The organism is Pseudomonas sp. PF05, assembly GCF_056521845.1.
In genome coordinates this window covers 1-57,671 of record NZ_JBWLPW010000003.1, presented here as the reverse complement: position 1 = coordinate 57,671, position 57,671 = coordinate 1, and the positions used below count along the sequence as shown (strand labels likewise).

Sequence of the window (57,671 nt, the reverse complement as noted above, 5' to 3'; positions counted from 1 at the left end):
GCGTTTGTCGAACGCCGTCAGCCACTGATCAAAACTGGCCAGCGTCTGCGACATCGATAGCGTGCCCTCGTGCCGATAGGCCTCTTTCACCCCGCTGGCGCTAACCAGGTAGGGCGCCAGGTATTCGAAACCATCAAAGCCTTTCCAGTCGACGCCGAGCAAAGCCAAGTGTTCGAGCTTCTGGCCCCGGTCTGTATCCAGCAGTCCTTCCACCAGCGCCGAGGCTGGCTCCTGGCCCGAGCCGTAAATGCGCAGCACGCGCCTGACCAGCCTGGCGCGCTCGTCTTCCGGCATGCGGGCCAATATGGCCTGAGCAAATGCCTTGAGCCCGGAGCGATAGGGATGCAGCTCCCGCATGATCGCCGCGTCGCTGACAGTCGTTTCCTCCGGTGGCGGTAGCGTAAAGCGGCCGCCGAACAAGCGATCAAGAATGCACATTTCCTTTCCTTAAGTCGTAGTTGTCCGGCGAACACACCTTCCAGATCCCAACGCTAACGCAGCCCTGAGCTCGCTCGCCGGCTATGACCTAAGAGGTGATCGTAGCTGGGGGCGCCAAAGGCGGTTACTGTCGCGTTCGCGGCAAGTGGTAGCGGGTTAGCCAGGCGACGGCAGACGCAATCTTAGATTTTGTAAGAAAAATCCAAGCGACTATGGACGAGGTTCGTATCTTAGCCCAACACACCTTGCGTGGTTAAACGGCCGACCACTTATGCGGGAGTAACTCCTCAATCTCCCTCGGTGTCACGATGGTTGGCCGGACGCATACCAATCACATAGCCAAATGTCATGCCAACCTATGGTCAAATCTTTTCTAGACGTCGTTTATCCACTGGAAGGTGAGCGCTCCCAGCGCAGTCATAACAAGCACGCTTATGACATGAAGCGAGATAGCCCCAATTGCGGGAATGAACCGTTCTTTTTGGCTTAACGAGGCCGATCCTGCCGAGGCGATCGAGAAGATAGCAAGCCCTATGCAAAAGCTTGTGATGATCGCAAGGTGCCAGCGAGGGAAGAGAAGCGGTGAATCCGCCCAGAAGCCGATGGCCAGGCCAATGAAGTACCCACCGGCTAAATTCGCTACGAGCGTTCCGGCGGGCATGCTTGGAAACAAGCTCTTGAGCTTCGCCCCCAAAATACTGCGTAACCACCCTCCGAGCGATGCGCTTATGGTGATGGCCACTAATGTTCTCACCAACGTTACCGAACTCCTTGCAGCTCTAGGGGCTGAGCGCTTACGAATGTACTGAGTGAAGAAGGGTCGTTATCCAAAGCGACCGGTAATGTAGTCTTCCGTCTGCTTCACTTTTGGCGTGGTGAATATCTTATCGGTCACATCATGCTCAATCAATTCGCCCATGAACATAAAGGCGGTGTAGTCCGACACCCGTGCGGCTTGCTGCATGTTGTGGGTCACGATGATAACGGTGTATTGCTCTTTCAACTCAGTGATCAACTGCTCAATACGACCGGTGGAAATCGGGTCAAGCGCGGAAGTCGGCTCATCCAGAAGCAATACTTGGGGTCGCAACGCGATGGTGCGCGCTATACACAGGCGTTGTTGCTGACCACCCGACAAGCTCTGTGCGCTTTGTTTGAGCTTGTCCTTGACCTCGTCCCAAAGCGCTGCACCTTTGAGGGCTTGTTCTACGCGTGCATCCATCTCACGACGGGAGAGTTGTTCATGGTGGCGCACCGCGTAGGCAACGTTGTCGTAAATGGACATCGGAAACGGCACCGGTTTCTGAAATACCATGCCTATATGGCTGCGCAGCCGGTTCATCGAGTAACCAGGCGCGAGAATATTCTCACCGTTGAGCAGCACCTCGCCGCGCGCTTCCTGCTTTGGGTACATGGCGTAGATGCGGTTGAATACCCGCAGTAACGTCGACTTCCCGCAACCCGATGGCCCAATGATCGCGGTGATGCGTTTCTCTGGAATGTCCATATCGATGGACTTCAGCGAGCGCTGGTTGTTGTAAAAAAACTCCAGGTCACGAACGCGAATTTTTGTTCTCTCGGGGACAAGGTCACGGTTATTCATCAGGTCAACCTATTGCGCAAAAGGATCAAACGGGACAGAAAACTGAGTACCAGTACAAACAAGGTCAGCACCAATGCGCCAGCCCAGGCCAGAGCGTGCCAGTCATCGAATGGGCTCATGGCGTACTGGAAAATCACCACGGGCACGCTGGCAATTGGTTTAAGCAGATTGCTGCTCCAGAACTGGTTGCCGAACGCTGTAAACAACAGGGGCGCTGTTTCACCGGTGATTCTGGCGAGTGCTAGAAGCACCCCGGTAACCACCCCCGCTTTTGCCGCTCGCAAGACGATTTGCAGGGTCAGTTTCCATTGTGGGACACCTAGTGCCAGCGCGGCTTCCCGCATCGTTGAGGGTTGCAACTGAAGCATTTCGTCAGTGGTCCGGACTACCACTGGAATCACCAATAGTGCCAATGCCAGTGCTCCGGCGATTGCAGAGAAACCCACCTGATGGTTAGTCAGCAGGTTCAACGGCAGGATAACGCCGGTGTAAATGAACAGACCCAGCACAATAGACGGTGCCGAAAGCAGAATGTCGTTAATAAAACGGACTGTGTTGCCCAGACGCGAATGTCGGGCGAACTCCGCTAGCCAGATCCCCGCCATCAAGCCGATGGGCGTTCCTATTAGCAGGGCGATAGCCGACATCAGGGCACTGCCATAGAACGCGTTTGCCAGACCTCCTTCCGTACCGGGCGGCGGTGTCATCTGTGTGAAGAGGCGAAGGTTGAGCGCCTGAAATCCGTTGATCACCGTGGTCAGCAGAATCCAGACCAGCCAGATGAGGCCGAAGGCTGTGGCGCCACAACTGAGCACCATTGCAAGTCGATTCTTGAACACTCGGATTTGGTAAAGACGTTCGTTGCCAGTCATAGACCCTCCTTGCGTGAAAGTCGCATAAGCAGGAGTCGTGCTAGCGCCAGGACGATAAAGGTGACGACAAACAGCAAGAAGCCCAGCGCAATCAGCGAGGAACGATGCAGGTCGGTATAGGCTTCGCTGAACTCGTTGGCGATGACTGACGCGATGGAGCTGCTTGGCATCAGCAATGAGGCGGAGAACTGTTGAGCATTACCCAGCACGAAAGTCACCGCCATGGTCTCGCCCAATGCGCGTCCGAGCCCCAGGAAAATTCCCCCGACAACCGCCGACCGCGTGTAAGGCAGAACGATGTCCCAGACCACTTCCCAGGTGGTGCTGCCTAGCGCGTAGGCAGACTCCTTGAGTGTTGTGGGAACGCTACGAAACACTTCATTCATGACGGAGGTGATGAAGGGCATGATCATGATTGCCAACACAATGCCTGCTGTCAGCATGCCGATTCCTAATGGTGGGCCTTGAAACAGCGAGCCCACTAAAGGAAGTTCACCCAGATAGTCATTGATCCAGGGTGATAGATGCTCTGCCATGAACGGGCCGAAAACGAACAGCCCCCACATGCCGTAGATAATCGATGGAATCCCCGCGAGCAGCTCAACCGCCGAGGCGACGGGCATCCGCAGCCAGGGCGGTGCTACTTCAGTGAGAAAAATCGCGATGCCAAAGCTGACAGGAACCGCAATCAGCAGCGCCAGAAAAGACGTCATGAGGGTGCCGTAAATCGGCACCAGTGCACCGAAGTGGTTGTTGACAGCATCCCACTCAGTGCTTGTAAGAAAGTCAAGGCCGAAGGTTTTGAATGCAAGACGACCGCCCCAGAGTGTCGAGGCGGCGATGCTCGCCAGTAGCAACAGCACCAGCATTGCGGCGCCAAGCATTGACCGCTTGAACCAGAGATCATGACGCTGATCGCGCGTTGCACGCCTATCACTCGCAATGTCGCTTGTGTGAGTGGTCATGGCCAGAAGATGGACTGTGTCGTTCATGTTTTGTCTGCTCACAAACAAACCCCTTCGCCAGGCAAAACGTGCTTGAGGAAGGGGTGTTTTAATGTTGCCGGATCAACGGGCGAAGTCAGACTTCCAATAACCTTCGATCCGCTTCACCAGGGAGTCAGGCAAGGCGACATAGTCCAGTGCCGATGCCTGCTGCTGGCCGTTCTCCAACGACCATTTGAAAAAGTTGAAGGCAGCTTGGCTTTGCTCGGCATTCTTTGGCTGTTTGTACATGATGATCCAAGTGGTCGCCGTGATTGGCCATGCGCTATCGCCAGGTGCGTTGGTCATGATCAGGTTGAAGTCCTTGGCGTTAGCCCAGTCTGCGGTATCGGCAGCTGCTTGGAACGCTTTGGCATTGGGTTGAATGAATTTCCCGGCGGCGTTCTTCAACTGTGCGTGCGTCATCTTGTTTTGCAAGGCATAGGCGTACTCAACGTAACCGATTGAGTTTTTGATCTGTTTTACGTAGGCAGATACACCTTCGTTGCCTTTGCCTCCCACACCAACGGGCCAAGGGACGGTGGTGCCGAAACCGATTTTCGATTTCCAGCCATCACTCACCTTGGAGAGATAGTTGGTGAAGTTGTAAGAGGTGCCAGAGCCGTCAGAACGGTGAACGACAGTGATTTTGCTGTCAGGCAGTTTCACGCCCGGGTTCAGTGCGACGATAGCCGGGTCGCTCCAGACAGTAATCTCACCAAGGAAGATTTTCGCCAGGATCTCACCGTCGAGCCTCAATTGGCCCGGCGCGATCCCCTCAATGTTCATCACCGGCACGATGCCTCCAATGACACTGGGGAACTGACCCAGACCACCGGCCTTGAGGTCATCGGCAGACAACGGGGCGTCGGACGCACCGAAATCTACTGTTGCAGCCTTGATCTGAGCGATACCGCCACCCGACCCAATCGACTGGTAATTGATACGGTTGCTGGAGCTTTTGCTGTAGTCCTGCGACCACTTGGACAAAACCGGGTAGACAAAGCTGGAGCCTGCACCGTTAACATCGGTTGCATGAGCAAAGCCACTCATGCAGAGGGACGCCAGCAAGACAGACAGGCTTTTTTTAGTCAGCAACATCACGACAACACCTCAATGAAAGGAGTTAAGTGGAGGAACCCACCTATCGGAGAAGTGACGATTTAATTCTTTAAATATTTCTGTCTGATGACAATTCCGGTGCATTCAGCAATATTTTGAAATAAATTCGAGTCGATCAAATTCGCGCGCTTACTCGTCGAAAAAAGGTCGACCGCACCAGTCGACAGCCCATGGGGTGCCGTTGACCCTCGTATGCCGAAGTGATTGCGGGAAGCCGAGTGAGGTCAGGCAGGCCAGCCTTGCTCACAGAATGGACAAATAGGCCATGAGCAAAACGCCCAGGATTGCAGTACCGACATTAATGCCAGGGCCAGCATTGACGCTGTAGCCAAGGGGGATCTCAACGGGCTTGAGGGTTTTGACCACCTTTTTGTATTGCCAGGACGACCAGCAGGCAACCCATGAGCCCAGCGTCAGAAAAGCCAGTCCGATCCAGAACGAAACATGTTTTCCAGGGGCGGCCACAAGGCCCGGCTTTAGCATCTGCAACAGTAGCCCGGATCGTTCAATCACAAAGCCGAATGCCATCAGTGAAAGGCTGGTTCGGTTCCATGCCAGCAACGTTCGTTCAGCGGCAAAGAACACGCGTGGATCGTTCAGGTCGGACATTTAAATCTCCTTGTTCAAGCAGGGTTTGAAACTGCTCCGCTCAGAACGGTTTTAAACAATAGCAATCTACTTGTACGTTTATACATCCAGCTGTTGGGGTTGGCGCGCATGGCCTTTGGCAGGGTGTCGAACCACTACCTCAAGCGTCCAACTGCCCTTGTCAGGCTACGATGGCATTGATAGATGCTGGGGATGCAGCCCCGCATGATTGCCGCGTCGCTGACAGTCGTTTCCTCCAGTGGCGGCAGCGTAAAGCCGAGGAATCCTGTGCGCTCAAGACTCACCAGATCCTCAAGGGCCAGGCGTTCATCCATGGTGTTTCGATCCTGGTTGATGATTGATCGTTGGCGTCAGGCACTGCGATGAGCAACGCAGTTGTTCAGCTAATGGTAATCATCGACGACATGCCTCGTATCCTGTGTAGAATCCGTTTTTTCCGATTTTCAAAGGATTGAGCCCATGATTACTTGCCATGTCAGGTATGTCATTGACCCCTACCAGATCCCAGCTTTCGAGAGCTACTCCCGCCAATGGATTGAAGTGGTGATCCGAATGGGCGGAAAACATCATGGCTATTTCCTACCTGCCGAAGGCGCCAACAACATCGCATACTGCCTGTTCAGCTTTTCCAGCCTGGCCGAATATGAAAACTATCGAAGGAAAGCCGAACAGGATCCGGAGTGCGTTGAATTGGTGACCCAGGCGACGGAACAACGATTCATTCTGAGTTATGAGCGTAGTTTCCTGCGCCCTGTCCTTGATTGAGCAGGTGGATGCTGAATCAATGCCAGAGTTCACATCACCACAAACGGACATCACAACGACACGGAGTGTCACAGCATGAAAACCATTGATCGTGCTTTGCTAGGCGCTGGAATACTGATTCCGTTCTGGCTGTTTTTGGGGGTTACGCTGACTGCGCGGGCCTATCCAGGCTACAGCCATCTGGATCAAGCCATGAGCCAACTAGGCGCCGTTGGAGCGCCAACCCACAGCTTCTCTGCTTGGGTGAACAACTTTCCGCTGGGTGTAATGTTCGTGCTTTTCGCAATAGGTGTGGCGAGACGGTTCAAGGCATCGCGTATGGCCTTGCTTAGCGCGGCACTGATACTCATCCATGGCTTGGCAAGCGTTACGGCCGGCTATTTTTCCTGCGATCAAGGCTGTGCGCCGGTTCAACCGTCAGTCTCGCAACAGAGCCACAATTTTGCGGGGCTGGTGATGTTCATCTCGCTCACTCTGGCGGGAGCGCTGTGGACGTTCCTCGGCAAGGCGCTGCTCGCATCGTCCAGGTTCGCAATGATCTCGGCGATCTGCGTAGTCCTGGCCATCGCGACGGTTATGTTGATGGCGACGGCATTGGCCGACGGTCACTTGTTCGGCCTGTACCAGCGACTCAATTACGGGGTTTCGGTGGTCTGGATTGCGTCATTGGCCGTAGCTGCCCTTCAGTATGAGGCCGATGTTAATGCAGCGTACGTCCGTTAAAGTCCTACATCACACCGAAAAACTCGCCACTATCGCTACGCCTAGATAGACCTCTGGTTAACGCGTTTGGAGAGCGCTTCGGCGCTTTCCTTGCGCTCGGAGTAGCGGTCTACCAAATAGGTTTCTCTGCCGCGCACCAGCAAGGTGAACTTCATCAGTTCCTCCATGACATCGACGACCCGGTCGTAATAGGACGAGGGTTTCATGCGCCCGGCTTCGTCGAACTCAAGGAAGGCTTTGGGGACGGAGGATTGGTTGGGGATCGTGACCATGCGCATCCAGCGACCCAGTACGCGAAGTTGATTCACGGTGTTGAAGGATTGCGATCCGCCGCATACCTGCATCACCGCCAACGTCTTGCCTTGGGAAGGACGAACCGCGCCCAGCGCGAGCGGGATCCAGTCGATCTGTGCCTTGAACACTGCCGACATCGAGCCGTGGCGTTCTGGTGAGCACCAGACCTGGCCTTCCGACCACATCACCAAGTCGCGCAGTTCCTGGACCTTGGGATGATCGACGGGCGCATCGTCCGGCAGCGGCAGCCCGGACGGATCGAAGACCGCGGTTTCGGCGCCCATGAGCTCCAACAGGCGCGCCGCTTCGCGGGTTAGCAACTGACTGAAAGAGCGCTCGCGGGTTGATCCGTACAGTAAAAGTATGCGCGGTTTATGTTCTGGTTCTGCGCTCTTTGCGAGTTTTTCCGGTGTTGGTGCGTCGAAGAGTGACAGGTCAAGATTTGGGAAGTCATGCGGGGTTTCGCTGGAGAACTCAGTCATTACACAGCTCCAATCCGGTCCAGAACATATGGAAAAAAGTATATTCGTATTTCCATATGTTTATCGCAAGCCGCAATTGGCTGGCTGCGCAAAATTCTGCTGATGAAAACAGATATTCCTTGTGGGAATGCTACGCATAAAATTAATGAATTTTTATTATCCTTAAGCGAGGCGTAGCTTGGTTTCCGGACACGGAGAACTGCGCTTTGAAATCATCCTCGTTTAATTCAGCGGAAAAATTTGATACTTCACGGGCCAACGAGTACGGCCGGCAGAGCCGCATTGCGCTCGCCGGGTACGACGCCTGCCAGGATCTGACGGCGTGCATGCTGGCGGCGACCCTTGGAAACGCGGGCTCGGCGAAAGTACTGGTGGTGGGCGCCGGCGGTACGGCGCAGGAGATCATTGCCATGGCCAAGCTGGAGCCGGGTTGGCGTTTCACTGCCGTCGATCCGTCCGGGCCGATGCTGGAGGCCGCGGAGCAGCAGTTAGCTGCAAACAACTTGCTTGAAAGAACCGCCATGCACCTTGGGCATGTTGAAGACCTGGTAGCAAACGGGTCGTACGATGCCGCTACCTTGATCGGTGTACTCCATCATCTCGATGGGGATGAAGCCAAGTTGAAAATATTGCGGTCCATCCAGGCACATCTGAAGCCGGGAGCGCCGCTGATTGTCGCTGGAAACCAATATGCGTATGCCAGCCAGCCATTACTCCTCGCGGCCTGGGGGCAACGGTGGCGACAGCATGGCGCCAGCCCGGAAGAAGTGACGGTCAAGCTTGGGAAAATTCTTCAAGGCGCCGACCCTCCACATTCCGAGGCAGCGGTTCAAAAACTGTTGAATGATGCAGGGTTCGGCCGTGCTACCCGGTTCTTCAGCAGTCTTTTCTGGGGCGCCTGGCTAACGTGCAAAACGGTCTGAGGATGGAGCTCAAACGTCGTGGATCAGCTTTCCGGGGGCGTGATGGGCGCGTCACTGGCTTCAGCCGCCAGTTTCAGTCGGTCGGCTTTGCTGATGTATTGAGGCTTGTTTTTGGGGGCCAGCTTGGCACTGGCTTTTTTGGCGTTCGCCTTCAATAACTGGTTTATTTTCTTGCGGCGATTCATTTCGTTCTGCTCAGCATGTCAATTTCCGGATGGTATCAGCTTTCCGTTTTCTCAGGATTTTTCCTGACTTTGGCAATGGGCTTCACGCGGCGCTCGAGCATGCCTGGCAGCCTTTGCTCGACAGAGCGTTTCGCCGCTTAACGCCTCATCGCCTTTCTAATCCGGGAAAAGACGCTGGCTTGTCTGGGCGGGGACGCTTGCGCTCGGCTGATCTGACTTGCAGAGCCGCCCACAGCCCGTCGCGGCGTTGATGGGGGCGATTCAACATCTGCTTTAATGAAGGAATAAGGCTGGCTTGAGATCGTACTGTCCTTCTTTATGATGTTGTCTATGGTTTTTATGTGGCTCATTATCGTTGCTAATTTTGCTTCGTTTTGTTTGGACTTTGCGCCCCAGAGTATCGCTCTTTCAAGGGGAGCAATTTGGTCGTGAAGGTTGCTAAGGGTTTCTCCGACGCTGTCTTCAATTTCTATCCCGCTGTCTCGAAAAAGCTGGGTGACACGCAGGTTTCCTTGCGTGTGGGCGACGCGGCTAGCAGCGTCATAAAGGTGGTGTTCCTTCAGGAAGCTCATTACTCCCTTGGCTCTGTCCAATTTATCATTGTGCTGCCTAAATTCCGTCACCTTGTCCACGTAATTCTGAGGCGAAGAGAACATGGTCAGGCGGATAGGGGAGGCACTACTGCCTGCGTATTGTTCAACGTAGGTGTACCCATCCGGGATAAGGTGCCCCAGCCCAGCAGGGGGTATGTAATGCCCAGAAGCATTGGTGATCTGCCGTCCTGTTATTTCACCCACAAAGTGAGGGAAACCTTTCTCGTCATCTGGGCGAATTCCCATGTGTCGTTCGGCCGTGCCCACATATATTCGGTCATCCCATATTGCGATGGGGGCATGATCAGCCGACGCGCCTGGCGCCAGCAGGTAGCTACCCTTACGGGCATAGCCAGGATCATCAAAAATATCGCCTAGAAAAGCACTTAAGACTGGATAGATGGGTTGAAATCCGTCTTGGTCGATTAAGGTGATCGGATTGTTCCTGGCCATCCTGAACCGGTTCAAACCATCGATGCCGCCCGCCGGATCCGGATTGATCCATCGACTGAGCCACGGCGCGTAATAACGGAAGCCGTAGTAATACAAGCCGGTGGCATCACGCTCCTTACCTGAATAACGCAGGGTCTTGTACGTTGCCTCGATGGCGTCACGCCCTGCCCACCAAGCCGTGCCTCCATACGGGTAGTAGCCTTCCTGGCTGAGCAGTCGCGACTGATGGTCCAGTTCAATGTTGCTGCTACCCAGGTGGTCGCTCACGCTGTAGCGCAACTGATCATTGCTCAAACCATCCGGCAGCCCGGCGTCCCAATGCAGCATTCGAACTCCGCCGAGGCCGAAGGACATGCTGATCACCTGCAAGCTTTCGCCATTCTTCGTATCGGTACGTAACTCCAGGCCGGGCAAATAACGCACCTCGGCCCGATGCGCGACCGTCCGGGCTTGGCTGCGGTGAATCTTTCTGACCCGTTGGTGGTTACCGTCATAGATATACACCTCGTCATCATTGGCCGCGTCTAATCGTTCTACCGGAGTAACGCGCTGCAACTGGTTACGCAGGTCCCAGTTCAGCACTTGTCCGGGCTGCAAATGCTGCAGATTGCCGTTGGCATCAAACGCCGAGGCCAGGTCGATCTCTTTTGGCACGCTGCGGTTGCTCAGGCCGTCCACCTGCATTTCCCTGGTGTAGGAGTGGGCGCCGACATGCCGCAATGTCGTCAGGTTATTCCCTGCGTCATAGCAATACGTCTGAGTAAATTGACTTAGCTGATTGGGATCAAGAGGTGCGGGTTGTAGCTCCGGCAAGGCGGGCCCTTGTCGCCCGATGGCGATTTCTCTGCCGGTGGCCTCAATCAATTGATAGAGCGTGTCGTAGCGATAGGTGCTTAGCGGTTCGATGCGTTGGTTATTAAAATACCGAACGGGCAGCGCCTCATCGCGAATGCTGAGAATATTGCCCATCGGATCGTGGTCGTATCGCAGATCTAGCAACTGCGTGCCGTTATCCCTGCGCACAAACAGGCGCTTGAGTCGGCCGCTGAGGGGACAATAGTCGGCTGTGCTGACGACCCCGTTGCCGGCGACTTCCATCTCGACTTGAGCGAAGGCGTTGTACCCGATCATCGACAACACTACCTGTTCGGTTTGGCCAGCCAGTTGCAGCCAAACGCGACGCAAATGCCCAGCTACGCAATAGGTGAAGCGCTGGCGATGGCCCCTGGCATCGGTCTGGGTCAGGACATTACCCAGCGCATCGTAGTGGTACTGTGTAATCGCGCGCTCGGGCGCAGGTTCTAACATTGCATCGCGCAGGGATGGTTCTAGCGGCCAGTCCGGCAGCGTTTCCTGTAGCAAAAAACGTCGAGACTGCAGCAGGATACCGCCCTTCAAACCTGCCTCATGCACCTGCTGGCTGCCAGCCGGATCATCATGGCGTGTCAGCAGGCCACAGAGATTATGTGCATGGGCCTCGGGTTCCCCGTAAGTCAGGCGTTCCACGCAGCGCTCAAGCTCCCCCTGGCCTTGCTCGAAGACCGCCACCGGGCGTAATGAACGGTCGTATTCGATACGTCTTTCAGTGCCCCGGCTGTCCCAGCGGTGCAATATTTGGCCCGCGTCGCCCAACAAGCTCACGCGCAAGCCCGCGTCGACATTGGTGTCAGCCAATACTTGACCGCACAGGCTATGGATCGATGTCTGATTCGCTGGTGCCGCCGATCCTCCCTCCATCAACGCCCATAGGCGCGGGTCCCAATGCGCTATCAAACGACCCAGCGTGTCATAGGCCTGGCGATTGACGCGAGGGGCGACAGGATCGTTATCGAGACGACGGTGATACTGCACTGTGCGTACCGGCAGTCCCCTCGGTTCGATCACCGACAAGACGGGGGTCGCGGCATGCAATGTCGAGGAGTAGGTCATCTGGTCTCGGCGCGAAGAATATTCATGGTCAAGGGGCTCGATGCGGTCCGTGAAAGAAGTTGAAGGACGTCCTTCGCTGCCTGCCATGATGTTTATGCGCTTGTTGGTTGGACTTTTGACCTGTCAGAACTATCAGTTTGCGAGGGCAGTTAAGACGCTTGTGTTATCAATAACAGGGAAAAACAAATATTTGGTTCTTAGAGCTTCTTGAAATGTCGTCTTCAGACTGCCTTAAGACTTCACCTGCAAGTTGGCAGCATCGGTTCCCATCGACCGAATCGGGGCTGGCGAACGAGTCGGCAGTCCGTCAGACCTTCACGAGGCGCGTTATGACCCGCGATATTGCCGTAAACCGTTATGGAAAACTGTCGATGACCCTGCACTGGTTGATGCTGGCGCTGTTCGTCGGTGTGTATGCCTGCATTGAGATCAAGGGTTTGTTGCCCCGTGGCAGCACCGGGCGAAGCCTGTTACTGGGGTTGCACGGGCTCTTCGGGGTGAGCATTTTTGCACTGGTTTGGGTCCGCTTGTTCGGGCGCTTGACACCGCGCCCGCCGGTTACACCCGCGCCACCGGCCTGGCAGACGGGGGCTTCCCACCTGATGCATGCCGCCTTGTATGGCCTGATGATCGCGACACCGGTGCTGGCCTGGCTGATGCTGGCCGCCGGAGGCAAGCCGGTGCCGTACTTCGGGTTCTTCTTGCCGGCCCCCGTGGCGGTGGATCCCGATTTGGCCAAACAACTCAAGTACTGGCACGAGTTGCTCGGCAGCGGCGGCTACTGGCTGATCGGCCTGCATGCGGCGGCCGGTCTGTTCCATCATTACTGGGTGGGTGACAATACCCTGGCCCGGATGCTGCCGGGGCGAAATCGGTCTTGACTACTCGGTTGACGGCAATGAGTGCCGCGCTCCAAGCGTCTCTCTGACGCAGTCCAATTGCGCCGGTTTGTCAGATATGTTTGTTTGCACGAACCTATCGATCAAATCGGCTTTCCTGTTTTTGCGACTTATTTACCCCAAGTCGCTTTCAGAACACGTTTCGTCGCCCATGTGCAATCGCCAACCCCCGGGAGTGGCAAGCTGTGAGGATGCCCCGGACCAAGTGCATCTAAGACACTGGCCGGAGAGCGAGAATGGCGATCGGATGTGCCACGCGACCGTGACGTGGGCCGGCCGCCGCAGCCAAGACTCCGGACGGCTGCCGCTATGCGGCGGTGGCGTTCGAGATGCCGAGGTACGTTTATGCCCGATGAGACGCTTCACCTGCCTTTGATCCATAGCGTGCTTGCGCGCGAAAAGGACACCCCCGGTGCCTTGCTGCCTATTCTCCATGCCATCCAGGCAGGCTGCGGGTATGTCCCCGACAGCGCCGTCCCGGAGATCGCCCACGCCCTGAACCTCAGCCAGGCTGAAGTGCGCGGGGTCATCAGTTTCTATCACGATTTCCGCACCACGCCGCCGGCGCGCCATACCCTGCGCTTGTGCCGGGCCGAGTCCTGCAAGAGCATGGGCGCCGAAGCCCTGGCTGCGCAGCTGCGCGAGCAACTGGCGCTGGACGATCACGGCACCAGCGCCGATGGGAGCATCAGCCTGCGGCCGGTCTATTGCCTGGGTGCCTGCGTCTGCTCGCCGGCCTTGGAGCTGGACGGGGAGCTGCATGCGCGGATCACGCCCGAGCGTCTGCGTCAGTTGGTCAATGATTGCATGGAGGAGGGCGCATGCTGACGCTCTGTATCCCCCGCGATTCTGTGGCCCGTGCCGTGGGCGCGGACAAGGTGGCCGATGCGTTGGCCCTTGAGGCTGAGCGTCGACAACTGCCGTTGACGGTGTTGCGCACCAGTTCCCGTGGCCTCTATTGGTTGGAACCGCTGGTAGAGCTCGAAAGCGCCGGCGTCCGTCTGGGCTTTGGCCCTGTCACACCAGCCGATGTGCCGAGCCTGCTGGATGCGCTGGCAGGCGATCCGGGCAGCCATCCGCTGGCACTGGGGCCGGTGGAGGAGATTCCCTATCTCAAGAGCCAGCAGCGCCTGCTGTTCGCGCGCGCCGGCATCACGCAACCGCTGTCCCTGGACGACTACCGTGCCCGGGGCGGATTCCTGGGCCTGGCCCGGTCCATCCAGATGGATGGCGCAGATGTGGTCGCCAGCGTGCTCGATTCCGGCCTGCGCGGTCGGGGCGGTGCGGCATTCCCGGCGGGCATCAAGTGGCGCACGGTGCGCGATGCCGTGGGTGCACAGAAGTATGTGGTGTGTAACGCCGATGAAGGCGACTCCGGCACCTTCGCCGACCGTATGCTGATGGAGGGCGACCCCTTCCTGCTCATCGAAGGCATGATCATTGCTGGCATCGCCGTAGGCGCGACGATGGGCTACATCTACGTGCGTTCGGAATACCCGGCCGCCATCAGTACGCTGAACGAAGCGCTGCGCATCGCTCGCGACGCCGGCTATCTGGGGGCGAACGTGAGCGCTAGCGGCTGCGCCTTCGACATTGAGGTTCGTGTCGGCGCCGGCGCCTATATCTGTGGCGAAGAAACCGCACTGCTGGAATCGCTCGAGGGCAAGCGCGGCACGGTTCGCGCCAAACCGCCACTGCCGGCGATTCAAGGCCTGTTCGGGCTGCCGACGCTGGTGCACAACGTAGTGACCCTGGCCTCGGTGCCGATCATCCTGGAGAAGGGCGCGCAGTTCTATCGCGACTTCGGCATGGGCCGTTCCCTGGGCACGATGCCGTTCCAACTGGCCGGCAACGTCCGTCAGGGTGGCTTGGTGGAGCGCGCCTTCGGCCTGAGCCTGCGTGAACTGGTGGAAGGCTACGGCGGCGGTACCGCCAGCGGTCGTCCCCTGAAGGCCGCGCAAGTGGGCGGGCCGTTGGGGGCTTGGGTGCCGCCTTCGCAATTCGATACACCGCTGGACTACGAAGCGTTCGCCGCCATGGGCGCGATGCTTGGCCACGGTGGCGTGGTGGTTGCCGACGACAGCCTGGACATGGCCCAGATGGCCCGCTTCGCCTTGCAGTTCTGCGCCGAGGAATCCTGTGGCAAGTGCACGCCGTGCCGGATCGGCTCCACCCGTGGGGTGGAAGTGGTGGATCGCTTGATCGCCAGCACCGAAACCGCTGCTCGTCAGGAACAGGCCCTGCTGTTGCAGGATCTGTGCGATACCCTGCAATACGGTTCGCTCTGTGCCCTCGGTGGGATGACGTCCTACCCTGTCGCCAGCGCCCTCAAGCATTTCCCCGCCGACTTCGGTCTGGCGACCACGGAGGCCGACCAATGATCACTATCTTCGACCCCAGCAGTGATATCGACCTGGGCACCCCGGCGCGCGAAAGCGACGTGCAGGTCAGCCTGACCATCGACGGGCGCGAAATCAGCGTCGCCTCCGGCACCTCGGTCATGCGTGCCGCGGCCTTGCTCGGCACCACCATTCCCAAACTCTGCGCCACCGACAGCCTGGAGGCGTTCGGCTCCTGCCGCATGTGCCTGGTGGAGATCGACGGCATGCGCGGTTATCCGGCCTCCTGCACCACACCGGTGACCGAGGGCATGGTGGTGCGCACCCAGACCTCCAAGCTCGCCGATTTGCGACGCAACGTGATGGAGCTGTACATCTCCGACCACCCGCTGGACTGCCTGACGTGCGCAGCCAACGGCAACTGCGAATTGCAGACGGTGGCGGGGCAGGTGGGCCTGCGCGAAGTGCGCTACGGCTACGACGGCGCCAATCACCTGGATGAAGCCAAGGACGTTTCCAACCCCTATTTCGAGTACGACCCGAGCAAGTGCATCGTCTGCAACCGCTGCGTGCGTGCCTGCGAGGAAATCCAGGGCACCTTCGCCCTGACGATCACCGGACGTGGTTTTGACTCTCGAGTGGCGGCAGCCGGAGGTGACAACTTCCTCGACTCCGAATGCGTGTCCTGCGGCGCCTGCGTGCAGGCGTGCCCGACGGCGACCCTGATCGACAAGAGCGTCGTGGAGATCGGCCAGCCGGAGCGCAGCGTCATCACCACTTGCGCCTACTGCGGCGTGGGTTGCTCGTTCCGCGCCGAGATGAAAGGCGAACAACTGGTGCGCATGGTCCCGGACAAGAACGGCCAGGCCAACCACGGTCACTCCTGTGTCAAGGGGCGCTTCGCCTGGGGCTACGCCACGCACCCGGACCGCATCACCAAGCCGATGATCCGCAAGCACATCAACGACCCGTGGCAGGAAGTCAGTTGGGACGAGGCGGTCACCTATGCCGCCAGCGAATTGCGCCGGATCCAGCTCAAGTACGGGCGCGACTCCATCGGGGGCATCACCTCCAGCCGCTGCACCAACGAAGAAACCTACCTGGTGCAAAAACTGGTGCGCACCGCGTTCGGCAACAACAACGTCGACACCTGTGCCCGCGTCTGCCATTCGCCTACCGGTTACGGCCTCAAGCAGACCTTGGGCGAGTCCGCCGGCACCCAGAATTTCGACTCGGTGATGAAGGCCGACGTCATCCTGGTGATGGGCGCCAACCCGACTGACGCGCACCCGGTGTTCGGCTCACAGCTCAAGCGCCGCCTGCGTCAGGGCGCACGGCTGATTGTCATCGACCCACGGCGCATTGACCTGGTGGATTCGCCTCACGCCCGTGCCGAGCTGCACTTGCAACTGCGTCCGGGCACCAACGTGGCAATGCTCAATGCCTTGGGCCATGTGATTGCCACCGAAGGCTTGATTGACCAGCCTTTTGTCGAGGCACGCTGCGAGGCGGCGGACTTCGCTCGCTGGCGCGATTTCGTCAGCCAGCCGGAAAACTCCCCTGAGGTCCTGGGCCCGGTGTGTGGCGTGCCTGCCGAGCAGATCCGCGCCGCTGCACGGCTCTACGCCACCGGCGGCAACGCGGCCATCTACTACGGCCTCGGCGTCACCGAGCACAGCCAAGGCAGCACCTCGGTCATGGGCATCGCCAACCTGGCCATGGCCACCGGCAACATCGGTCGCGAAGGTGTCGGGGTGAACCCGCTGCGTGGACAGAACAACGTCCAGGGCTCCTGCGACATGGGCTCGTTCCCCCACGAGCTGCCGGGTTATCGGCACATTTCCAACGAAACCGTACGCGCCCAGTTCGAACAGGCCTGGAACGTCACTCTGCAACCCGACCCGGGCCTGCGGATTCCGAACATGTTCGAGGCGGCCCTGGACGGCACCTTCAAGGCGCTTTACTGCCAAGGCGAGGACATCGCCCAGAGCGACCCCAACACCCAGCATGTGACGGCCGCGTTGTCCGCGTTGGAATGTGTGATCGTCCAGGACATCTTCCTCAACGAGACGGCCAAGTTCGCCCACGTGTTCCTGCCGGGCAGCTCGTTCCTTGAGAAGGACGGCACCTTCACCAACGCCGAACGCCGTATCTCCCGCGTTCGAAAGGTGATGGACCCACTGGCCGGCAAGGCCGATTGGGAAGCCACCATCGCCCTGGCCGACGCCTTGGGCTACAAGATGCACTACAACCATCCTTCGCAAATCATGGATGAAATCGCCCGCCTGACGCCGACTTTCACCCGCGTCAGCTACGCCGAACTGGATCGTCACGGCAGCCTGCAATGGCCTTGCAACGATGCCGCACCGGACGGCACGCCGACCATGCACATCGATCAGTTCGTCCGCGGCAAAGGGCGCTTCATGCTCACCGGCTACGTGCCCACCGATGAGAAGGTCAACAGCCGCTATCCACTGTTGCTGACCACCGGACGTATCCTCAGCCAGTACAACGTCGGTGCCCAGACCCGGCGTACCGACAACGTGGCCTGGCACGAGGAGGACCGGTTGGAGATTCACCCAACCGACGCCGAGAACCGCGGGATCGTCGACGAAGACTGGGTGGGTATCGGCAGTCGTGCCGGGCAAACAGTGCTGCGTGCGAAGGTGACCGAGCGGGTGGCACCGGGCGTGGTCTACACCACGTTCCACTTCCCTGAATCGGGCGCCAACGTGATCACCACCGACAACTCCGACTGGGCCACCAACTGCCCGGAATACAAGGTGACGGCGGTCGAGATCGTGCGGGTCAGCCAGCCTTCGGAATGGCAGAAGCGCTACCAGGCGTTCAGTGATGAACAAAGCCGCTTGCTCAGGGAACGTCGCCATGCCGAGAAGGCCGAGGTGCGTCGATGAGCTCTGATAGCTTGATCAAGATGGCCAACCAGATCGCTCAGTATTTCGCCAGCGAGCCGGATCACACATTGGCGGTCAATGGCGTGCGCCAGCACATCAAGAGCTTCTGGACGCCGGGCATGCGCCAGCAATTGCAGGGGTGGCAACAGATGCATCCAGAGGCTGTCCTGCACCCCTTGGTGCTGGAGGCGCTGGCGGAGCCTAAAGAGAAGACCTAGCGTCCCGTTTCGCAAATACGTTCCTTTTTGACGGCAACCGACACCGTCAAAAAGGAACAGTATTTAATGGGTGATGAGTGTGGTGCCAACGCCATGCTAAGCGTCCATGCCCCCACCTTTCATGCAAACCATCTAGGCGTCATGCATCATAAGTCCTTGGCGTTGTAGTGCCTGAAGGGCATGATGGCACTTTGCTGATGGATAGTCCCCGATCTTCTCCATTCGTCTCCGTATGCCTTGGTTCGCCTGAAGAAGCAAAGTTATAAGATAATCGTGAACGATTCACATCAATCTAAAAAAACGCATTGACATTTAGCTATATGAGGATAGGATGAAGCCACACGATAAATACATAGAGCAATCCAAAGCGTTTGCGGGTGAACCTCGAATCTTAATCCTTCAATGGCTTAAGGAGCCTCGTGCGCACTTCTCTCATCAAGTTACCGGTGATCCAGCGTTGATCGGCGTGTGCGTAACGTTGATTACTGAAAAACTCGGCATGAGCCAGCCAACTGTGAGCAGGCACTTGGATCTATTGAAACAAGCAGGCTTTTTGCGTGTGAACAAAATTGGCAAATGGGCATTTTATTCAAGAGATGAAACTGCAATCGATGAATACAAGGCTTGGCTGACGCAGCAAGTCTAATGGAGATGGAGTTTTTCCGGTATGGATGGCGGAGTTTTTGGCGGACTGATGGTTATGTTGTGCTGGGGGATTTCAGACTTTATTCAAAGCCTGATGATTCGCCAGTTAGGTACCGCAAAAACAATGCTGGTTCGCAATATATTTACCTTTGCTGTGGCCTCCCTCTTGGGGGCATATTTGATCATGTCACACCAGCTCAGGTTCGACACCAGTGCCGTGTTGATCATAACCTGCAGCTCTGCCGCCTACGTATCAGGGTATTATTTCTACATGCGAGGGTGTGAAGTCGGAAACTTGTCCTTGGTTTCTCCGATTGCTTCTACCTATAGCTTGGTCACTATCCTTTTCTCCATCATTTTTCTACAAGAAAGGTTGGCCCCGGCTGCCTGGACTGCCGTATCTATTATTTTTATTGGTATTGTCATGACATCCGGCAATATCTTCCGCTCACTGCGTGGCGGCTCGCAAGGGTTCCTCCAAGCTATCTTGGCCATGGCCGGCTTTGGTGTGGCCTTTTTTATTCTTGGTTTTTCCGCAAAAACACTTGATGTCACGAATGCTTTCTTTTATTCGGCATTAACTCAGGCTGTTCTTTTTACTTCATTGGCGCTGATCAGGAACGGCAAGCTGGAAAAAGGCGACGTAACTCAGCGTCGCGGGTGGATTTTCTTTGCGCACTCTTTGTTAGTCAATGCAGGCTGGGTGTTTTATATATTCGCCTCCAAGGTGGGTGATCTATCGTTAGTGACGCCTATCAGTTCGGTATACTCCGGTGTAACTGTGTTGCTAGCTATCGTGATCTACAGAGAGATAACGACGGTGGTGCAGAAGGTTGGGATAGGTACTGTTCTTGTTGGCGTGTTTTTACTAAGTTACAAATAATCGGAATTTACCCATTTTCCGCTCCTCGCTTTAAGGAATGACTAATATTGTTGTGCTGAATGCATCAGGTAGTCATTTAGTACTGCATGCATAACCCATTTAGATTCTATGTACCGATCACGGTAGAAGGAGTTCTTGGAATGATGCAGCCGCCAATACCCCCCGTTAATTACTCACCCGTTTCACTGGACCTTGTTGCCAGAATCGATACATGGGCGAATCAGCACCCCGAGAAAACAGCAATAATGTCTCGAGGACAGCCGATTACCTACGCTGAACTTTCAAACCGAAGAAAGGCACTCGCCAAACACCTTGCCCGCGAAGGCTTTGGATTGGGGAGCAAGATTGGGATTTACTTGCCCCGGGAGCCTGATCTGATCGTCGCGCTGACTGCGGTACTGTCGATAGGGGCAATCTTTGTTCCGCTCCCCCCGGATTCGCCATTACAGCGTAATGAGCTTATAGCCTCGCTCGCCAACCTCGATGCCGTGATTAAACCTCAATCTGTTGATCTTTCACGATGGCCGGTGGACGCTTTTTTAAATATCGAGGACGTCGATTGGAGCGATTCGACGCTGCCCTTTGACCCCGTTATCGATGATGTTTCGCTTGCCTATATGCTGTTCACTTCAGGCTCAACGGGTCTCCCCAAGGGCGTGATGGTCCGTCGGCAAAATCTTGCCTATTTTTTATCTGCGATCAATGAGGTGATCAATTTTTCGGCATGGGGCGCGCTGGTTTCCACGACGACCTACGGCTTTGATATTTCCATCCTGGAATTTTTTCTGCCCTTGGCTCAAGGTGGAACGCTGTACTTGGCCAGTGAGCAACAGGCCAGGGACGGACAGGCGATCGCGAAATTACTTGATCAATGTGACCGTGCGCTGCTTCAAGCCACCCCAGCCACCTGGAGACTGCTGATAGCAGCAGGGTGGCCCCGCACCTGCGCCGTCGGAGCGCTGTGTGGCGGTGAAACATTACCCGTCGATCTGGGTAAGAAGATCTTTCAGTCGGCGCGGGCGGCATGGAACCTTTATGGACCGACAGAAACAACGATTTGGTCTTTCTGTCACAGATTGCAGGCCGACGACTTTACCGGTTCTGCCACAAGTGTCCCCATAGGCCAGCCGTTGCCTGGCACTCACTATCGATTGTGTCCGTCAAATGACCCTTTAGAGTCCGAACTGGTGATTGAAGGGCCTGGGGTCAGTGCCGGTTATTTCAATCGGGACGATCTGACGCTGGAGAAATTTCAAACAACTGAAGCAAAGAGCAGCACTTCAGTGGCTTACTACACCGGCGATCGGGTTCGACGCCAGCCCGATAACTCCCTGGTTTTCATCGGACGTAAAGACCGCCAACTGAAGTTGAACGGTTACCGTATCGAGCCGGGCGAGGTCGAGGCCGCCCTTTATAAGTCCGGCCTCGTCAGCCAATCGGTCGTCACGCTTGTGGAACACGCTCATGATGACCACAGGCTGGCAGCCTATGTCGTGCTGGATAATAAAGTGTTGGGGCAGCAGCGCGATGCGGATGCCGGGGTCTGGCTCGACGTGTGGGAAGCGGCTTATCTGTCGGCGCAGAAAAATGAGATCGCCAGTGCCGAAAGTGGTTACACCTCAAGTTTCTCCGGCGAGTTGATCCCGGACAGCGATCTGCGTGAATGGGTGCAGGCGACAGCTTCTCGTGTTCTGGCTTTCTCAGACCATTCAGTGCTGGATGTAGGCTGCGGTATCGGGATGACTGGAGCCGCGCTGCTGGAAAGAGGCGTTCGGCGTTATGTCGGCTGCGATGCTTCTGAAGCGGCGATTGAGTCCGCGCGACGACGGCTGGAGGCGGCCGGTAGCAATACAGCCTCATTTGCGCTGGTAAAAATGGCGGCTCATGAGCTTGATGCGCTGGGTGAGGCACCTTTCGACGTCGTACTTCTGAACTCCGTCATTCAGTACTTCCCAGGCATTGATTACCTTGTCGATGTGCTTCAAAAAGCATGCACGTTGTGCAAAGACGGCGGCGTGATTGTGATCGGAGATGTTCCCTACGAGTCTCTGAAACACGTCCTGTCCGCTGCCGCGAGTCGTACCCGAAAAAAGTTGCAGCGTGCACTCCCCATGATCGGAGAAGGGGAGTTGTGGCTCGATCCTTTGCAAATCAAGCAAGTGGCCTACACGCTTGAGCGAATCGTCAACGTAGAGACCGAGTTGCGAGCAGGGCAAGGTAGCGATGAAATGACTCGTTATCGTTACGACGTCATCATAAGGCTCGACACGGATGACCGAACAATCGTAGAACCGGTTACACGCTACTCGTATCAACATGAGCGTCTATACGAGCAAGACCTGAGTCAATGGTTGGCATCCGCCCCTTCGGCGTTTGTGCTTACAGGTGTTCCAAACGCTAGAATCAGCCTGGACCTGCAGCTTTCCCGAAACGCTCCCTCAATCATCCCAGACGAAGCTTACGACCCCGAATACTTTCGCCGCTGGGCCTCCAGCCGCCATCGTCAAGCCAGGGTGCGCTGGAACGATAGTCTCCCCGCAGGAACGATGGATGTATTCGTGGGGCCGCATAACAGCTTGGACCCCACTTTCGAACCTCGCCCTGCCGTGGGTAGCGCGCGGGTTGAGCAAGCCTTTGTCAGGGAAATCGACGACCTCGCTATCCGGCAAGATGTCATTGAGAAACTCAAAGACTCCCTCCGAACCCATGTTCCCTCGTACATGATTCCCGCCCATTTTGTTTTCCTGGAGCGTTTCCCGCTCACGTTCAACGGAAAGCTGGATGTCGCAGCGCTCGAGCGGCTAGCGCCTCACGTCCAACCCAGACCATCACAAGCAGACGATCAACCGTTGTCGGTAAAACAGCGCCTGACGCGAATATGGTCCGACATCCTGATGACCCCTTCGGTACATCCCATGCGAAGTTTTTTTGCCCAGGGAGGTTCCTCTCTGCTCATCGTAAACCTGACCAGGACGTTGAACGATGCCTTCGGTTTGAACCTTCAAGTCACTGAGCTTTTTGAAGAAAACAGCATCGACGCTCAAACGCGTTTGATTGGCAGAAAGCTGGGGTTGGATGACGCCTCGCCCTCGAAGTTGGGCCCTTCTTCCAGTATGAGCCGCAGGAACGCAGCCATTAAATCAGCGGCTCGTAAACGCCAGAAGCAGCTATAGGCGCCGCGCGGCTAAGTCACCATCAATTTGGGAGAGAACAGGATGAGCGAGATCAGATATCACGGAAATGAGATTGCCGTTATTTCCATGGCTTGCCGATTCCCGGGCGCCGACTCCATCGAGCAATTCTGGGAAAACTTAACAGCGGGTCACGAGTCCATTGAGCCTGTTTCTCTGGGCTCCTTGCTGGAAGCGGGTGTTCCGGCTGAACGGGCCAATCGGGAAGACTACGTTGCCATGGCGGCGCGTCTGAATAATGTCGATCGGTTCGATGCTGGTTTTTTCGAAATGTCAGCACGCGAGGCAGCGATTACCGACCCCCAGCACCGACTGTTACTTGAGTGTGCCTGGGAGGCGTTGGACGCTGCGGGATTTAGCAAGGACCGTGAGGCGTTGAACATTGGCGTGTTCGCTGGCGCAGGTAACAACGGTTACCTTCACACCAATGTTATGGGGGAGGAGGACGTCTGCGAAACCGGCTTTTTGGACAGCAGCGCCGGTTTCATGAATTTGTTGGGTAACGATAAGGATTACCTGTCGACACGGATTGCTTATAAATTGGGGTTGCGTGGTCCCGGTCTAAACATCCAGACGGCATGCTCGACTTCGTTGGTCTCGATTCATATGGCGTGCCAAAGCTTACTCCTGGGCGAGTGCGATGTTGCATTGGCCGGGGGCGTGACCGTTCTGGTGCCCCATGCCCAGGGTTATGTCTACCAAGAGGGGATGATCCAATCGCCAGATGGACATTGTCGGGCGTTCGATTGCGCGGCGCAGGGCACGGTCTTTGGAAGTGGCGCCGCACTGGTCACTCTCAAGAGGCTTAGTGATGCACTGGAAGCGGGTGATCCCATTCAGGCTGTAATTAAGGGATCGGCCATCAATAACGACGGTTCCAAGAAAGTCAGCTTTGCCGCCCCCAGCTCCCAAGGACAAGCTCAAGTCATTGAACGGGCACTTGAGAATGCGGAGGTAAGCGCTGCGACTCTCGACTTTGTAGAGACTCATGGTACAGGCACCCCATTAGGCGATCCGATAGAATTCAAAGCGCTGATGGACGTGTTTACACAGCACGGTGCCAAGGCAAACACCTGTGCATTGGGTTCGGTGAAAACCAACATCGGTCATCTCATCGCAGCAGCTGGCGTGGCGGGTTTTATCAAGACTGTGTTGGCGCTCAAGCACCGGACAATTCCCGCCACGCTGCACTTCAAGAGCGCCAATAAAGACATCCATCTTGACGGCAGTCCGTTCTTTATCAGCGCCAAAACCCTCCCATGGCCGACCACCGATTCACCCCGCCGCGCAGGCGTCAGCTCCTTTGGGGTGGGCGGTACGAATGCTCATGTCGTTCTTGAGGAGGCCCCCCTGACATCGGCGCATTCGCTGACTGAGTCCGGCAGCCCCTACCTTCTGGCTCTTTGCGCGAAGGATCGTGACGCCCTGGCGGACCTCATCAACCAGTACCGCGAATGGCTCGAACGCCCGGCTGTGTCGTCGCTGCGCGATATCTGTTACAGCGCCCGTGCCGGACGGGCAGAGTTCCCTTTTCGATACGCCGTGTCGGCCCGCCAGCCAGAAACCCTTCTGACAAAACTCCAACAGCAAGACAAAGATATTCACTGGGTCGACCCTGCCAAGGAGACCGGGCTGGTTTTCGTGTTCACGGGGCAAGGTGCTCAATTTCCAGACATGGGCAAAGATCTCTACCAGCATAACGAGGTGTTTCGAACCTCTATTGATCGTTGCGATGCTATCGCGCAAACCTGCATGGGAATATCCCTGCGCACGATCCTTTTTCCTGCACCAGGCGATGAAGCTGGGCTTATAGATCAGACACGCTATGCGCAACCTGCCTTGTTTGCGTTGGAGTATTCCCTTGCACAGGTTTGGCTGAACGTTGGCGTTGTCCCCGATATTTTGCTTGGGCACAGTCTCGGTGAATTTTCGGCGGCTTGTGTGGCGGGTGTGTTCAGTCTTGAGGACGGTATGACCCTGGTCGCCGAGCGTGGGCGCCTCATGCAGGCGCTCCCCTTGGATGGCGGAATGTCCGCCGTCTCGCTGAGCCACGACGAGGTGCGCAAGTTGCTGGCTCAGCATGCCATTGATCTGAGCATCGCAGCCGTCAACGCCCCTGGCAACGTAGTGGTTTCCGGCGCCCTGAGCGAGTTGAGCAGACTCTACTCAGTGCTCGACACCCTGGGTACCAAGTACACGCGCCTGAATGTCTCCCATGCGTTTCATTCCGAACTGATGGAACCGATACTCCAGCCCTTTGCCAGCGTTCTGGGGCGCACCAGAATGTCGGCACCCCGCTATCCACTGATCAGCAACGTCAGCGGGGAGATAACCAAAGAGCACCTAATGACGTCGGAGCATTGGCTTGACCATGTTCGCCAGCCGGTACGCTTCATGGACTGCATCCAGAGCGCATTCGAAATAGGTGGCCGGACTTTTCTGGAGATCGGGCCAAAGGCGGTGTTGTCGACGATTGGAGCGGCATGCCTGCAACCTGATGACGCCGACCAGACCACCTGGATAACGAGTCTGAACAGCAAGGTCGCTGATCGCGAACAAATGCTGGAAAGCGCGGGGCGCTTGTTCGAGGCCGGGATTGAACTTGACTGGGAGGTCCTTTTAGAGGGGGCGACGGCGACGCGCGTAGACACGCCAAGCTACCCATTTCAGCGGGTGCCCCATTGGATAGGCCCTCGCGTTTCGGCAAAGCCTCAGTGGATGACGGCCGTGGACTGGGTGCAGCACCCCATCAAAGCTCAAGTAACCCATGACGACCAGAACGTCACCGGGGTCTGGCTGTTCATTGGAGGGACGAGTGAACTCGTCCAGGGTATCCGCAATGGCCTGTCAATTCGTGACGAACACTTTGTTCGCGCTATATTCGCGACCGATTGCTGCCGGATCAGCGCCAATATCTGGCACATCAGGTCCGACTCCCCCTCGGATATAAACGAGGTGTTTCGAACACTGCCCATTTCAGCGCGCAACCCGCTCAGAGGCGTTGTTCACCTCGGTGGGACCGAGCAACGGTCCGCAGACAACCATCCCTTGGATAATGAAGACCTTGGTGCCCTGAATGCCGGTCTCTATAGCGTGTTGGCCACGTTGCAAGCGCTGACGACCAGCTCCAGACCAGAGGCTGCCAGGCTTTGGATCGTAACGCGTGCAGCGGTAAACGTGAGTTCCGCTGCTTCATCGATCAACGTTTCGCAGGCCACACTTTGGGGGCTGTCCAAAGTGATCGCGCAGGAAGAGCCGGCTGTTTGGGGCGGTTTCATAGACTTGCCACCGAGCATCGAGGATGTCGGTGCCGATCTGCTTCTGGCATCGCAATTGATTCTTGCAAACGGGCAGGAAGATCAATTCGCTATTCGTCATTCCAGCGTTCATGTGCCTCGACTCATAGAGGTGTCGCCAGCTAAATCGAGGCCTATGGCGCTAAGTCCGGATGCGACCTATTTGGTCGCCGGTGGGCTGGGTGGGCTAGGGCGCGAGGTCCTTGCATGGTTAGTGGAAAAGGGGGCCCGTCATTTGGCGGTGGTCGGACGCAAATCGCTGGAAGCGACTGGCTCGACCGTGCTGGAAACGTTTAGACGCCAGGGCGTGGAAATCGACTATCTCACTATGGATATCGCATCCCGTGAGGCTGTTGAGCCGCTGATGTCGTATATAGGTGCTCTGCAATGGCCGCTACGAGGTGTGCTGCAGTTGGCGGGGACTGTTGAAGATGCTGTCCTCTCGAAATTGAGCACATCCTCTCTCAGGCATGTCTTGTCGCCGAAGCTGCAGGGCACCCAGGTGCTGGACCATGTCACCCGCGCCCAGTCGCTGGACTTTTTCGTAGGCTTCTCGTCAATTAGCGCGTCGCTGGGGTTCAAGGGCCAGGCGAACTATGTTGCGGCCAACAGCGCGATGGACGCCATCATGGAAAACCGCGCAGGTTCGGGATTACCTGGTTTAAGCATCGCGTGGGGACCTTGGTCATCCGAGGGCATGGCCAGTCGGGTCGATAAGGTGTTCAAGACGCGTCTGTCGACGTTAGGCATCAATTACATTACTGCGAAAGTCGGCCTGCAAAAGTTGTGGGACAACCTGGGTGCACAAGGTGTCGTCGGTATAGCACCGATCGACTGGGCGCCCTATAAGGCGCATTTACAATCCAGCGATTGGCCGTACCTATCGCTTATTGATGCGCAACACTCAGCAGACAAAGCAATCGTGGAGCGCGACACCGTTCCCTTTCTCGAGGCTGTGTTGTTGCTGGATGACGAGCAACGACAGGCATTCATCCGGAGCAAGTTGATGTCTGTTGCGGCCCGGGTTGCAGGCAGTCTCGATGCCGACGCAAGTCCAGTGGACAAGTCGCTCACAATGATGGGCTTTGATTCGTTGATGACCGTTGAATTTCGCAACAGCCTAAAAAAGCTCGGTATTAACTTTCCCCTGGACAGGCTTATCGTCGGTGCCACCCTCAGCGACATCAACGACTTCGTACTTGAGCAGCTTGAGGCGGTCCGTCAATGCAACCCAACCGAGCGAGCAAGCAGTAGCCCTCCTGAGCCGCAAGCAGTGCAGACATCGGACTGTGTGGTTATCCCAATCCCTAGACCGGAAGCAACGCTTCGCTTGTTTTGCTTTCCCTATGCAGGCGGCGGGCCCGCGGTATTCAAGGATTGGGCGGGCCGGTTGCCCAATCATATCGAGCTTTGCTTACTGCAACTGCCCGGTCGTAATGCACGACTGAGGGAAAAATCTTACACCCGCATGGAAGAACTGGTGACAAAACTGACACCTGATCTGATCCCCTATCTAGACCGGCCGTTCGCATTCTTTGGTCTGTGCTTGGGCGGTGTACAGGCATTCGAGGTGGCTCAACGCCTGGTCAATGTACATAACCTGCATCCGACACATTTGATTTTCGCAGGGAGTCGGGCACCGCACTTTTACAACGAGCATCAATTCGCTTCCGATGTACTGCAGTTCAACTATGAGTCGGATCGTGAGCCCGCGGTGAGCGATGACGGCGAGCTCATTGCGATGCTCAAGGAAATGAATTTTGCCAACAATCAAGCACTGTTCGATGACGCTGAAATGCGTGATTTGATGCTTCCCATCATCAAGGCTGACTATGAAATAAATAATACCTATCTGTACGAAGCCAGCCCCCGTCTCGAGGTCCCCATTACCTCGATTGGAGGGCGTATCGACCCTTACGCCACGGGCGTTCACATCACCGGCTGGCGTGAGCATACGACTCATGCGTTCAAGTCGGTGTTCTGTGCGGGGGACCATTACTTCGTGGAAGGGCAGCGCGATCTGATAGCCAGTATCGTGGTGGAAACCCTCGCCACTTCCTCCAATTCAAAAAACAGCCACTCAGCAGAAACCGTCTATCAATAGGAGAGTTCAAATGCCTTCATTTTTCGTACGTACTGCACTGTGTTTCGTTCTAAGCCTGACCGCTCACTTGGCGTTCGCGTCATCTGACGCTCGCTCGATCCGGTTCTACGACGGTGGCTGGGAAAATATCCAGATCGACAACCATATCGCCATGTACATCCTCAAGCATGGATACGGCATGAACGTAGAGTCGGTAAGTCTTGATATCGCGCAAATGCAAAAAGCGATGGAAACGGGCGACATCGACATCAATATGGAGATGTTTACGTCGCTGATGCCTCAGTGGGTCGAGGATCAGAGGGCAAAAAAAGCCATCCTCGATTTCGGTCCCACTTATGAGCGTCTCACGCAGGCATTCTATGTGCCCACATACATGATCAAGGGCGATGCCAAGCGTGGAATCAAACCTACGACCCCTGATCTGAAACGTGTCGAAGACCTTCCCAAGTATGCTGAGGTATTCAAGCGCGCATCGGGATCAGGCAAGGCCACTTGGTTAAACTGCATCAGTAGTTGGGCGTGTCGGGAAATCAACCTGATCAAAATGGCCACTTACGGGGTGGATCGCTCTTTTACGCCAGTGGAACTCAAGTCTGAGTCAGCGCTCAACGCCGCGATTATTTCAGCTTACGAGAAGGGCCAGCCCTTCATGACCTATTACTGGGACCCTAGCCCTCTGATGGGTGAACTGGCCCTTACACGCCTTGAGGAGCCTACCTACAGCGAAGCCTGCTGGGACGCCATCAGCGATAGCCTTGCCCAGTTCAAGGAGGGCGTCGGGAGTCGACAAGCGTGCGCATACGCAGATATCGCCCTCAATAAATATACGTCAGCTAAATTCGCCAAAGAGCATCAGGCAGTCATCCCTTTCTTGAAGTCGATGTTCGTTGGTACCGATACCATCCGGACGCTGGCAACACGAATGGTCTCCAACAAAGAAACCCCCGAGCAAACGGCGCGTTATTACTTGCGCAACCATACTGCTGATTGGAAGGGGTGGGTGCCTGAAGAGGTGTTCAAGAAAGTTTCCGAGACGCTGTAAGCATCCAGGTACGGCCGAGCGCTTTGTCCCCGCGATAAGGCTGTAAAAGCAGTGCATGTGGTGTGTTTGGCGAAGCGGGGTGGCTGGTTTGAGGCCGCTTCGCAACTCCATGGGGGGACGATCAGGTGTCGGATTGCTGGGCCGTCCAGTGTTTCATTTCTTCGGCAATGAAGTGATGCACCAGGTCGCTGTACATTTTTTCGATGGCATCCGGGCTCAGGCCTTCGGCCTCGGCCCATGCGCGTCGTGTCGCCAACATGGCTTTGAAACGCTCCGGTGCCTGCACCGAAGTGGCTGATGTCTTGAACTTCGAGGCCGCGAGCACGTATTGAAAACGCTTGCCCAGCAGCGTGATGACGGCCTGGTCGAGGGCATCGATTTCGCGTCGGATGTCCTCCATGTTTGTGCATTGCGAGGGTTGCAACGGGTCCATGCTGTGAGCTCCGCTTGTTGAACAAGACCGGCCCAACGTGAGCCGATCTTCTGATGGAGTTTAGAAGCACCAGTCCTCAGCGCGAACGACACGACAGAAGGCGCCTGCCAGGGTTGCGTTGTGATGGGCGACGATCATTTCTGCCTTCAATTCAGGCGTGTCGGAACAGGTATGACCGTCGGCGATCAGGACCGCGTCGAACCCCAGGTCCCGGGCGGCTCGGCATGTGCTGTCGATACAATACTGGGTTTTCATACCGGCGATGACCAGGCCTTCAGCGTTACAAACCTTTAGCCGCTCTTCCAGGCCCGTCAGGGTGAAGGCGTTGGGGCGATTTTTTTCGAAGATGACTTCATCACCTTCCAACTGCAGTTCCTGCACCAGTTGCGTCAGCGGGCTTGCAGGCTCGATGGGCGAGCCAGGCGGGCCTACGTGGCGAGCCAGGAAAATCGGTGCGCCAGCCCTCCGGGCCTTGAACAGCAAGCCATTCAATGTGTCCAGCAACGCTTCGCCAGCCCAGGGTTTATCCGGGCCGTGAAACGACCCAACTTGCATATCGAGAATCAACAGCGCGTGCATGGTGCTTTCCTTGCGTTTGGGCCAGTGACGCAAAGGCAAAAGAAAAGGCCCTTACCATCGCTGGCGGGCCTTTGAGATGCGTGTGTTATTGGCTCACGACACCTCACGACCCGCCTTGGCGGTCGTGGTTGTGGTGGTCGAGGCGATCTGAGAAAGATTCATGGCCTGACAGTACCTGTAGGCAATCCAGCCTGGCAAGTCTTGCTTGCGCAGATGTATACGGCCCCTGTTTGGACCAAGGGACAGAGGCTGGCTAGTCTTCGAGGCCGCGCTGTTCGATCACGCCAAACACATCCGCCACATCCTGCACCAGGATCCGGGCGACGTTGGTGAGGGTGTCGATCAGCAGGACGGGGTGGGTGGTGGCGGTTTGGGTGAGAGGGGTGAAGCGGCTGGATGAGTGAGTTGTCATGAGGTTGAATTCCTTTTAAGAAAGAAGAAATGCCACCTTTTTGCTGCGAATCAAATGGGTGGCAGTTGCGCGAGGGTTCGCAGACCGAGGAAAGAATCCAAAAACTCGGCAGACCCGAAAGTCTCCCGCGCACAACCGCCATAAAATGAACGCGGGCAAGTTTGCCTGAATTTCATTTGACGGTATTAGATCTTTTTCATCGAGGGCTGCGAAACCCAGCCACCGGCCAAAGCCAGCGACGACCCAACTATAGAAGTCGATCCCGGCACCCACAACCGACCTGTAGGACGCCCCCGTCCCCTGTGGCGAGGGAGCTTGCTCCCGCTCGGCTGCGCAGCAGTCGTAAAACCGGTACCAGCGGAGTACCTGGCGAAAAGAGGTGCCTGGTTTGGGGCCGCTTCGCAGCCCAGCGGGGATAAATCCCCTCGCCACAGAGGTAAATTCCTACGAGATTTTCGGAGCGCTTCTTGCCGCTACCACTGGAGTGTACGGCTTGCTGTGGGAGCAAAGCTTGCTCGCGATGCAGGCACCTCGGTTCCCCGGAAGACCGCGTCGTCTTCATCGCGGGCAAGCCTTGCTCCCACAGGAACCGTGCTCCCCCAGGAGGCTTGCGGCGAGTATTTTCAGATTTTTCTAGCGACAGCCGCGAAAAAAAGCCCTGATATCCTCCGCCAACAACTCCGGCTGCTCCAACGCGGCAAAATGACCGCCCCGAGGCATCTCGGTCCAGCGCTTCACCTCGCAGCAGCGCTCCACCCAGCTCCTCGGCGGCAGGGGCAGTTCCTTGGGAAACAGCGCGACACCCACCGGGGGCTTCACCCGTTCGCCGTGGTTGAACAGCAACGGCCGCTTGCTACCTTCAACGTATTGGCGAAACGACGAGCCGATGCAGTTCGTCAGCCAGTACAGCGTGACGTTGGTCAGCAGCCAGTCACGATCGATGGCGGGTTGGGTATCGCACCAGGACAGGATTTTTTCCCCCATCCACGCCAAGAGTCCCGCCGGTGAATCATTCAAGCCCACGGCCAGGCTTTGCGGTTTGGTTCGCTGGATGTGCCCATAGGCGCCTTCGGCATCGGCAAAGGCCCCGGCGCGTTGCAGGAAGGCGGTTTCTGCCTCGGTCGGCGCGGGTTCGGTTTCGCCAAGGGGAGGGCGATAGGAACCCGGGATGTAATTGAGGTGAATGCCCGTTACCCGCTCGGCAAAGCGCACGCCCAGCCACGTCGACACGCCAGCACCAATGTCCCCACCCTGGGCGCCAAACCGGTCATAGCCTAACCCCGTCATCAACTCGGCCCATAAACCGGCGACCTCATAAGGCCCCATGCCGGATTGCTGGAACGGTGCGGAAAAGGTGTAGCCGGGCAGCGACGGCACCACCACATCGAAGGCGTCCGCAGGATCGCCGCCATGGCGGGCCGGGTCCGTCAGCAATGGGATGATGCGCTGCATCTCGATGAACGAGCCGGGCCAACCATGGGTGAGGATCAATGGCATCGGATTCGGCCCGACGCCACGTTGATGAATGAAGTGGACCCTTTGCCCGCCGATGTGGCTGACAAACTGCGGCAGGCGATTCAGCGCGGCTTCCTGGCCACGCCAATCGAACGTGTTCGACCAATAGGCCAGAAGCTCCCGAAGCACATCCATGTCCATGCCTTCGCTCCAGCCTTGGTCGGCCAAGGGCTCAGGCAGCCTCGTGTTCGACAGGCGGTGTCGAAGGTCTTCAAGAGCGCTGTCAGGGATGTTGATGGAGAAAGGTTCGATGAGCATGATTACGCCTTCGGTTGAGCGGTGGCTGGCGGCTGGATCTGAGAAAACAACCAATCAACAAAAACCTGCGTCTCAGCCACCGCATTCCCGGACACCCCGTAGTAATAGCGGGCTAACGGCAGGCGCAACGCCGGCAACGGACAGGTCAGGCGCCCGTTGGACAAATCCCTGCCCAGCAGCGAAGCCGGACACAACGCCACGCCCAGCCCATCGACGGCGGCCTGCAGCACAAGGTGCATGTGATCGAATTGCAGGGTCGGCGGGTGGTTCAATGGATCGATCCCTGCGTGCTCCACCCAGTCTTGCCAATCGCTGCTGCGCGTCCTGCCCGACAACAAGGTGTGCCGGGCCAGGTCGTGGATGTTTTGCAATGGCACGCTTTGCAGCAACGACGGTGCGGCGACCAGCAGCAGGTCGTCTTCCAGCAATACCATGGGCTGCACATGCGGCGACCAGCCGCTATGCCCGCGACGGATGACCACGTCGAACGTTTCCCGTGATGGATCGGGAGGCCGCGTGCTGGTGACGACGTCGGGCTTGATGTCTGGATGGAGCGCCATGAAGTCGGGCAGTCGCGGGATCAGCCAACGCACTGCGAAGGAGGGGCGCACGTTGATGGTCACTTTGCGCTGGGCAGCACTGCGGGTCAGTGCAGTGGCGGCGTTGGCGATCTGGGTCAGTGCCTCGCTGACCTCTTCGTAGAAAGCCCGGCCGGCGGGCGTGAGCACGGACTGCCGGACTCGACGTTCGAACAGCAGCACGCCCAAGCGCTCTTCGAGCAACTTTACGTGGCGGCTGACGGCGCTGTGGCTGACGTGCAGTTCTTCGGCGGCGCGGCTGAAACTCTGGTGGCGAGCGGCAGCGGCGAAGGCGCGGACGGCGTTCAACGGGGGGAGGTTGGCGATCATGTGTCTAATTTAGTCACATAGGCGGTGCAATTAAAGCGTTTGTCAGCGTCCCGGTGCCACGCCACCCTGAAGGCCACAGCAATTTGCCCTGAATGTGGAGTGATGCATGGCCGGTTACGGACTTTTTCTGATCCTGGCGACCCTGACGGTGCTCAGCCCGGGCCCCGGCGTAGTGCTGACGATTACCAACGCCTTGCGCCATGGCTGGCGCGGTGCGTTGCCGGGTATCTTCGGGATCGCGTCGGGCGCGTTTATCGTGGCGGGTATTTGCGCCAGCAGCTTGGGGTTGATCCTGGCCGCCTCGGCGACGGCCTTCACGGTGCTCAAATACATCGGCGCCCTGTACTTGCTGTACCTGGGCATCAAGATGTGGCGTACCCAGCGCTTTATTCCCGAACTCCAGGCCACGTCGCCGCGCCCGTGGCGGCGATTCGTCGAGGCGTTGTCGATCCAGTTGCTCAATCCCAAGGCCGGGTTTTTCTTCCTGGCTGTGTTTCCCCAGTTCATCAAGCCGGCGGGTGACTACTACAGCCAGTTCTTCTTGCTGGTGTCGTCCTATAGCGTGCTGGTCGTACTGGTGCATGGCGGCTATGCGCTCATGGCCAATGGCGCCAGGGGCTGGCTCTCCTCGACCCAGGGCGCCAGGATTGTCGGCAAACTGTCGGGCATCACCTTCCTGGGTTTCGGTGTGCTGATGGCGTCTGTCAGCAAGTGACGAGTACAGGTCAACGCCGCCCCGTGCGCGTACTCACATCCACCCATACCGCCAGCACCAGGATGCTGCCTTTGACGATCATCTGCCAATAACTGTCGACGTCGAGCATGGACATGCCGTTATCCAGGCTGGTGATGACCAGCGCGCCGAGAAGGGCGCCGTAAACGGTGCCGGAGCCGCCGCGCATGGAGGTGCCGCCGATGAAGCAGGCGGCGATGGCGTCGAGTTCGCCCATGTTGCCGGCAGAGGGGGACCCGGCGGCCAGGCGTGCGGTGTTGACCACGCCGGCGAGGGCGCACATCACGCCCATGATGCCGAAGATCCACAGCTTCACGGCCTGCACGTTGATGCCGGACAGGCGCGTGGCTTCCATGTTGCTGCCCACCGAATAGACGCGTCGGCCGAACACGGTCTGGCTGGTGACGTAGCTGAATACGCCCAGCAGGATCAGCAGGAGCAGCACCGGCACCGGGATGCCGTCGTAGCTGTTGAGGGTATAGACGAACCCGCCCAGCACCGCACCGATCACCACCACGCGCAATACGTCACGTCCCAGGGAGTGGGCCGCCAGGCCATGAAGGGCACGGTTACGTCGCTGTTTCCAGGTCAGGAACAGCGTCAGGGCAAACAGCAGGATGCCGAGCCCGGTCCCGACCGTGTGCGGCAAGTAACCCTGGCCAACGTAGACCAGTTCCGGTGACACCGGGGCAATGGTGGTACCGCCGGTCACCCCCAGCAGGACGCCGCGAAACGCGAGCATGCCACCCAGGCCGACAATGAACGACGGGATGCGCAGGTAGGCGGTCATGTAGCCATTGCCCAAGCCGATTACCAAGCCGCACAGGGCTACCAGGCTCAGGTTCGCCAGCAGCGGGATGTGATAGACCACATCGAGAATCGCCGCCAGGCCACCCAGCAGCCCAAGCAATGAGCCCACCGACAGATCGATCTCGCCGCTGATGATCACCAGCACCATGCCGCAGGCGAGAATGCCCGTGATGGACATCTGCCGCAGCAGGTTGGAGAGGTTGCGCGGGGTCAGGAACCCACCGTCGGTCTGCCAGCTGAAGAACAGCCAGATCATCGCCACGGCGATCACCAGGGCGAGCATTTTGTAGCGACTGAAGAGTTGTTTGACCTGATTCATCTACGCGGACTTCCGATCATTATTGTTATGGCCATCGGGATGGCTGAGCGCGGCGGCAAGCACTTGTTCCTGGGTCAGTTCGTGGTTGATGAAGTCGCCGCGCAACTGGCCTTCGCCGATCACCAGCACGCGGTCGGAAACCCCCAATACTTCGGCCAGCTCCGAGGACACCATGATGATCGACACGCCTTCGGCTGCCAGCGCGCCCATCAACTTGTAGATCTCGTACTTGGCGCCGACGTCTACGCCGCGGGTGGGTTCATCGAGAATCAGCACGCGGGGTTTGGTCAGGAGCATTTTCGCCAGCACGGCTTTTTGCTGGTTGCCACCGGAGAGGCTGGTGATCGGCAGGAGCGGGCTCGCGGTCTTGAGGTGCATGCGCGAGATCTCCTTGTCGATGCTGCTCAGTTCGGCTTCGGCATCGATGCGGGTCAGTTTCGCGTAGTTGTCCAGCACTGCGAGGGTGATGTTCTGTCCCACGCCCAGGTCTGGAATGATGCCTTGGCGCTTGCGGTCTTCGGGAACCATGCACAGGCCGGCACGGATCGACTTGAGCGGCGTGCGCGTGTCGATGGGCTGGCCGTCCAGCCAGACTTCACCTTCGTAGCGACCGGGGTAGGCGCCGAACACCGCCGAGACCAGTTCCGTGCGACCGGCGCCGACCAGTCCGGCGATGCCGAGGATTTCCCCGCGCTTGAGCACGAATGAAATGTCGTCGACCCGTTTGCGCCTGGGGTTGTCGACGTCGTAGCAGGTGACGTGGCGCGCCTCGAAAATCACCTCGCCGATGTCATGGGGTTCGGTGGGGTAGAGGTTGCTCATTTCCCGTCCGACCATCTGGGTGATGATCTTCGGGATGTCCATGTCGGTCATAGCGGTGGTGGCGATGTGTTTGCCGTCGCGGATCACCGAGATGGTGTCGCACACGGCGGCCACTTCATCGAGTTTATGGGAGATGTAGACGCAGGCGACGCCCTTGGCCTTGAGGTCGCGGATGATGTCCAGCAGCACCTCGATTTCCGAGCGAGTCAGGGCCGAGGAGGGCTCATCGAGGATCAACAGCCGCGCCTGCTTGTTCAGCGCCTTGGCGATTTCCACCAGTTGCTGGTAGCCACCGCCGTACTGCGATACCGGCAGCGAGACGTTCATGTCCGGTACTTTGAGTTCACGCATCAGGGCTTCGGCGCGGTGGATCATCGCCGGGTAGTTCATGCGTCCGCCGGGAAGCGTGATTTCGTGGCCCATGAAGATGTTTTCAGCCACCGACAGGTCGGGAACCAGGGTCAGCTCCTGGTGAATGATGACGATTCCGGCGGCTTCGGTTTCGCTGATCGATTGCGCCTTGAGCGGCTGGCCGTCCCAAAGAATCTCACCCTCCCAGGTGCCGTAGGGGTAGACCGCCGACAGGACCTTCATCAGCGTGGATTTACCGGCGCCGTTTTCACCGCACAGGCCGACACACTCACCCGGCCTGACCTGGATGTCGATGCCGTTCAGGGCTTTGACACCGCCAAAGGTTTTGACGATACCGTTCATTTGCAGCAGGTAGTCGGGCATGGCGAGGGCTCATATGAAAAGGGCTCACACATCAGCAGGTGGGGATGGGGGGCCAGCCTCACGCTAATGCCAGAGTCAGGCAAAGTTCCTGTGGGAGCGGGCAAGCCCGCTCCCACAGAAATCACTGCCCGGCGATCTGCGCCTTGGTGTAGAACCCGTCCTTTTCCAGCAGGTCGATGTTGTCCTTGGTCAACGCAGTAGGGGTGAGCAGGATGGTGTCGACTTTCTTGCTGCCATTGTCGTATTGCGAGCTGAAGGTGGGTTTCTCGTTGCGCGCCAGTTGTACCGAGAGCTTGGCGGCTTCGGAGGCGATCAGCTTCAGCGGCTTGTAGACGGTCATGGTCTGGGTGCCATCGATTACGCGCTTGACCGCTGCGAGGTCGGCGTCCTGGCCAGAGATCGGCACCTTGCCGGCCATTTTCTGTGCGGCCAGGGCCTGGATGGCGCCGCCGGCGGTGGCGTCGTTGGAGGCGACGATGCCATCGATTTTGTTGTCGTTGCGGGTCAGGGCGTTTTCCACGATGCTCAGGGCTTCGGTGGGGTTCCATTCCTTCACCCACTGCTGGCCGACGATCTTGATGTCACCCTTGTCGATGGCCGGTTGCAGCACCTTCATCTGGCCTTCACGCAGGACCTTGGCATTGTTGTCCGTGGGGGCGCCACCGAGCAGGAAGTAGTTGCCCTTGGGCGCGGCCTTCAGCACACCGCTGGCCTGCATCTCGCCGACCTTTTCGTTATCGAAGGAAATGTAGGCGTCGATATCGGCGTTGAGGATCAGTCGGTCGTAGGACACGACCTTGATCCCGGCCTTCTTGGCTTCGGCGATGGCGTTGGTCAGCACGGTGGCGTTGAATGGCACGATGACGATCACATCGACGCCGCGGGAGATCAGGTTTTCGATCTGCGAGATCTGCTTCTGCTCGTTGGCATCGGCGGACTGGACGAAGACCTTGGCGTCGAGTTTTTCCGCCGCCGCGACGAAGTAGTCTCGGTCCCGCGACCAGCGTTCCAGGCGCAGGTCATCGATGGAGAAACCGATTTTCGGATGGGCCGCATCGGCCATGACCGGAAGCGAGAGCAGGGCGAGGGCGCCGGCGAGCAGGGTACGTTTGAATGTATTCATGTGGTGCGTCCTTTTATTGTTGTTTGAAAGACACTGCCTGACGATGAGCGTGATACCGGGTAGAACTGTAGAGCGTTGCAGGGCGCCATGGGCACAGATTTGTCGCGCGAATGTAACAGCCCCTGTGCCCCGACCATTGCCCGTTGTCAGGGGTAGATGAACCGATTGACCACGTTCTCGAGCATCTCCTGGCGCCCGCTGACGGCCTGGGGGTTCAGCTCGTGTTCGAAGGCATGCTCGGCCAGTGTTTCAAGGCTGAAATTACCGGCCAGTACCTCTTTGCCAAACGGTTGCTGCCAGCCGGCATAGCGCTGGTCCTTGAACTGTTGCAACTGATCGTTCTGCACCATGGCCGCCGCGCGTTCCAGGGCAAGGGCCAGGACGTCCATGGCGGCGACATGGCCGTGGAACAGGTCGATATCGTCCACGCTCTGGCGCCGGACCTTGGAGTCGAAGTTGAACCCGCCATTGCCGAAGCCCCCGGCCTTGAGGATTTCATAGGTGGCCAGGGTCATTTCCTCGACGCTGTTGGGGAACTGGTCGGTGTCCCAGCCGTTCTGCGGGTCGCCACGGTTGGCGTCGATGCTGCCGAAAATACCCAGGGAGACGGCCGTGGCGATCTCGTGATGGAAGCTGTGCCCGGCCAGGGTGGCGTGGTTGGCTTCGATGTTGACCTTGATCTCGTTTTCCAGGCCGAACTGTTGCAGGAAACCGAACACCGTGGCGCTGTCGTAATCGTACTGGTGCTTGGTCGGCTCCTGGGGCTTGGGCTCGATCAGCAGGTCGCCCTTGAAGCCGAGCTTGTGCTTGTGCTCGACCACCATGCGCATGAAACGACCCAGCTGTTCGCGCTCGCGTTTCAAGTCGGTATTGAGCAGGGTTTCATAACCTTCACGGCCACCCCACAACACGTAGTTGGAGCCTTTGAGACGCTGGGTGGCGTTCATGGCGCTGAACACTTGGGCGGCGGCGCAGGCAAACACCTCCGGGTCCGGGTTGCTGGCGGCGCCGGCGGCAAAACGCGGGTTGCTGAAGCAATTGGCGGTGCCCCACAACAGCTTGATCCCGGTCTCTTCCTGATGGCGCTCCAGGTGATCGACCATCTGGGCGAAGTGGTTGCGGTAGTCCTTCAGCGAGTTACCTTCCGGGGCGACATCGGTGTCGTGGAAGCAGTAGTAGTCGATGCCCAGCTTGGAGAAGAACTCGAAGGCCGCTTCGGCCTTGCCGATGGCCACCTCCATGGGATCCCCAGCGTGCTGCCACGGGCGCTTGAACGTGGCGGCACCGAACACATCCGACCCCGGCCAGACAAAGGTATGCCAGTAGCAGACCGCCATGCGCAGGTGCTCGCGCATGGGTTTGCCGAGCACCACTTTGTTGGCGTCGTAGTGACGGAAGGCAAGCGGTGAATCGCTGTTGGAGCCCTCGTAGCGAATCTTGTCGACACCGGGGAAGTACGGCATGTGCAATTTCCTTTTTATTCTTGGCGGTGTCTCGATACTAACGCCGGCCCTGTGGCTGCTGATTATGAAAATCACCAATGGGCAGTTCGATTTTGAGTATTGAGATTCGTCGGCTGCACGCCTAGTCTGTGTCGACCGGCACAGGGTTAAACCAATGAAAACCGTCCCGCCCGTTCACCGCATTGCTCTGTTGTTCAACGGCAGCAAGATCTACGACCGCGGCATCATCAGCGGCATCGGCAATTACCTGAGCAGCACGCGTGCGTCCTGGGACTTGTTCCTCGAGGAGGATTTTCTCTGTCGCTTGAAAGGCATCGAGCGCTGGCAGGGCGACGGGATCATCGCCGACTTCGACGACCCACTGATCGGCGAGGCGCTGGCCGGGATCAAGCTGCCGGTGGTGGCGGTGGGCGGCTCTTACCAGGATGAACGCGCCTACCCCAAGGGCATTCCCTATGTTGCCACCGACAATGATGCGTTGATGACGTTGGCCTACGAGCACCTGATCGAGGCCGGCTTGACGCGTTTTGCCTGTTTCAGCCTGCCTGAAGCACAAGCCAATCGCTGGGCCCAGGAACGGGAAAAGGCCTTCCGCCGGCTGGTGCAGCGCGACGGCCTGCACGCCGAGGTCTATCGCGGCATGGGCACCAGCGCACCGCTGTGGGACAGCGCCGTCGAACAGCAGATCGCCTGGCTGCAAAGCCTGCCCAAACCCATCGGCATCATCGCCGTCAGCGACGCCCGCGCCCGGCAGCTGCTGCAAGCCTGCCTGACCGCCGGGATTGCCGTGCCCGAGCAAGTGGCGTTGATCGGCATCGACAACGATCCCCTGACCCGCAGCCTGACGCGGGTGCCGCTGAGCTCGGTGATCCAGGGCACCGAAACCATGGGCCGCACCGCCGCGCGCCTGCTCCATCAGATGCTGCACGGCATGCCTTCCACGGGCACGCAGATCCTGATACCGCCGGATGCGATCAACGTTCAGGTATCGAGCCTGCATCAACCGTTGGGCAACCCTTATGTCATGCAGGCGCTGCTCTTCATCCGCCAATACGCCTGCCAGGGCATCAAGACGGCCCAGGTGGCGGCCTATGTGGGAGTGTCGCGCTCATCGCTGGAAGCGCACTTTCGTAAGGAGCGCGGTTGCAGCGTCCACGACGAAATCCTGCGCTTCAAACTCGCCGCCGCCGCCAACGGACTGGAAAACACCGACGCGCCGATTGCCGACATCGCCCAGAATTGCGGCTTCAAATCGGCGCAATACCTGCACACCGTGTTTCGCCGCGAGTTCGGCTGCACCCCTCGGGAGTATCAGCAGGGGGCCAATGCGACGATGTAGGAGCTGTCGAAGGCGCTGTTGTAGGAGCAGCTGTTGTAGGAGCTGTTGTAGGAGCTGTCGAGTGCAACGAGGCTGCGATCTTGTCCCAAACAATTGAGTCAAAAGCGAAAGATCAAGATCAAGATCAAGATCAAAAGATCGCAGCCTTCGGCAGCTCCTACAAAGACCATCGTGAGCAAGCTCTCCCGCCACAATGGGTACACCACCGAGCCTTCCTTGTGGCAAGGTTGCGGGCTTCATCGAATATTTAGGGACGGAAGGAATGACGCTCAGAGTCATGGTGGTCGGCGGGTATGGAAACTTCGGCAGTATCGTCTCCAGGCACCTGGTGGTGATGCCAGGCGTACAGTTGGTGATTTCGGGGCGCGACGCCCAAAAACTGCAGCGCAAAGTCGATGAATTGAACGCTCAATCGGGCACTGTGTGTGAAAGCTGGTGCGGCGACGCCTTGGGCGCGGGCTTCAAATCTGTCCTGGGCTTGATGAACATCCAATGGGTCATCCATACCGGCGGCCCATTTCAAGGGCAATCCTATGCCGTTGCCGAGAGCTGCATCGACGCGGGCGTGAACTACTGCGACCTGTCCGATTCCAGAGCCTTCGTCACCGGCATTGGCGCACTCGACGCCCGGGCAAAACAGGCAGGCGTCGCGGTCCTCAGTGGTTGCAGCTCAGTGCCGACGCTCTCGGCGGCCCTCATCGATCAGCAGCGGCATCGCTTTAAACGCATCGACACGATCGAGCATGGTATTTCCTCTTCGGCCAAGATGCCGGGGTTGTCCACCGTCGAAGGTGTTCTGGCCTATGCAGGCAAGCCGATCAAGCAACTCAGGAGTGGCCGGGTACATGAGGTCCTGGGATGGCAGGATCTGACGCTTCGCAGAATGCGCTATATGGGAACCCGGGTACTGGCCAATGTCGACGTGCCGGACATGGATATCTTCGCCAGCCGCTATGGTGCGCAGACCCTGAGCTTCAAGGCCGGCTCAGGCCTGAAGCTTGGCGGCGTTGCCAACTATCTGCTGGCCCAGGCAATGAGGATGGGGATGGTGCGTGACCATGCCCCTTGGGCCGCCAGGCTTCATCGGTGGGGACTCTGGTTCGAACGATTTGGCGATGGCAAAAGCGCAATGTACATCGACGTCCAGGGCATCGGTGCCGATGGCGAACCGCTGTCGATGAACGTGCAGCTCACCGCCATGAACGACAAAGGGCCGGAAATTCCCAGCTGTGCAGCCGTTGCCTTGGCGGCAAAAATCGCCCAAGGGTATCTGCCCGCACCCGGTGCTCGGGCCTGCGTGGGTGAAATTACCGTCGATGAATACATGGCTGCCATCAACGACCCCGAAAACTTGAGCCTGTCTGTACACTTCTCTGACGAGCAGGGCTGACAGATGCTCTATCTTTGCCTGAAGTACCTCCACATCATTGCTGCCATTTTCCTGTTCGGCTTCGGCATGGGGTCCTACCTCTACCTGATCGCTGCCAGCCGCACCGCCAACCCTCAGGTTATTGCCCACGTGGCCAGGACCGTCGTCCAGTTCGACACCTGGATTACCACGCCGGCGGGCTTTATTCAGATAGGGACGGGCTACCTGCTGCTGAGGCTGGCCGGACTTCCCCTGACCACTGCATGGATCATGACGTCGTTGATCATCTTTCTTTGCGTGGGCGCGCTCTGGCTTCCGGTGCTGGTGCTCCAGAAGCGGCTATACGTGATGGCTTCGAACGCGGTTGGGGATGGGAGGGCGCTCGATGATCGATACTCATCCGTGTATCAAAAATGGTTCTGGATGGGCGTTTTTGGATTTTTGGGGATGTTTGTCATTGTGCTGATCATGGTGACGAAGATGACGCCACCTCAGTGGTTCGAGCTACTGACGGGCTGAGTACCGATCCGTTCCACCGGATTGCTAAGGATTGCCCGTTATTGCGCTGCCTTGAGCTTTCTGACTTGGACCAGCAGCATGGACCTTTCAGCGGTTTTTACGAACAGGTCATAGGCCTCCAGGTAGAGATAGGTGCTACTGGACTTCAGTCCATTGTCTGCGCTGCACGTCACATTGCGCGCCAGCCCCAGCAGCGAGGCGAAGTGTTGTGCCGCAGGAAAGGATTCACGCACCGAGCATTCAAACTTCTGCACGAAAGGTTTGCCCGTGCTGGCAGCCAACGTCTTGCTGTAGCCCAGAGCACTGCCAGGCTTGAGGTTTTGCCAGTCCCCAACCAAATCGATGCTCGTCAGGCGACTTTCTTGGGCGGGCAGGCCATCGACCCCGGCGTCGCTCGTCGCGGCCAGTTCGATCAACCCGCGCCAGCGGACGCTCACCTGTTTACTACTCAATGCGCCAGTTGCCTGCTCGCGCCATATGCCGCGAGCAGGACCTGGCTGCAGGTGCAAATCCATAGGCGTGTCTTTGATCACGGCACTTGGCGCCATCGGGGAGACCGCGTCATATGTGAGTTGCAAAGGGTTGAGGGTGTTGGTCGGTTGTCCTTGAGGCAGTGCGCTCACCTGGGCCAACAGCGCTGCCGGTACCAGCGGCGCAGGCAGGTTTGGCGGTGGTTTTTTCCGGCGCGGGCCGGGTGTGGCGAGTTTCGTCAAGTGGGTGGGCTCGGCACACACCGCGTCAATCAACTGAGCGCGTTGCGCTGCGTCGAATGCACTGTCGAGTGGCTGGCCGGGTGGCGGCAGCAGGCCTTGGTCGCTTAAACGATAAGTCAGGCGGGTGCTGGCTTGGCGGGTTGCGCAATTGATTTCTACACGCTCGAACCGGCGATCGTAGGGCTTGCTTTCATTTTCATCCAGGCGCGGGCGCGCATAGTCGATGCCTGCCCATATCGAGCGTTGGGCGTTGTTCTGGCTCAAGGTGCCCGAATCCAGCAATACGGTATCCTCGCCGTCGGCGGCTAGTTGCCGCCAACCGCTGTCTTGGACCGTTTGGCACATTTGCCGAGCCATGGCTCGTGCCAGAGGAATCCAGAGTCAGGGGATCAGCCTGTCAAAAGCCACGTATCCACCACCCGCCGATCCAGCTCCTCCCAATCCGCCATGCCCAGTACCCGAGTGGTGTTCAACCCGCGCAAATAACCGCGCAGTTGATTGGCCGTGGCCCGCTTGAGCTCCGGATCGAGTTCGGTCTTGCTTAGCAGCACGCTTTCGTACTGGATCAGGTAATCAGCCACCCGCTCACGGAAGTCGGGCAATACCGCGTCGCGAATCAGATCAAACGTTCTCATGGCTATACCCCCTCAATCTTTCTCGGCTTGCAACTATTGCTAGGAGTAATAGTGACCATTACGAAATGCAAGTTCTGCTTTGCCGACAATCATTGGAAAATCAACGCCATCGAATACGCAGCCCACTATTTTATTTTCAGGACCCCACCCATGCGCCCTTTATTTTTGCTTCCCCTGGCGTTTTTCCCGTTGTTGCTGGCCGGTTGTGTCTCGGCACCGAACAATCCGACCCTGACCTTGCAGACCAGCAAGACACCGGCCCAATACGCTGAATGCGTCGTGCCGAAATTGCAGGGCAACCCGATGGTCTCGCAGACCCAGCGCAGCTACCGCATCGTGGTGCCGAGCAAAGTCTCGGCAGACAACGTGCTGGAAGCCTACAAGGCCGGCAGCGGCGGCAAGGTGTTCATCTACGAGCGGCATTTGCTGGCCTCCAACCTCCTGCCTTCGAGTTTCGAACGCGCCGCACAGGAATGCATCTGAGCGGCCCGTAAACGTTTTTCACTGTGCTCCTTTGGTTGGCCGCAACCAACCAATTTTCTTGCCCCGCACCGTATTCGGTCGCGGGGCTTTTTTTGTGTGCTGGTTGAGGTGGCTTGGGTTTGACGCCTCGCTGCATAACCGGCACTATTTGCTCGTTTATGATCATTAGTGCTCGTTTATGCAGGTTGTAACGTCATGACTTCTCCTCACGAAGCGTTCCCCGGCGAACGCCAGCAATTGATCAGCGAGCGTCTTGCCCGGTATGGCCGGGTGATCGCGGCTGACTTGGCCAGCGAATTCAATGTGTCCGAGCACTCGATACGGCGTGATCTGGGGGCATTGGCAGCGGCGGGGGTGTGCAAGCGCGTTTATGGCGGCGCGATACTCGTGCCCGCTGTCGAAGGCTCATTGGACGTACGCGTGCGCAAAGACCCGGCGCGCAAGGGCAGTCTCGGTCAAGCGGCCGCCGCACTGTTGCGTGCGGGCCAACATGTGTTCATCGACGCCGGGTCGACCAACCTGGCCGTGGCCTGCGCCATCGATCCGCAACTGCAGCTGACCCTCACCACCAATTCGCCGCTGATTGCGGTTCAGTTGATGAAGCTGCCCCGCGCTGAGGTCATCCTGCTGGGTGGCCGCTTGAGTCCAAACGCGGGTGTCGTGATCGGGTTGACGGCTGTCCAGCAATTGCGCCAGTTCAGTTTTGACGTGTGTGTCCTCGGCGCCTGCGCCATCGATCCGGACAATGGCGTCACGGCGTTCGGCCTGGATGACGCGGAGTTCAAGCGCGCGGTGGTCGCGGCAAGCGGGCAGGTGATCGCGGCGGTGACCAATGAGAAACTCTCCAGCGTTGCCCACTATCAGGTGGCCGCCTGCGAAGAGGTCGCCACCCTGGTGGTCGAGCACGATGCGCCGCGTGAGCGGCTGGAGCCCTTCTTCGGCCGGGTGACCAACGTCGTGACTGCATCCAGTGAACCGCGGCAGGGCTGACCTCTTTGCTGCACTGCTGTTGCCCTGTTGTGCCGGACGATCGGATAGATACTGCACGGTTCCCATTGTCCGCCGGGCGATTTGCGTCTAGTTTGCTGGCCGATCACAAGTACAAAAATCAGGAGTCATCGATGCAACCGATTCGTCTCGGGCTGGTGGGGTACGGCAAGATTGCCCAGGATCAACACGTTCCAGCCATCCACGCCAACCCCGCGTTTCAACTGGTGGCTGTCGCCACGCAAGGGCTGCCTTGCGCCGGGGTGGATAACTTCCGGTCCCTGGGCGAACTGCTCGAAAACGGTCCGCAGGTCGATGCCATTGCGTTTTGCACACCGCCACAAGGTCGATTTGCCCTGGTGCAACAGGCGCTGGCGGCTGGCAAGCACGTGCTGGTGGAAAAACCGCCGTGCGCCACGCTGGGAGAAGCCATGGCGTTGGTGGAGCAGGTCCGCGAGCAAGGCGTCAGCGGCCTGTTCGCCTGGCATTCGCGTTACGCGCCGGGCATCGCAGCCGCCCGTGACTGGCTGGCGAGTCGCACCTTGCAGAGCGTGCAGATCGACTGGAAGGAAGACGTGCGCAAGTGGCACCCCGGCCAGGCGTGGATCTGGCAACCCGGTGGCCTGGGCGTCTTCGATCCGGGTATCAATGCCTTGTCGATTGTGACCCATCTGCTGGCGTTGCCGCTGTTCGTGGAGTCCGCCGAGTTGCGCGTGCCGGACAACTGCCAGTCGCCGATTGCCGCCAGCATCAAGATGGCCGACGCGCGCCACCTCGATGTTCGTGCGGAGTTCGATTTCGACCATGGCCATGACGAGCTCTGGAGCATCGAGATTCGCTGCGCCGAAGGCGTCCTGCGCCTGGACAACGGCGGTGCACTGTTGAGCATCGACGGCGTGCGCCAGGCTGTATCCGAGGAAGGCGAGTACGCGGCGGTGTATCGACATTTTCAGCAACTGATTGCCGACAACGCCAGCGACATGGACCTGCAGCCGCTGCGGTTGGTCGCGGACAGTTTTTTTGTCGGCAGCCGGACGGCGGTCGAGCCGTTCTACGATTAATCCAGGGAATTGCAGTTGAACGAACAGACCTTGTCCATGCGCCTGGAGCGCGTGGCGGCGCATATGCCAGCGGGTGCGCGCCTGGCCGATATCGGCTCGGATCACGCTTACCTGCCGGTAGCCTTGCTGCGCCGTGGCGCCATCGCGATGGCGGTGGCTGGCGAGGTGGCGCTGACGCCGTTTCGCGCCGCCGAACGCACCGTGGGCGAGAATGGCCTGGGACAGCAGATCAGCGTACGCCTGGCCAATGGCCTGGCGGCGATCGAGCCGGAAGACGGGATCACCGCGATCAGCCTCTGTGGCATGGGCGGCGAGACGATCCGCGACATCCTGGACAGCGGCAAAGCGCGGTTGAGTGGCCAGGAACGCCTGATCCTGCAGCCCAACGGCGGCGAGCAACCGCTGCGCCAATGGCTGATGGAGAACGACTACCGCATCCTCTGCGAGGAAGTGCTGCGGGAAAACCGTTTCTACTACGAGATCATCATCGCCGAGCGCGCCGGGCCGGTGACGTACACCGCCGAGGAGCTGTACTTCGGCCCGCTGCAGCTGCAAGCCCGTAACCCGATCTTCCTGGCCAAGTGGCAGCGCCTGCTGTGCCAGAAGCAAAAGACCCTCACCAGCTTCGCCAAGGCGCGGCAAGCCGTGCCGGAAGAGAAGCTGCAAGACATAGCCCGGCAGGCCCGTTGGATCACTGAGCTGTTGGCTTGAGTCGCTGAGGTTGGCTGTGCCGACGTCATCGCGAGCAAGCTAGCCACAGGGGGTTGCGCAAGTCCTTTCTGTGTGAGCGAGCTTGCTCGCGATGAGGTCATCAGCTAAATGCCACGTTCTCCAGCCGCCTGATTATCGGCCCACCACCGGGTAGTGCTTGATACGACACGCATACGAGTTGCCGTCGCCTTTACAGACGCCATCCAGGTAACGGTACTCGACCTGTAGCGACTGTCCTTTCCGGGGCCATTGCCGGCGGGGGAGCGTGGCTTGGTAGTCCGGGGTTTCCGGGGTGAAAGTGAGCAATGAGCCTTGCGCCGGACACTCCACCGAGGAGGACTTTGGCCTGGCTTTCACGATCTGCGCCTGCAGCTGCGGATAGGGTTGTTTCAGGACCTCGACGATACGCAGCTCCAGGTGACAGATCTGCCACGTCGAGGCCTGGACCGGCTCGCACAGGAAGGCGAGCGTCAAGGCAGACAGTCCGAGGCACGCTGCGTGAGTGTTCATGGTTGCCCTTGTTTGAGGTGCTGACGTTTGCGGGATCATAGCGTGGCATTGCGCCTTTGCCTGGATCAACCGTACTGACGGCTTGGGGCGATCGCCAGGCGCTGGCCTTTGATCTATTGCTTGCGACTCAAGTGTCTGGGACAAGATCGCAGCCTCGCTTCGCTCGACAGCTCCTACAGGAATAATGTCGATAAAAAGTTTTATTGACTAAAAAATTACATCGAGTAATTATTCTCCTGCATCTGCTTTCACGCAGAGTCATTTTGCAGGGGCAACCCGATGAATCAGAACACCGTGCCTTCACTGGCCAGTCTTTACGTCGAGACTCACGAATCGTCATTTGACGCACGCCTGGCGCCTTCACTCATGCAAGGCTTTCCCGCCGAACCCCAGCGCCGCGTTACCTGGCACAACTGGATGAGCCCACCGTTCAACCAATGGGGTTTCCGCAACCTGGCGCGCTTGCGTCCTTGCATCGACGTGCAGGCCGGCAGCGGGCCGGTCAGCGCGTTCAAGCAGGCGCTCCAGCCGCTGGATGAGCTGCACTTCGACAGCGAATGTGGCTTGAGCATCAGCGTGATCGATCACCTGGTCGCCAGCCAGACCGATGCTTTCCTGGTCTTGCAGGGCGACACCGTACTGTTTGAGCGCTACTTCAACGGCCAGTGTCCCCAGGACCGGCACATCATGTTTTCGGTGACCAAGTCGCTGATCGGTGCCTTGGGCGAGCAACTGGTCTGCGAAGACCTGCTGGACCCTACGTTGACGGCCGCCCATTACGTACCGGAACTGACAGGCAGCGCGTTCGGCGATGCGACCGTGCGCCAGTTGTTCGACATGGCCGTGGCGGTCGATTACAGCGAGGTCTATGAGGATCCGGATTCAGAGAGTTCCCAATACGGTTACGCCTGCGGTTTCCAGCCGGCGCCGGCGCAGTACGCGACGTTCGAATCCCTGTACCAGTACTTGCCCTCACTGCGCAAACGCGGCAGTCACGGTGGCTTTTTCCATTACGTGACGGCCACCACCGAGGCGTTGGCCTGGGTCATGGAGCGGGCATCAGGCAAGGCCTGCCATCAGTTGCTCCAAGAGATCTGGAGCCAGTTGGGCTGTGAACGTGACGGCTACTTCCTGGCGGACCCCTGGGGCCGCAGCGTCGCCGGTGCCGGTTTCAGTGCGACCTTGCGTGACATGGCGCGCTTCGGCCGTCTGCTGGCCAACGATGGCCGCCAGGGTGGGACACAACTGCTCTCGGCCGAGGCGCTGGCCGGTATCGCCGCCGGAGCCGACCCCGCGATCTACGCTGCATCCCCTGACTTTTCGAGCTGGACCCCAGGCGCGTCCTACCGCAGCCAATGGTATGTCTTCAACGACCACAGGCAGGCGCTCATGGCCGGTGGCATCCATGGTCAATACCTGTTTATCGACAAACCGTCCGGCGTGGTGATCGTCAAGCAGTCGTCCCTGGGCGATGCCGTCAGCCCATTCGACGGCGACAGCGTGCGCATGCTGCGTGCCATTGCGGCGCACCTGACGCCCTGACGTCATCCGATAAACACAAGAATTTTGCGTTCCGCTCACCTGGCCCCACCAGGTGTTGGCGCGGTTTTGCGCCGCCATTTACTGCCCTGTAACAACAATAATCACACAGGAGCTCCATATGGTTTCCATGATGCGTTTGTCCCGAACGTTCCTCGTGCTCGGGTTACCCTTGACCGCCCAGGTTGCCTGGGCGGGCTACACCTTCGAGGAGGGCAACCTCAAGGGCGAGGTCAACTTCAGTGCCGGTGGCGCAGTCCTTTCTACCCGCAACGTCAACTTTGGCGGCGGCGTGGTGGACATGCGCAGCGGCAAGAATCGCGGTACGAAAATCGACTGGCAGGAGTTATACGTCAAGCCGGGCGTCAAGTTGGAATACGCCGTGCAGCCGGATTTCAGCCTGTTGGCCGGTGGCTCCCTGGTGGGCGCGACCACGTTGGGTGATGGCGATGCCGGTGGCTTCTCCCGCAGCTCCGATGGCAAGGTGTCGACCGAAGAGTTCTATGGCGGTTTCCGGGCCGGGGAGTGGACGGTCACCGGCGGTCGCCAGAACTACATGATCGGCAACGGTTTCATTGTGATGGATGGCAACCTCGACCAATTGAATGACGGTGCCTATTGGCTCGCCCCACGTACCGCCTTCAAGGAATCGGCGGTGGTCGCCTGGGACCATGGCGCGTTGAAGGTCCAGGGCTTCAGCCTGGGCACCGACAGCGACCTGGGTGACTTTCGCATGAGCGGCGTGAACCTGGACTACAACCTCGACGACCAGGTGACGCTGGGCGCCACCGCGTTGAAGGTCAAGGCCATGGGGCCCAAGGGCAGCACGTTGCCGCGTCGCCGCGATGGCATGCTGGTGTACAACGTCAGGGCGTTGAACGCCAGGCTCCCGGGCATCCCGGACCTGACCCTCAATGCCGAATATGCCCTGGAGCGAGGCAGCGGCGAAGGCGTGGATTACGACGCCAAGGCCTGGTACGGCCAGGCGGATTACACCTTCAGCACGCTGCCGTTGACCCCGGTGATTGGCTACCGCTACGCGAGCTTTTCCGGCGACGACAACCTCACCGACAACCGACAGAAAGCCTGGGATCCGTTGAGCAAGGGCTTCGTCGACTGGAGCACCTGGCTGATCGGCGATGTCGTCGGCAACTACCTGCTGTTCAACAGCAACGAAAACGTCCAGCAGTTCTCACTCAAGACCCACCTCAACGAAACCCTTACGCTGGGGGCGATCCACTACCAGTTCTGGCTCGACGAAAAAAACTACATGGGCGCTGCCGTCAGTGACCGGCGGTTTGCCGATGAGAGTGTCGTCTTCCTGGATTGGGCGCCTTCGAAGTCGCTGTCCACCTCGCTGTCCTATAACTGGGTCAAGCCCATGGCAGCGGCCAAGCAAGTGTTCGGCGACGACCGGAAGTTCAGCGCGCTGGAACTCTACTTCACCTACCGCTATTAAGTGCCGCGAGCCTTCGCGGCCGCGCTGGAGTGTTTGATCATGAGCCTGTTTTTGCGCAACACCTTGCTGGGCGCTGTTGTTTCGATGCTGGTCAGTGGCGCGAGCCTGGCCGAAGAGCGGACGGTGCGAATCTACAACTGGATCGAGTACCTGCCGCCTGAAATCCTCAAGAGCTTCCAGGAGGAAACCGGCATCCGTCCCATCTACGACGTTTTCGACAGCGTCGAGACCTTGGAGTCCAAACTCCTGACCGGCAACTCCGGGTATGACGTGGTCTACCCGAGCAGTTCCAACGTCAGTCACCTGATTGCCGCTGGCGCCGTCCAACCCCTGGACCGCAGCCAGTTGCCGAACTGGCAGCATCTGGACCCCGAGTTCATGAAGTCCCTGGAAGCGGTGGGTGATCCGGGTAACCGCTATGCGGCGCCGTACCTGTGGGGCACGACCCTGATTGGCTACAACGTCGACAAGGTGCGCCAGGTGCTGGGCGCCGATGTGCAGATGAACACCTGGGACATCCTCTTCAAGGAAGAGAACATGGCCAAGCTGGCCAGTTGTGGCGTCGGTCTGCTGGACGCCGCCAACGAGATCGTACCCATCGCCTTGCACTACGTAGGGCTGGACCCCAACAGCCAGAAACGTGAGGACTATGCAAAGGCGCAGGCGGCCATGCTCAAGGTTCGCCCGTATATCACCTACTTCAATTCGTCACGCTACGGCATGGACCTGGCCAACGGCGAGATCTGCGTCGGCGTGGGTTGGTCCGGCGGGGTGGCGCTGGCTAAACGACTGGCCGAAGACGCTGGAAAAGGTGTCAAGGTGGAAATGGCGTTGCCCAGGGAGGGCGCGCCGATGTGGTCGGACGTCATGATGGTGCCCACCAACGCCCCTCATGCCCAAGAGGCCTACGCGTTCATCAACTACATCTTGCGTCCCGACGTCATTGCCCGGATCAGCAACAAGATCGGTTACCCCAACCCGAACAAGGAAGCCACGGCGCTGGTCAACGCCGATATTCGCAACAACCCAGCCATGTATGTGCCGGACGAGGCGCGCAAGACCCTGTTCGCGTTGGAGCCGGTGCCGGCGGCAGTGGAGCGGATCCGCACCCGCACCTGGACTGGCATCAAGACCCATCGCTGATCAGCGTGACCCGGCGTTGCGGCGCCGGGTCCGTATCGGTGGGGAACGCCCTCAGGTGCGCATGCCCCGGAAGAGCAATTCGGTGATCCGCCGGACCTGGGTGGAGTGTGCCTCGATGTCCGGTTGTTCCTGGTTGACCAACCTGAACAACTGCAAGTGCGAATAGTCGTTCAACAGGAACGCGGCCAGCTCGACGTCGAGGTCGGCGCGCAACTTGCCGGCCTGTTGCAGTTCCCTGATCAGCCCACTGATTTCGGCCCTGAGTGCATCGTTCATGGCGCGATACCCCTCGGGCAGCCCGTTGTCGCCACCAAACAGGATCAGCGGCAGCAACTCGCGCCACAGGCTCGGGTGCATGACCTCCAGCGCGTAGCCGGTCAACAGCCGCTCCAGATAACACAGCGCTTGGACCGGGTCGTCGATTTCAGGCATCTGGTTGCGGGTGTCGGTGAGTGCGCGCTGGTCGGCGTCGTGCAGGATCTCCAGGATGATCTCCTGCTTGTTGCCGAAATACTTGAACACCGTGGGAGCCGATACGCCGGCCTGGCTGGCGATCTGTTCGATGGTGGTGTTCTGGAAACCCTGGCGCTCGAACAGTTCGACCGCCGCCTTGCTGATGGCTTGGCGGCGTTCGGCTTTTTGACGTTCACGCAGTCCGCTCACGGGAGGTCCTTGTTGTGGGAAAGAAGAGGATAGAGGGCCGGAGCTCCCGCAGGTGCTTGGTTGCCGTCGGCGCTCAGGTACCACGCAAAATACTTAACTGGGTAAAAAATTTAAAGCGGTTATTTCGATGGTTCACCTTTGAAGTGCGGCAACCCGCTGGTCATTGAGGTGAAAACACTCACTTGGGGGCTGGCACTTACCTGAGGTTACGTTGTCAGTACTTGGCGTCCGTAGCGGCGACGATCGGCTCTGATAGCGACACGTCAGCAACATGACGCTCTTTTTTTTGACGCCTTCGGGCAAGTGACTCGCGATGGATTGCGCCGGGACCGACTATTCCTATTGCGGGTTGATTCTCTATGCGCTTTCTACTCGATCCGCGTCATGACATTGATGCTGCCTTATTGAGCTACCGCCGGGTGTTCTGGGCCCTGGCATTGTTCAGTGGCGTGATCAATCTGTTGGTGCTGGTGCCGTCGCTCTACATGATGCAGGTCTACGACCGGGTCCTGACCAGCCGCAACGAAACCACCTTGTTCATGCTCACCTTGATGGCCTTGGGGCTGTTCATGTTCAGCGCCCTGATCGAGTGGGTCCGTGGCGAGGTGATGATTCGCATGAGCGCGGGGCTGGACGATGCCTTGGGGGAGCGGATTTTCGACGCCGCCTTCTCCCGCAGCCTGCGCGAGCACAACGCCAACCCGGCGCAGGTGCTCACCGATCTGGCGACCCTGCGCCAGTTGATTACCGGGCAGGGCCTGATCGCCTTGCTCGATGCACCCTGGCTGCCGATCTTCCTGCTGGTGGCGTTCATCTTTCACCCCTGGTTCGGCGTGCTGACACTGGTGCTGGCCTTGGTGCTGATCGGCCTGGCGCTGTGGGGAGAACTGGCGACGCGAGCACGCCTGGGGGAGGCCAATCGACTGGGGGTGCAGTCGTCTATCTATGTGAACAGCACGCTGCACAATGCTGAAGTCATCCAGGCCCTGGGCATGCTCGGGCCGCTGCGTCAGCGCTGGAGCCTGTTGCAGCAACGGATCATTGCCGCTCAGGCCCATGCCAGCGATCGCAGCGCGCGTATCACCTCGACGACCCGTTTCGTGCGCATCTCCGGGCAGTCCCTGGCGTTGGGGCTGGGCGCCTTGCTGGTGCTTGAAGGCCAACTGTCGGCAGGCATGATGATCGCTATGTCGCTGTTGCTGGGACGGGCCCTGGCGCCCGTGGAAATCGCCATCGGCTCGTGGAAGCAATTCAACGCCGGACGCCAGAGCTACCAGCGCCTGAGCCAATTGCTGGCCCAGCATCCGCGCGAGCGCCTGCGCATGCCGTTGCCACCGCCGACCGGCGCGGTGCGCCTGGAGCAGTTGTATGTCGGTCCGCCGGGCGCTTCGCAGCCGATCCTGCGCGGGATCAATTTCAGCCTCGCCAAGGGCGATGTGCTGGCCGTGGTCGGCCCCAGTGCCAGCGGTAAATCGACCCTGGCCAGGGCGCTGGTCGGGGTATGGCCGGCCATGGGCGGGTCGGTGCGCCTGGACGACGCCGAGATCAGCCAGTGGTCCCACGACGCCCTGGGCCCACACCTTGGCTACCTGCCGCAGGACATCGAGTTGTTCGACGGCACTGTCGCCGACAACATCGCCCGCTTCGGTGAGCAGGACGCCGACAAGATCATCGTCGCCGGGCGTCATGCCGGCATTCACGAAATGATCCTGCGCTTTCCCAAGGGCTACGACACGCCGTTGGGCCCCGGTGGGCTTGGCTTGTCCGGTGGGCAGAAACAACGCCTGGGCCTGGCTCGCGCGCTGTATGGACGGCCATCGCTGATCGTGCTCGATGAGCCCAACTCCAATCTCGATGACGCTGGCGAGCTGGCGCTGGTGCAGGCCATCAGTGCGCTCAAGGCGGCTGGCAGCACCGTGGTGTTGATTACTCACCGACCCAGTGTGCTGGCGGTGGTCGATCACATCCTGGTGCTCAAGGACGGTACTCAACAAGCGTTCGGCCCACGGGACCGGGTGCTCAAGGCATTGATGCCGGGGCCGAGACCGGCCGCGGTCAGGGAGGCGGGCGGCGATGCGTGATCTGACTCCAGGAACACAAGCGTACAGCGAGCAGGGGCTGAGCGTGCGCAGCACCACGACACTGCCCAGCGCCAGCACCGACGCCGGGAGCGCGGCTCGCTATGGCGTGGGATTCCTGGTCCTGACGCTGGGTGGTTTCCTGCTCTGGGCCTGCCTGGCGCCGCTCGACCAAGGGGTGGTAGGCAGCGGCACCGTGGTGGTGGCGGGGGAGCGCAAGGCGGTGCAGTCGCTGGTCGGTGGGGTGGTGGAAAAACTGCTGGTCAGCGATGGCGACCGCGTCACCCAGGGGCAATTGCTCGTGCAACTCAATACGGTGCAGGCGCAGTCGCAACTGGACGTGACCTTGGGCAAGCTGCTCAATGATCGCAGCATCGAGGCGCGCTTGATTGCCGAGCGCCTGGGCAGTGCCCAGATCCAATGGCCCGCGGAACTGCTGGCGCACGCCGACGAACCGCGAGTCAAGGCGGCCATGGCCTTGCAGAGCCAGTTGTTCATCACCCGCCGCGCGGAGCTGGGCAGCCGCTTGCAGATCATCGAGCACGAAGCCGCGGCCTTGCAGCAGCAATTGCTTGGCTACGAAGGCGTCAAGCGCAACTACGACGCGCAGATGCGCTTCCAGCAGCAGGAACTCGAAGGCCTGCGTGATTTGGCTCGGGAGGGTTATGTTCCGCGCAACAAACTCTTCGAGGCCGAGCGCAACGCGGCCCAGTTGGCGGGGCAGATCGCTTCTGGTGTGGGTGATGTCGGCAGGACTCGCCAGGCGATCAATGAAAGCCGGCTCAAGGCCTTGCAGGCGCAGCAGGAATTCCGCCGCGATGCCGAAACCCAGCTCAGCGAAGTCTCGGCCGAGGCGGCCGGTTATGCCGATCAGATTCGCGCCTTGCAGTTTGAAGTCGACAACGGTGCGATCCGTGCGCCGGTGGCCGGGCAGGTCATGGACGTAAGCATTCATACCGTCGGCGGCGTGGCGCAGGCCGGCCAGACCCTGATGCAAGTGGTGCCGCTGGATGCACCGATGGCGATCACCGCGCGTTTCGAGCCGCTGATGGCCAACAAACTGCGTCCGGGCCTGCCGGTGCATGTGCATTTCACGGCGCTGCAGCGGGTGGATACGCCAACGGTTACCGGCACGGTGACGACGGTGTCGGCGGATCAACTGATCGATGAACAGACCCACCAACCGTACTTCTCCGCCAAGGTCGAGATTCCCGCCGACACCGTGGTTGCGTTGCAGGGCGCAGGCTTGCTGGTGCGCCCGGGCATGCTCGCCGACGTCACGGTGGTGACGGGCGAGCGCACCTTGATGAACTACCTGATGAAGCCTTTGCGTGAACGCTTGCTTGCAGCCTTCAAGGAGGAATGAGCGTGGTCGATCGTTGCCGCTACCGTTTGCGTGTATTGCTGAGCCTGTGTGCGGGTTGGGCGGCGCTCAATCCGGTGTGGGCCGCTGAGGGCGGTCTGAGCCTGACCGCCGCTTATGATGCCTCGCGCCTCAACGATCCGACCGTGCAGTCGGCTGCCCACGCCTATGAAGCTTCGCGGCATGAAGAAGACATCGGGCGTGGCGGCCTTTACCCGCAAGTGTCGCTGACCTCGCGCTACGGCTACGGCGGGCGGACCGACGGCGGTGATGACAGCACCTATGTCAACAGCAACGATTACCAGGCGAACAACGTCACCCTGGCGGCGCAACAGCCGCTCTACGACAAGGCGCGCTGGGCGGCGTACCAGGAGGGCAAGGCGCGCGGTCAACTGGGCGTCCAGGTGTTCGACGTGGCCGGTCAGACCCTGTATGACCGGGTGGCGAAGGGGTATTTCGATGTTGCCCGGGCGGAGAACGAAATCAAGTTGATCGCCCAGCAAAAGTCCGCCATCCGAGGCTTGGTCATTCAAAGTAGAAAGCTTTATGAGGGCGGCCAGGGCGCGATCACCGATATCGATGAGGCCCAGGCGCGGCTCGATCTGGTGCAAGCCCAGGAAGCTGAAGCCCAGGCGCGCCGGGTGGCGGCTTTGCGGGCCTTGTCCGGGCGTGCCAGCGTGCCCATCGATGACATCTTGCCGATGCGCGAAGAGCTTGCCGCCGGTAGCCCGATTCCGCCGGAACAGGACTTATCGTACTGGACGGCGATTGCCCGCCAAGCCAGCCCCGAGCTGGCCGCCCGGCTGGCGGCGGTGAAAGTGGCCGAAGCCCAGGCTGACAGCCAGCGCGCCGGGCATTATCCCACCTTGTCGCTGACCACCCAGTTGACCCGCCGGGAAACCCGTCAATACCAGGAACTCGACCCGCGCCAGGACACCTACTACGTGGGGGTGCAGTTGGACATTCCGTTGTATCGTGGCGGGGCGGTACGGGCCTCGGTGGCCAAGGCCGAAGCGCAACTGGCCGGCGCCCAGTCCGACTACGACGTGCAACGCCAGCAACTGGCCGAGGATATCGAGGCCGATTACCTGGGCGTCGTGGCCGGGTTTGCTAAGAGCAAGGCGATGCAACGGGCGGTGGAGTCCAACCAGCGAGCGCTGACCTCGACGGAAAAAGGCTTCCAGGGCGGCGTGCGTTCCACTGTGGATATTCTTGATGCGCAACAGCGGGTGTTCCAGGCTCGTCGAGATCTGCTCGATACCAAGCTCGACATGCTGCAAAGCTATGTAAGCCTGCACACCCACACCGGGCAGATGAACCGTGCGGTGTTGGAACAGGTGCAAAGCTTGTTCTAGACAATCCAGGGCTCAAGTTTGCAACTTATCCCTGTGTGAGGGCTTGTTCGCGCAGGCGGTGGGTCAGTCTGCCTTGATGTTGGATGTGCCGCGGTCATCGCGAGCAAGCTTTGCTCCCACCGTTTGGA

51 protein-coding genes (1 of these 51 running past the window's edge) are annotated in these 57,671 nt (G+C 58.8%); 27 read left to right on the top strand and 24 right to left on the bottom strand.

Features of this window, described 5'->3' with window-relative positions:
• The 8 genes from AC09SL_RS07940 to AC09SL_RS07905 all read right to left on the bottom strand — a co-directional run.
• A protein-coding gene (locus AC09SL_RS07940) for a DUF6630 family protein (protein WP_058542984.1) crosses the window boundary here: on the bottom strand, window positions 1-438 show its 5' portion. The gene continues 123 nt to the left of window position 1, outside the view; 438 of the gene's 561 nt are visible here — the first part of the coding sequence; it begins with the start codon at window positions 436-438; its stop codon lies off the left edge, out of view.
• Window positions 439-811: 373 nt separating this feature from the next.
• Window positions 812-1,180, bottom strand: coding sequence for a CrcB family protein (locus AC09SL_RS07935; protein WP_413468821.1), 369 nt, complete (start codon window positions 1,178-1,180; stop codon window positions 812-814).
• An 81-nt stretch (window positions 1,181-1,261) separates the two neighbouring features.
• Entirely contained in the window at window positions 1,262-2,041 is a 780-nt protein-coding gene (gene pstB, locus AC09SL_RS07930; protein WP_058542982.1) for a phosphate ABC transporter ATP-binding protein PstB, read from the bottom strand.
• The gene (gene pstA / locus AC09SL_RS07925; RefSeq protein ID WP_058542981.1) at window positions 2,041-2,913 is read right to left on the bottom strand and encodes a phosphate ABC transporter permease PstA; all 873 of its coding nucleotides are present in this window, start codon (window positions 2,911-2,913) and stop codon (window positions 2,041-2,043) included. The genes pstB and pstA overlap by 1 nt, the downstream gene beginning before the upstream one ends.
• Window positions 2,910-3,878 carry a phosphate ABC transporter permease subunit PstC gene (gene pstC / locus AC09SL_RS07920; RefSeq protein WP_064106922.1) on the bottom strand — a complete coding sequence of 323 codons (969 nt, stop codon included), beginning with the start codon at window positions 3,876-3,878 and terminating at the stop codon, window positions 2,910-2,912. Before pstC ends, pstA begins: the two co-directional genes overlap by 4 nt.
• Before the next feature lie 102 nt (window positions 3,879-3,980).
• Window positions 3,981-4,997: a phosphate ABC transporter substrate-binding protein PstS gene (pstS, locus tag AC09SL_RS07915; RefSeq protein WP_058542980.1), complete on the bottom strand. Its 1,017-nt coding sequence runs from the start codon at window positions 4,995-4,997 to the stop codon at window positions 3,981-3,983.
• Window positions 4,998-5,261: 264 nt separating this feature from the next.
• On the bottom strand, window positions 5,262-5,627 hold the full coding sequence (locus AC09SL_RS07910) for a YidH family protein (RefSeq protein ID WP_058542979.1): 366 nt from the start codon (window positions 5,625-5,627) through the stop codon (window positions 5,262-5,264).
• A 134-nt stretch (window positions 5,628-5,761) separates the two neighbouring features.
• Window positions 5,762-5,941 carry a hypothetical protein gene (locus AC09SL_RS07905; RefSeq protein ID WP_058542978.1) on the bottom strand — a complete coding sequence of 60 codons (180 nt, stop codon included), beginning with the start codon at window positions 5,939-5,941 and terminating at the stop codon, window positions 5,762-5,764.
• 145 nt (window positions 5,942-6,086) lie between these two features.
• Here AC09SL_RS07905 and AC09SL_RS07900 point away from each other — a divergent pair, with 145 nt between their 5' ends.
• Complete coding sequence (locus AC09SL_RS07900) at window positions 6,087-6,392, top strand: NIPSNAP family protein (RefSeq protein WP_058542977.1); 306 nt, start codon at window positions 6,087-6,089, stop codon at window positions 6,390-6,392.
• 75 nt (window positions 6,393-6,467) lie between these two features.
• Entirely contained in the window at window positions 6,468-7,115 is a 648-nt protein-coding gene (locus tag AC09SL_RS07895) for a DUF998 domain-containing protein (RefSeq protein ID WP_058542976.1), read from the top strand.
• 41 nt (window positions 7,116-7,156) lie between these two features.
• On the opposite strand, the gene arsH is transcribed toward AC09SL_RS07895, so the two are convergent.
• Window positions 7,157-7,891 (bottom strand): arsenical resistance protein ArsH, encoded by a 735-nt coding sequence (arsH, locus tag AC09SL_RS07890; RefSeq protein ID WP_058542975.1) that lies wholly within the window; start codon window positions 7,889-7,891, stop codon window positions 7,157-7,159.
• A 206-nt stretch (window positions 7,892-8,097) separates the two neighbouring features.
• Between arsH and AC09SL_RS07885 the strand changes: the two genes are divergently transcribed.
• Window positions 8,098-8,814: a class I SAM-dependent methyltransferase gene (locus AC09SL_RS07885; protein WP_058542974.1), complete on the top strand. Its 717-nt coding sequence runs from the start codon at window positions 8,098-8,100 to the stop codon at window positions 8,812-8,814.
• A gap of 23 nt (window positions 8,815-8,837) precedes the next feature.
• Here the strand turns inward: AC09SL_RS07885 and AC09SL_RS07880 are convergent, their stop codons facing one another.
• Entirely contained in the window at window positions 8,838-8,999 is a 162-nt protein-coding gene (locus AC09SL_RS07880; RefSeq protein ID WP_064503197.1) for a DUF2986 domain-containing protein, read from the bottom strand.
• A gap of 137 nt (window positions 9,000-9,136) precedes the next feature.
• Entirely contained in the window at window positions 9,137-12,061 is a 2,925-nt protein-coding gene (locus tag AC09SL_RS07875; RefSeq protein ID WP_081264449.1) for an RHS repeat-associated core domain-containing protein, read from the bottom strand.
• Window positions 12,062-12,303: 242 nt separating this feature from the next.
• On the opposite strand from AC09SL_RS07875, the gene AC09SL_RS07870 reads away from it, so the two are divergent.
• From AC09SL_RS07870 to AC09SL_RS07825, 10 genes are all read left to right on the top strand, one after another.
• Window positions 12,304-12,855, top strand: coding sequence for a cytochrome b (locus tag AC09SL_RS07870; protein WP_058542972.1), 552 nt, complete (start codon window positions 12,304-12,306; stop codon window positions 12,853-12,855).
• 363 nt (window positions 12,856-13,218) lie between these two features.
• Window positions 13,219-13,701 carry a formate dehydrogenase subunit gamma gene (locus tag AC09SL_RS07865; RefSeq protein WP_064106920.1) on the top strand — a complete coding sequence of 161 codons (483 nt, stop codon included), beginning with the start codon at window positions 13,219-13,221 and terminating at the stop codon, window positions 13,699-13,701.
• Window positions 13,695-15,254 carry a formate dehydrogenase beta subunit gene (locus AC09SL_RS07860; protein ID WP_058542723.1) on the top strand — a complete coding sequence of 520 codons (1,560 nt, stop codon included), beginning with the start codon at window positions 13,695-13,697 and terminating at the stop codon, window positions 15,252-15,254. Before AC09SL_RS07865 ends, AC09SL_RS07860 begins: the two co-directional genes overlap by 7 nt.
• Window positions 15,251-18,127, top strand: coding sequence for a formate dehydrogenase subunit alpha (gene fdhF / locus AC09SL_RS07855; protein ID WP_058542722.1), 2,877 nt, complete (start codon window positions 15,251-15,253; stop codon window positions 18,125-18,127). Before AC09SL_RS07860 ends, fdhF begins: the two co-directional genes overlap by 4 nt.
• Window positions 18,124-18,345, top strand: coding sequence for a formate dehydrogenase subunit delta (locus AC09SL_RS07850; RefSeq protein ID WP_058542721.1), 222 nt, complete (start codon window positions 18,124-18,126; stop codon window positions 18,343-18,345). Before fdhF ends, AC09SL_RS07850 begins: the two co-directional genes overlap by 4 nt.
• 331 nt (window positions 18,346-18,676) lie before the next feature.
• A complete protein-coding gene (locus tag AC09SL_RS07845; protein ID WP_058542720.1) occupies window positions 18,677-18,991 on the top strand; it encodes an ArsR/SmtB family transcription factor in 315 nt (104 codons plus the stop codon).
• A gap of 21 nt (window positions 18,992-19,012) precedes the next feature.
• A complete protein-coding gene (locus AC09SL_RS07840) occupies window positions 19,013-19,873 on the top strand; it encodes a DMT family transporter (RefSeq protein WP_058542719.1) in 861 nt (286 codons plus the stop codon).
• Window positions 19,874-20,013: 140 nt separating this feature from the next.
• Window positions 20,014-23,046 carry an AMP-binding protein gene (locus AC09SL_RS07835; protein ID WP_058542718.1) on the top strand — a complete coding sequence of 1,011 codons (3,033 nt, stop codon included), beginning with the start codon at window positions 20,014-20,016 and terminating at the stop codon, window positions 23,044-23,046.
• A 42-nt stretch (window positions 23,047-23,088) separates the two neighbouring features.
• Window positions 23,089-28,464, top strand: coding sequence for a type I polyketide synthase (locus AC09SL_RS07830; RefSeq protein WP_058542717.1), 5,376 nt, complete (start codon window positions 23,089-23,091; stop codon window positions 28,462-28,464).
• 10 nt (window positions 28,465-28,474) lie between these two features.
• A complete protein-coding gene (locus tag AC09SL_RS07825) occupies window positions 28,475-29,506 on the top strand; it encodes a glycine betaine ABC transporter substrate-binding protein (RefSeq protein WP_058542716.1) in 1,032 nt (343 codons plus the stop codon).
• Between the two features lie 121 nt (window positions 29,507-29,627).
• On the opposite strand, the gene AC09SL_RS07820 is transcribed toward AC09SL_RS07825, so the two are convergent.
• The 5 genes from AC09SL_RS07820 to gcvA form a co-directional block, all read right to left on the bottom strand.
• Complete coding sequence (locus AC09SL_RS07820) at window positions 29,628-29,939, bottom strand: isochorismate lyase (RefSeq protein ID WP_058542715.1); 312 nt, start codon at window positions 29,937-29,939, stop codon at window positions 29,628-29,630.
• 60 nt (window positions 29,940-29,999) lie between these two features.
• Entirely contained in the window at window positions 30,000-30,518 is a 519-nt protein-coding gene (locus AC09SL_RS07815; RefSeq protein ID WP_058542714.1) for an isochorismatase family protein, read from the bottom strand.
• Window positions 30,519-30,771: 253 nt separating this feature from the next.
• Window positions 30,772-30,930: a hypothetical protein gene (locus tag AC09SL_RS07810; RefSeq protein WP_193034247.1), complete on the bottom strand. Its 159-nt coding sequence runs from the start codon at window positions 30,928-30,930 to the stop codon at window positions 30,772-30,774.
• A gap of 633 nt (window positions 30,931-31,563) precedes the next feature.
• On the bottom strand, window positions 31,564-32,703 hold the full coding sequence (locus AC09SL_RS07805; RefSeq protein WP_058545248.1) for an epoxide hydrolase family protein: 1,140 nt from the start codon (window positions 32,701-32,703) through the stop codon (window positions 31,564-31,566).
• A 2-nt stretch (window positions 32,704-32,705) separates the two neighbouring features.
• A complete protein-coding gene (gene gcvA / locus AC09SL_RS07800) occupies window positions 32,706-33,611 on the bottom strand; it encodes a transcriptional regulator GcvA (RefSeq protein WP_058545249.1) in 906 nt (301 codons plus the stop codon).
• A 106-nt stretch (window positions 33,612-33,717) separates the two neighbouring features.
• Between gcvA and AC09SL_RS07795 the strand changes: the two genes are divergently transcribed.
• Entirely contained in the window at window positions 33,718-34,326 is a 609-nt protein-coding gene (locus tag AC09SL_RS07795) for a LysE family translocator (protein WP_058545250.1), read from the top strand.
• Window positions 34,327-34,336: 10 nt separating this feature from the next.
• Here AC09SL_RS07795 and AC09SL_RS07790 read toward each other — a convergent pair whose 3' ends face one another.
• The 4 genes from AC09SL_RS07790 to xylA form a co-directional block, all read right to left on the bottom strand.
• A complete protein-coding gene (locus tag AC09SL_RS07790) occupies window positions 34,337-35,473 on the bottom strand; it encodes a sugar ABC transporter permease (protein WP_058545251.1) in 1,137 nt (378 codons plus the stop codon).
• Entirely contained in the window at window positions 35,474-37,030 is a 1,557-nt protein-coding gene (gene xylG, locus AC09SL_RS07785; RefSeq protein ID WP_058545252.1) for a D-xylose ABC transporter ATP-binding protein, read from the bottom strand.
• Between the two features lie 121 nt (window positions 37,031-37,151).
• Complete coding sequence (gene xylF / locus AC09SL_RS07780) at window positions 37,152-38,153, bottom strand: D-xylose ABC transporter substrate-binding protein (protein ID WP_058545253.1); 1,002 nt, start codon at window positions 38,151-38,153, stop codon at window positions 37,152-37,154.
• 146 nt (window positions 38,154-38,299) lie between these two features.
• A complete protein-coding gene (gene xylA, locus AC09SL_RS07775; protein ID WP_058545254.1) occupies window positions 38,300-39,616 on the bottom strand; it encodes a xylose isomerase in 1,317 nt (438 codons plus the stop codon).
• Window positions 39,617-39,770: 154 nt separating this feature from the next.
• Between xylA and AC09SL_RS07770 the strand changes: the two genes are divergently transcribed.
• The 3 genes from AC09SL_RS07770 to AC09SL_RS07760 all read left to right on the top strand — a co-directional run bounded on the left by AC09SL_RS07770 (window position 39,771) and on the right by AC09SL_RS07760 (window position 42,843).
• Entirely contained in the window at window positions 39,771-40,955 is a 1,185-nt protein-coding gene (locus tag AC09SL_RS07770) for a XylR family transcriptional regulator (RefSeq protein WP_058545255.1), read from the top strand.
• Window positions 40,956-41,217: 262 nt separating this feature from the next.
• Window positions 41,218-42,345, top strand: a complete 1,128-nt coding sequence (locus tag AC09SL_RS07765; RefSeq protein ID WP_058545256.1) for a saccharopine dehydrogenase NADP-binding domain-containing protein — start codon at window positions 41,218-41,220, stop codon at window positions 42,343-42,345.
• Between the two features lie 3 nt (window positions 42,346-42,348).
• Window positions 42,349-42,843 carry a DUF2269 family protein gene (locus tag AC09SL_RS07760; protein WP_058545257.1) on the top strand — a complete coding sequence of 165 codons (495 nt, stop codon included), beginning with the start codon at window positions 42,349-42,351 and terminating at the stop codon, window positions 42,841-42,843.
• A 38-nt stretch (window positions 42,844-42,881) separates the two neighbouring features.
• On the opposite strand, the gene AC09SL_RS07755 is transcribed toward AC09SL_RS07760, so the two are convergent.
• Both AC09SL_RS07755 and AC09SL_RS07750 read right to left on the bottom strand, forming a co-directional pair.
• A complete protein-coding gene (locus AC09SL_RS07755) occupies window positions 42,882-43,901 on the bottom strand; it encodes a surface-adhesin E family protein (RefSeq protein WP_058545258.1) in 1,020 nt (339 codons plus the stop codon).
• Window positions 43,902-43,945: 44 nt separating this feature from the next.
• Complete coding sequence (locus tag AC09SL_RS07750) at window positions 43,946-44,191, bottom strand: hypothetical protein (RefSeq protein WP_058545259.1); 246 nt, start codon at window positions 44,189-44,191, stop codon at window positions 43,946-43,948.
• 150 nt (window positions 44,192-44,341) lie between these two features.
• Between AC09SL_RS07750 and AC09SL_RS07745 the strand changes: the two genes are divergently transcribed.
• The 4 genes from AC09SL_RS07745 (at window position 44,342) to AC09SL_RS07730 (ending at window position 47,433) form a co-directional block, all read left to right on the top strand.
• Window positions 44,342-44,674: a hypothetical protein gene (locus tag AC09SL_RS07745; protein ID WP_064106923.1), complete on the top strand. Its 333-nt coding sequence runs from the start codon at window positions 44,342-44,344 to the stop codon at window positions 44,672-44,674.
• A 195-nt stretch (window positions 44,675-44,869) separates the two neighbouring features.
• Window positions 44,870-45,664 carry a DeoR/GlpR family DNA-binding transcription regulator gene (locus AC09SL_RS07740; protein WP_058542386.1) on the top strand — a complete coding sequence of 265 codons (795 nt, stop codon included), beginning with the start codon at window positions 44,870-44,872 and terminating at the stop codon, window positions 45,662-45,664.
• A 131-nt stretch (window positions 45,665-45,795) separates the two neighbouring features.
• Window positions 45,796-46,722, top strand: a complete 927-nt coding sequence (locus tag AC09SL_RS07735) for a Gfo/Idh/MocA family protein (RefSeq protein WP_058542387.1) — start codon at window positions 45,796-45,798, stop codon at window positions 46,720-46,722.
• Window positions 46,723-46,737: 15 nt separating this feature from the next.
• On the top strand, window positions 46,738-47,433 hold the full coding sequence (locus tag AC09SL_RS07730) for a tRNA (adenine(22)-N(1))-methyltransferase (protein WP_058542388.1): 696 nt from the start codon (window positions 46,738-46,740) through the stop codon (window positions 47,431-47,433).
• 132 nt (window positions 47,434-47,565) lie between these two features.
• Here the strand turns inward: AC09SL_RS07730 and AC09SL_RS07725 are convergent, their stop codons facing one another.
• On the bottom strand, window positions 47,566-47,943 hold the full coding sequence (locus AC09SL_RS07725) for a hypothetical protein (protein ID WP_058542389.1): 378 nt from the start codon (window positions 47,941-47,943) through the stop codon (window positions 47,566-47,568).
• A 279-nt stretch (window positions 47,944-48,222) separates the two neighbouring features.
• Here AC09SL_RS07725 and AC09SL_RS07720 point away from each other — a divergent pair, with 279 nt between their 5' ends.
• The 3 genes from AC09SL_RS07720 to AC09SL_RS07710 all read left to right on the top strand — a co-directional run bounded on the left by AC09SL_RS07720 (window position 48,223) and on the right by AC09SL_RS07710 (window position 52,084).
• A complete protein-coding gene (locus tag AC09SL_RS07720) occupies window positions 48,223-49,485 on the top strand; it encodes a serine hydrolase domain-containing protein (protein WP_058542390.1) in 1,263 nt (420 codons plus the stop codon).
• A gap of 118 nt (window positions 49,486-49,603) precedes the next feature.
• On the top strand, window positions 49,604-50,941 hold the full coding sequence (locus tag AC09SL_RS07715) for an alginate export family protein (RefSeq protein ID WP_058542391.1): 1,338 nt from the start codon (window positions 49,604-49,606) through the stop codon (window positions 50,939-50,941).
• A 39-nt stretch (window positions 50,942-50,980) separates the two neighbouring features.
• Window positions 50,981-52,084: a polyamine ABC transporter substrate-binding protein gene (locus AC09SL_RS07710; RefSeq protein ID WP_058542392.1), complete on the top strand. Its 1,104-nt coding sequence runs from the start codon at window positions 50,981-50,983 to the stop codon at window positions 52,082-52,084.
• Window positions 52,085-52,135: 51 nt separating this feature from the next.
• Here the strand turns inward: AC09SL_RS07710 and AC09SL_RS07705 are convergent, their stop codons facing one another.
• Window positions 52,136-52,747 (bottom strand): TetR/AcrR family transcriptional regulator, encoded by a 612-nt coding sequence (locus AC09SL_RS07705; RefSeq protein WP_058542393.1) that lies wholly within the window; start codon window positions 52,745-52,747, stop codon window positions 52,136-52,138.
• 359 nt (window positions 52,748-53,106) lie between these two features.
• Here AC09SL_RS07705 and AC09SL_RS07700 point away from each other — a divergent pair, with 359 nt between their 5' ends.
• The 3 genes from AC09SL_RS07700 to AC09SL_RS07690 are packed head-to-tail and all read left to right on the top strand — an operon-like array spanning window position 53,107 to window position 57,543.
• On the top strand, window positions 53,107-54,828 hold the full coding sequence (locus AC09SL_RS07700) for a type I secretion system permease/ATPase (protein WP_058542394.1): 1,722 nt from the start codon (window positions 53,107-53,109) through the stop codon (window positions 54,826-54,828).
• On the top strand, window positions 54,821-56,191 hold the full coding sequence (locus AC09SL_RS07695; RefSeq protein WP_058542395.1) for an HlyD family type I secretion periplasmic adaptor subunit: 1,371 nt from the start codon (window positions 54,821-54,823) through the stop codon (window positions 56,189-56,191). The genes AC09SL_RS07700 and AC09SL_RS07695 overlap by 8 nt, the downstream gene beginning before the upstream one ends.
• A 2-nt stretch (window positions 56,192-56,193) precedes the next feature.
• Window positions 56,194-57,543 (top strand): TolC family outer membrane protein, encoded by a 1,350-nt coding sequence (locus tag AC09SL_RS07690; protein ID WP_058542396.1) that lies wholly within the window; start codon window positions 56,194-56,196, stop codon window positions 57,541-57,543.
• The last annotated feature ends 128 nt before the right edge of the window (window positions 57,544-57,671 follow it).

Bases quoted from the DNA above. Each gene is read 5' to 3' on its own strand.
- AC09SL_RS07830 (WP_058542717.1), top strand. From the start codon at position 23,089: ATGAGCGAGATCAGATATCACGGAAATGAGATTGCCGTTATTTCCATG.
- xylG (WP_058545252.1), bottom strand. From the start codon at position 37,030: ATGCCCGACTACCTGCTGCAAATGAACGGTATCGTCAAAACCTTTGGC.
- AC09SL_RS07865 (WP_064106920.1), top strand. From the start codon at position 13,219: ATGCCCGATGAGACGCTTCACCTGCCTTTGATCCATAGCGTGCTTGCG.
- AC09SL_RS07765 (WP_058545256.1), top strand. From the start codon at position 41,218: ATGACGCTCAGAGTCATGGTGGTCGGCGGGTATGGAAACTTCGGCAGT.
- xylF (WP_058545253.1), bottom strand. From the start codon at position 38,153: ATGAATACATTCAAACGTACCCTGCTCGCCGGCGCCCTCGCCCTGCTC.
- AC09SL_RS07760 (WP_058545257.1), top strand. From the start codon at position 42,349: ATGCTCTATCTTTGCCTGAAGTACCTCCACATCATTGCTGCCATTTTC.
- AC09SL_RS07815 (WP_058542714.1), bottom strand. From the start codon at position 30,518: ATGCACGCGCTGTTGATTCTCGATATGCAAGTTGGGTCGTTTCACGGC.
- AC09SL_RS07795 (WP_058545250.1), top strand. From the start codon at position 33,718: ATGGCCGGTTACGGACTTTTTCTGATCCTGGCGACCCTGACGGTGCTC.
- AC09SL_RS07740 (WP_058542386.1), top strand. From the start codon at position 44,870: ATGACTTCTCCTCACGAAGCGTTCCCCGGCGAACGCCAGCAATTGATC.
- fdhF (WP_058542722.1), top strand. From the start codon at position 15,251: ATGATCACTATCTTCGACCCCAGCAGTGATATCGACCTGGGCACCCCG.
- pstS (WP_058542980.1), bottom strand. From the start codon at position 4,997: ATGTTGCTGACTAAAAAAAGCCTGTCTGTCTTGCTGGCGTCCCTCTGC.
- AC09SL_RS07910 (WP_058542979.1), bottom strand. From the start codon at position 5,627: ATGTCCGACCTGAACGATCCACGCGTGTTCTTTGCCGCTGAACGAACG.
- AC09SL_RS07695 (WP_058542395.1), top strand. From the start codon at position 54,821: ATGCGTGATCTGACTCCAGGAACACAAGCGTACAGCGAGCAGGGGCTG.
- AC09SL_RS07835 (WP_058542718.1), top strand. From the start codon at position 20,014: ATGATGCAGCCGCCAATACCCCCCGTTAATTACTCACCCGTTTCACTG.
- AC09SL_RS07905 (WP_058542978.1), bottom strand. From the start codon at position 5,941: ATGGATGAACGCCTGGCCCTTGAGGATCTGGTGAGTCTTGAGCGCACA.
- AC09SL_RS07755 (WP_058545258.1), bottom strand. From the start codon at position 43,901: ATGTGCCAAACGGTCCAAGACAGCGGTTGGCGGCAACTAGCCGCCGAC.
- AC09SL_RS07825 (WP_058542716.1), top strand. From the start codon at position 28,475: ATGCCTTCATTTTTCGTACGTACTGCACTGTGTTTCGTTCTAAGCCTG.
- AC09SL_RS07805 (WP_058545248.1), bottom strand. From the start codon at position 32,703: ATGCTCATCGAACCTTTCTCCATCAACATCCCTGACAGCGCTCTTGAA.
- AC09SL_RS07710 (WP_058542392.1), top strand. From the start codon at position 50,981: ATGAGCCTGTTTTTGCGCAACACCTTGCTGGGCGCTGTTGTTTCGATG.
- AC09SL_RS07820 (WP_058542715.1), bottom strand. From the start codon at position 29,939: ATGGACCCGTTGCAACCCTCGCAATGCACAAACATGGAGGACATCCGA.
- AC09SL_RS07850 (WP_058542721.1), top strand. From the start codon at position 18,124: ATGAGCTCTGATAGCTTGATCAAGATGGCCAACCAGATCGCTCAGTAT.
- AC09SL_RS07900 (WP_058542977.1), top strand. From the start codon at position 6,087: ATGATTACTTGCCATGTCAGGTATGTCATTGACCCCTACCAGATCCCA.
- AC09SL_RS07725 (WP_058542389.1), bottom strand. From the start codon at position 47,943: ATGAACACTCACGCAGCGTGCCTCGGACTGTCTGCCTTGACGCTCGCC.
- AC09SL_RS07750 (WP_058545259.1), bottom strand. From the start codon at position 44,191: ATGAGAACGTTTGATCTGATTCGCGACGCGGTATTGCCCGACTTCCGT.
- AC09SL_RS07845 (WP_058542720.1), top strand. From the start codon at position 18,677: ATGAAGCCACACGATAAATACATAGAGCAATCCAAAGCGTTTGCGGGT.
- AC09SL_RS07700 (WP_058542394.1), top strand. From the start codon at position 53,107: ATGCGCTTTCTACTCGATCCGCGTCATGACATTGATGCTGCCTTATTG.
- AC09SL_RS07875 (WP_081264449.1), bottom strand. From the start codon at position 12,061: ATGGCAGGCAGCGAAGGACGTCCTTCAACTTCTTTCACGGACCGCATC.
- AC09SL_RS07790 (WP_058545251.1), bottom strand. From the start codon at position 35,473: ATGAATCAGGTCAAACAACTCTTCAGTCGCTACAAAATGCTCGCCCTG.
- AC09SL_RS07840 (WP_058542719.1), top strand. From the start codon at position 19,013: ATGGATGGCGGAGTTTTTGGCGGACTGATGGTTATGTTGTGCTGGGGG.
- pstA (WP_058542981.1), bottom strand. From the start codon at position 2,913: ATGACTGGCAACGAACGTCTTTACCAAATCCGAGTGTTCAAGAATCGA.
- AC09SL_RS07745 (WP_064106923.1), top strand. From the start codon at position 44,342: ATGCGCCCTTTATTTTTGCTTCCCCTGGCGTTTTTCCCGTTGTTGCTG.
- AC09SL_RS07810 (WP_193034247.1), bottom strand. From the start codon at position 30,930: ATGACAACTCACTCATCCAGCCGCTTCACCCCTCTCACCCAAACCGCC.
- pstB (WP_058542982.1), bottom strand. From the start codon at position 2,041: ATGAATAACCGTGACCTTGTCCCCGAGAGAACAAAAATTCGCGTTCGT.
- gcvA (WP_058545249.1), bottom strand. From the start codon at position 33,611: ATGATCGCCAACCTCCCCCCGTTGAACGCCGTCCGCGCCTTCGCCGCT.
- AC09SL_RS07860 (WP_058542723.1), top strand. From the start codon at position 13,695: ATGCTGACGCTCTGTATCCCCCGCGATTCTGTGGCCCGTGCCGTGGGC.
- xylA (WP_058545254.1), bottom strand. From the start codon at position 39,616: ATGCCGTACTTCCCCGGTGTCGACAAGATTCGCTACGAGGGCTCCAAC.
- AC09SL_RS07735 (WP_058542387.1), top strand. From the start codon at position 45,796: ATGCAACCGATTCGTCTCGGGCTGGTGGGGTACGGCAAGATTGCCCAG.
- AC09SL_RS07770 (WP_058545255.1), top strand. From the start codon at position 39,771: ATGAAAACCGTCCCGCCCGTTCACCGCATTGCTCTGTTGTTCAACGGC.
- pstC (WP_064106922.1), bottom strand. From the start codon at position 3,878: ATGACCACTCACACAAGCGACATTGCGAGTGATAGGCGTGCAACGCGC.
- AC09SL_RS07880 (WP_064503197.1), bottom strand. From the start codon at position 8,999: ATGAATCGCCGCAAGAAAATAAACCAGTTATTGAAGGCGAACGCCAAA.
- arsH (WP_058542975.1), bottom strand. From the start codon at position 7,891: ATGACTGAGTTCTCCAGCGAAACCCCGCATGACTTCCCAAATCTTGAC.
- AC09SL_RS07715 (WP_058542391.1), top strand. From the start codon at position 49,604: ATGGTTTCCATGATGCGTTTGTCCCGAACGTTCCTCGTGCTCGGGTTA.
- AC09SL_RS07870 (WP_058542972.1), top strand. From the start codon at position 12,304: ATGACCCGCGATATTGCCGTAAACCGTTATGGAAAACTGTCGATGACC.
- AC09SL_RS07895 (WP_058542976.1), top strand. From the start codon at position 6,468: ATGAAAACCATTGATCGTGCTTTGCTAGGCGCTGGAATACTGATTCCG.
- AC09SL_RS07720 (WP_058542390.1), top strand. From the start codon at position 48,223: ATGAATCAGAACACCGTGCCTTCACTGGCCAGTCTTTACGTCGAGACT.